The 57,671-nt window shown below is 50.4% G+C and carries 39 protein-coding genes and 1 tRNA gene (1 of these 40 running past the window's edge); 27 read left to right on the plus strand and 13 right to left on the minus strand.

What is annotated here, in order from left to right; all coding sequences use genetic code 11:
- Window positions 1–872, plus strand: an 872-nt coding sequence (locus KOO63_08465; protein MBU8921839.1) for a glycosyltransferase family 2 protein, incomplete at its 5' end; no start/stop codon positions are given.
- 11 nt (window positions 873–883) lie between these two features.
- Here KOO63_08465 and KOO63_08470 read toward each other — a convergent pair.
- Together KOO63_08470 and KOO63_08475 are read right to left on the minus strand one after the other, a co-directional pair.
- Complete coding sequence (locus KOO63_08470) at window positions 884–1,831, minus strand: flippase-like domain-containing protein (protein MBU8921840.1); 948 nt, start codon at window positions 1,829–1,831, stop codon at window positions 884–886.
- Window positions 1,832–1,868: 37 nt separating this feature from the next.
- On the minus strand, window positions 1,869–4,379 hold the full coding sequence (locus KOO63_08475) for a polysaccharide pyruvyl transferase family protein (GenBank protein MBU8921841.1): 2,511 nt from the start codon (window positions 4,377–4,379) through the stop codon (window positions 1,869–1,871).
- A 252-nt stretch (window positions 4,380–4,631) separates the two neighbouring features.
- Here KOO63_08475 and KOO63_08480 point away from each other — a divergent pair, with 252 nt between their 5' ends.
- The 10 genes from KOO63_08480 to KOO63_08525 all read left to right on the plus strand — a co-directional run bounded on the left by KOO63_08480 (window position 4,632) and on the right by KOO63_08525 (window position 21,211).
- The gene (locus tag KOO63_08480; protein ID MBU8921842.1) at window positions 4,632–9,848 is read left to right on the plus strand and encodes a T9SS type A sorting domain-containing protein; all 5,217 of its coding nucleotides are present in this window, start codon (window positions 4,632–4,634) and stop codon (window positions 9,846–9,848) included.
- Window positions 9,849–10,366: 518 nt separating this feature from the next.
- A complete protein-coding gene (locus KOO63_08485; protein ID MBU8921843.1) occupies window positions 10,367–11,011 on the plus strand; it encodes a hypothetical protein in 645 nt (214 codons plus the stop codon).
- A gap of 76 nt (window positions 11,012–11,087) precedes the next feature.
- A complete protein-coding gene (locus tag KOO63_08490; GenBank protein ID MBU8921844.1) occupies window positions 11,088–11,630 on the plus strand; it encodes a hypothetical protein in 543 nt (180 codons plus the stop codon).
- Window positions 11,631–11,804: 174 nt separating this feature from the next.
- A complete protein-coding gene (locus tag KOO63_08495; GenBank protein MBU8921845.1) occupies window positions 11,805–12,359 on the plus strand; it encodes a hypothetical protein in 555 nt (184 codons plus the stop codon).
- Window positions 12,360–12,459: 100 nt separating this feature from the next.
- Window positions 12,460–13,023 carry a hypothetical protein gene (locus KOO63_08500; GenBank protein ID MBU8921846.1) on the plus strand — a complete coding sequence of 188 codons (564 nt, stop codon included), beginning with the start codon at window positions 12,460–12,462 and terminating at the stop codon, window positions 13,021–13,023.
- 129 nt (window positions 13,024–13,152) lie between these two features.
- Entirely contained in the window at window positions 13,153–17,199 is a 4,047-nt protein-coding gene (locus KOO63_08505) for a hypothetical protein (GenBank protein MBU8921847.1), read from the plus strand.
- 146 nt (window positions 17,200–17,345) lie between these two features.
- On the plus strand, window positions 17,346–17,999 hold the full coding sequence (locus KOO63_08510) for a hypothetical protein (GenBank protein ID MBU8921848.1): 654 nt from the start codon (window positions 17,346–17,348) through the stop codon (window positions 17,997–17,999).
- A gap of 52 nt (window positions 18,000–18,051) precedes the next feature.
- The gene (locus tag KOO63_08515; GenBank protein MBU8921849.1) at window positions 18,052–19,401 is read left to right on the plus strand and encodes a SpoIID/LytB domain-containing protein; all 1,350 of its coding nucleotides are present in this window, start codon (window positions 18,052–18,054) and stop codon (window positions 19,399–19,401) included.
- A complete protein-coding gene (locus KOO63_08520) occupies window positions 19,398–21,005 on the plus strand; it encodes a hypothetical protein (GenBank protein MBU8921850.1) in 1,608 nt (535 codons plus the stop codon). Before KOO63_08515 ends, KOO63_08520 begins: the two co-directional genes overlap by 4 nt.
- Window positions 21,006–21,136: 131 nt before the next feature.
- A tRNA-Asp gene (locus tag KOO63_08525) sits at window positions 21,137–21,211 on the plus strand.
- A gap of 116 nt (window positions 21,212–21,327) precedes the next feature.
- Here the strand turns inward: KOO63_08525 and KOO63_08530 are convergent.
- A complete protein-coding gene (locus KOO63_08530; GenBank protein ID MBU8921851.1) occupies window positions 21,328–21,645 on the minus strand; it encodes an RNA-binding protein in 318 nt (105 codons plus the stop codon).
- Window positions 21,646–22,163: 518 nt separating this feature from the next.
- Between KOO63_08530 and KOO63_08535 the strand changes: the two genes are divergently transcribed.
- Complete coding sequence (locus KOO63_08535; protein MBU8921852.1) at window positions 22,164–23,738, plus strand: C69 family dipeptidase; 1,575 nt, start codon at window positions 22,164–22,166, stop codon at window positions 23,736–23,738.
- Between the two features lie 102 nt (window positions 23,739–23,840).
- The gene (locus KOO63_08540) at window positions 23,841–25,100 is read left to right on the plus strand and encodes an MFS transporter (protein MBU8921853.1); all 1,260 of its coding nucleotides are present in this window, start codon (window positions 23,841–23,843) and stop codon (window positions 25,098–25,100) included.
- Window positions 25,101–25,212: 112 nt separating this feature from the next.
- On the opposite strand, the gene KOO63_08545 is transcribed toward KOO63_08540, so the two are convergent.
- Window positions 25,213–28,371 carry a prolyl oligopeptidase family serine peptidase gene (locus KOO63_08545; GenBank protein ID MBU8921854.1) on the minus strand — a complete coding sequence of 1,053 codons (3,159 nt, stop codon included), beginning with the start codon at window positions 28,369–28,371 and terminating at the stop codon, window positions 25,213–25,215.
- Window positions 28,372–28,659: 288 nt separating this feature from the next.
- Here KOO63_08545 and KOO63_08550 point away from each other — a divergent pair, with 288 nt between their 5' ends.
- The 3 genes from KOO63_08550 to KOO63_08560 are packed head-to-tail and all read left to right on the plus strand — an operon-like array spanning window position 28,660 to window position 30,734.
- Window positions 28,660–29,175 (plus strand): thioredoxin family protein, encoded by a 516-nt coding sequence (locus KOO63_08550; protein MBU8921855.1) that lies wholly within the window; start codon window positions 28,660–28,662, stop codon window positions 29,173–29,175.
- A 53-nt stretch (window positions 29,176–29,228) separates the two neighbouring features.
- On the plus strand, window positions 29,229–29,621 hold the full coding sequence (locus tag KOO63_08555) for a hypothetical protein (protein ID MBU8921856.1): 393 nt from the start codon (window positions 29,229–29,231) through the stop codon (window positions 29,619–29,621).
- 30 nt (window positions 29,622–29,651) lie between these two features.
- Window positions 29,652–30,734: an ATP-dependent 6-phosphofructokinase gene (locus tag KOO63_08560; GenBank protein MBU8921857.1), complete on the plus strand. Its 1,083-nt coding sequence runs from the start codon at window positions 29,652–29,654 to the stop codon at window positions 30,732–30,734.
- A gap of 7 nt (window positions 30,735–30,741) precedes the next feature.
- Here KOO63_08560 and KOO63_08565 read toward each other — a convergent pair whose 3' ends face one another.
- The gene (locus KOO63_08565) at window positions 30,742–31,929 is read right to left on the minus strand and encodes a class I SAM-dependent RNA methyltransferase (GenBank protein MBU8921858.1); all 1,188 of its coding nucleotides are present in this window, start codon (window positions 31,927–31,929) and stop codon (window positions 30,742–30,744) included.
- Window positions 31,930–32,050: 121 nt separating this feature from the next.
- Between KOO63_08565 and KOO63_08570 the strand changes: the two genes are divergently transcribed.
- Genes KOO63_08570 through KOO63_08590 form a run of 5 tightly spaced genes read left to right on the plus strand, consistent with a single transcriptional unit; the run spans window position 32,051 to window position 36,784 of the window.
- The gene (locus KOO63_08570) at window positions 32,051–33,253 is read left to right on the plus strand and encodes a glycosyltransferase family 4 protein (GenBank protein MBU8921859.1); all 1,203 of its coding nucleotides are present in this window, start codon (window positions 32,051–32,053) and stop codon (window positions 33,251–33,253) included.
- Between the two features lie 8 nt (window positions 33,254–33,261).
- A complete protein-coding gene (locus tag KOO63_08575; protein MBU8921860.1) occupies window positions 33,262–34,395 on the plus strand; it encodes a DegT/DnrJ/EryC1/StrS family aminotransferase in 1,134 nt (377 codons plus the stop codon).
- A gap of 20 nt (window positions 34,396–34,415) precedes the next feature.
- Window positions 34,416–35,570: a glycosyltransferase gene (locus tag KOO63_08580; protein MBU8921861.1), complete on the plus strand. Its 1,155-nt coding sequence runs from the start codon at window positions 34,416–34,418 to the stop codon at window positions 35,568–35,570.
- A complete protein-coding gene (locus tag KOO63_08585; GenBank protein MBU8921862.1) occupies window positions 35,567–36,481 on the plus strand; it encodes a hypothetical protein in 915 nt (304 codons plus the stop codon). The genes KOO63_08580 and KOO63_08585 overlap by 4 nt, the downstream gene beginning before the upstream one ends.
- 36 nt (window positions 36,482–36,517) lie before the next feature.
- Window positions 36,518–36,784: a hypothetical protein gene (locus tag KOO63_08590; protein MBU8921863.1), complete on the plus strand. Its 267-nt coding sequence runs from the start codon at window positions 36,518–36,520 to the stop codon at window positions 36,782–36,784.
- Window positions 36,785–36,837: 53 nt separating this feature from the next.
- Here KOO63_08590 and KOO63_08595 read toward each other — a convergent pair whose 3' ends face one another.
- The gene (locus tag KOO63_08595) at window positions 36,838–38,436 is read right to left on the minus strand and encodes a rhomboid family intramembrane serine protease (protein ID MBU8921864.1); all 1,599 of its coding nucleotides are present in this window, start codon (window positions 38,434–38,436) and stop codon (window positions 36,838–36,840) included.
- 276 nt (window positions 38,437–38,712) lie between these two features.
- Window positions 38,713–40,110, minus strand: a complete 1,398-nt coding sequence (locus tag KOO63_08600; protein ID MBU8921865.1) for an MBL fold metallo-hydrolase — start codon at window positions 40,108–40,110, stop codon at window positions 38,713–38,715.
- A gap of 331 nt (window positions 40,111–40,441) precedes the next feature.
- Between KOO63_08600 and KOO63_08605 the strand changes: the two genes are divergently transcribed.
- Window positions 40,442–42,391, plus strand: coding sequence for a T9SS type A sorting domain-containing protein (locus tag KOO63_08605; GenBank protein ID MBU8921866.1), 1,950 nt, complete (start codon window positions 40,442–40,444; stop codon window positions 42,389–42,391).
- 10 nt (window positions 42,392–42,401) lie between these two features.
- Here the strand turns inward: KOO63_08605 and KOO63_08610 are convergent, their stop codons facing one another.
- Together KOO63_08610 and KOO63_08615 are read right to left on the minus strand one after the other, a co-directional pair.
- Window positions 42,402–43,739 carry a TldD/PmbA family protein gene (locus KOO63_08610; protein MBU8921867.1) on the minus strand — a complete coding sequence of 446 codons (1,338 nt, stop codon included), beginning with the start codon at window positions 43,737–43,739 and terminating at the stop codon, window positions 42,402–42,404.
- 27 nt (window positions 43,740–43,766) lie between these two features.
- Entirely contained in the window at window positions 43,767–45,182 is a 1,416-nt protein-coding gene (locus tag KOO63_08615) for a TldD/PmbA family protein (protein ID MBU8921868.1), read from the minus strand.
- A 97-nt stretch (window positions 45,183–45,279) separates the two neighbouring features.
- On the opposite strand from KOO63_08615, the gene KOO63_08620 reads away from it, so the two are divergent.
- A complete protein-coding gene (locus KOO63_08620) occupies window positions 45,280–47,478 on the plus strand; it encodes a M20/M25/M40 family metallo-hydrolase (GenBank protein ID MBU8921869.1) in 2,199 nt (732 codons plus the stop codon).
- A gap of 36 nt (window positions 47,479–47,514) precedes the next feature.
- On the opposite strand, the gene KOO63_08625 is transcribed toward KOO63_08620, so the two are convergent.
- The 3 genes from KOO63_08625 to KOO63_08635 form a co-directional block, all read right to left on the minus strand.
- Window positions 47,515–48,102 (minus strand): cell wall-active antibiotics response protein, encoded by a 588-nt coding sequence (locus KOO63_08625; protein MBU8921870.1) that lies wholly within the window; start codon window positions 48,100–48,102, stop codon window positions 47,515–47,517.
- The gene (locus KOO63_08630) at window positions 48,099–48,629 is read right to left on the minus strand and encodes a hypothetical protein (GenBank protein MBU8921871.1); all 531 of its coding nucleotides are present in this window, start codon (window positions 48,627–48,629) and stop codon (window positions 48,099–48,101) included. Before KOO63_08630 ends, KOO63_08625 begins: the two co-directional genes overlap by 4 nt.
- A gap of 257 nt (window positions 48,630–48,886) precedes the next feature.
- The gene (locus KOO63_08635) at window positions 48,887–49,543 is read right to left on the minus strand and encodes a Crp/Fnr family transcriptional regulator (protein MBU8921872.1); all 657 of its coding nucleotides are present in this window, start codon (window positions 49,541–49,543) and stop codon (window positions 48,887–48,889) included.
- A gap of 160 nt (window positions 49,544–49,703) precedes the next feature.
- Between KOO63_08635 and hcp the strand changes: the two genes are divergently transcribed.
- From hcp to hemW, 3 genes are all read left to right on the plus strand, one after another.
- Complete coding sequence (gene hcp, locus KOO63_08640; GenBank protein ID MBU8921873.1) at window positions 49,704–51,338, plus strand: hydroxylamine reductase; 1,635 nt, start codon at window positions 49,704–49,706, stop codon at window positions 51,336–51,338.
- A gap of 225 nt (window positions 51,339–51,563) precedes the next feature.
- A complete protein-coding gene (gene lepA, locus KOO63_08645; protein ID MBU8921874.1) occupies window positions 51,564–53,360 on the plus strand; it encodes a translation elongation factor 4 in 1,797 nt (598 codons plus the stop codon).
- Window positions 53,350–54,480, plus strand: coding sequence for a radical SAM family heme chaperone HemW (gene hemW / locus KOO63_08650; protein ID MBU8921875.1), 1,131 nt, complete (start codon window positions 53,350–53,352; stop codon window positions 54,478–54,480). The genes lepA and hemW overlap by 11 nt, the downstream gene beginning before the upstream one ends.
- Before the next feature lie 69 nt (window positions 54,481–54,549).
- Here the strand turns inward: hemW and KOO63_08655 are convergent, their stop codons facing one another.
- The gene (locus KOO63_08655) at window positions 54,550–56,568 is read right to left on the minus strand and encodes a T9SS type A sorting domain-containing protein (GenBank protein ID MBU8921876.1); all 2,019 of its coding nucleotides are present in this window, start codon (window positions 56,566–56,568) and stop codon (window positions 54,550–54,552) included.
- A 152-nt stretch (window positions 56,569–56,720) separates the two neighbouring features.
- On the opposite strand from KOO63_08655, the gene KOO63_08660 reads away from it, so the two are divergent.
- A protein-coding gene (locus KOO63_08660; GenBank protein MBU8921877.1) for a tetratricopeptide repeat protein crosses the window boundary here: on the plus strand, window positions 56,721–57,671 show its 5' portion. 936 nt of this gene lie beyond the right edge of the window; the window shows 951 of its 1,887 coding nt (coding positions 1–951); it begins with the start codon at window positions 56,721–56,723; its stop codon lies off the right edge, out of view.

A 57,671-nucleotide genomic window follows, 5' to 3' on the forward strand; every position in this document is an offset into this window, starting at 1 on the left:
CCGGAATTCTCCCCTCGGTCCACGGAGTCATAGTAGTCGATGATGGTTCGAGCGACCGTACTGTGGAAGTTGCAAGGCAGGCGGGCGCGGAGGTAGTGAGCCATGGGACGAACCGGGGGGTCGGAGCAGCCTTTATGACTGGCAGAGAGGCAGCGCTGGCAACGGATGCCGATATTATCGTTAACATCGATGGTGACGGACAGTTCGACACGGGCGATATTAAAAAGCTGGTCGATCCGATAGTGAATGGGAAGGCCGAGTTCGTGACAGCCTCGCGGTTCAAGGACCCGACGAAGTATCCCAAAATGACGAGGGTGAAGTTTCTCGGGAACAGGCTCATGTCATGGATGATAAGCCGTATGACGGGCAGAAGATTTTACGATGTATCGTGTGGTTTCAGGGCTTATTCGAGGGAAGCCATGCAGCGGCTGAACCTTTTTGGAGATTTTACATATACACAGGAGCGCTTCCTTGATCTTGCCTTCAAGGGCGTATTGATAGCCGAGGTGGCCGTCGACGTCAGGGGCACGAGAGAGTTTGGGAAGTCGAGAGTCGCATCGAATCTTTTCAGGTATGGCTGGCAGACATTTAAGATCATTATCAGAACATTGAGGGATTTCAGGCCGCTCAAGCTGTTTTCATGGATCGCAGGAGCCCTGTTCATCATGGGACTTGCCCCTTCGGTTTTTCTCACATGGCATTATATCACCAGTGGCAGGTTTTCACCCCACAAGTGGGCCGGTTTTCTGGCTGGATTCCTGATCCTGCTGGCTTCACTCAGTCTAGTCCTTGGATTCATACTGGAGATGTTTGCCAGGATGAGGATGAATCAGGAAGAGATACTTGCCAGGCTGCGTGGGAAAAGGGACTGATGGGGAGTCGATTATCTGTCTGAATCGTCGACAGGTGAATCCGGACTTCTGCGTTTATTCTCCTGCCGATGTTTTTTCTTATAAAGGATGCTGAACAGTCCCGCCAGGGTGAGTTCAGAGGCCAGCGTGACCAGCCGTATGAGAAGTGCGGCAAGCACCGCGTCTTCACTCGGCACGATGAGCGGTAATATAAGGAAGAGCAGCCCTTCTCTCACTCCAAGCCCTCCCGGGGCGAATATAGCGATGAGTCCGCCGAGGCTAGCCGCATAATATGCGCCAGTTATCGCAAGGTAGCTTCCGGCGCCGACCCCTGACATCGAATCGAGAAGCACGAATAGCCCGAGGCCGTGTAGAAGGCCCGGAATCACATAGAGGCCTGTAAATGCCATTATGAGGCGGTAGGAAGGTAGTTTCGCGCTGGTCTTTCTGCCGGTGACCCTCATCAGCAGGGATGCCGCGCGAGTGAGTACGGGGGGTGACAGGATGACTGCGAGGATCAGGATGCCGGCCATTGATGCCCACCTGTATAATGAGGGGAGCGGCACCGGCGGATCGACCGAGCCAGCGAGAGCGAGCAGGAGCGCTGCCGACACGGCGCAGAGAAGCTCAAGCCCTGTCGCCAGGACGACCTTTTCAGGAGGATGTTTTCTGTAGGTTTCGATCCTGACCAGAGCGAGTCCGATCTTTCCAGGGACATAACGGCCCAGCAGGGAGAGAAAATATCCTCTTCCACCCTCCGTTATTCCTGCTCGCAGGCCCAGCGTCGATGCGAGGAAAGACCAGACGGCGAATCTGGTGAGGAAGGCAGAAGTCACAAGAGCTAACGAGAGAAGGACAGGACCTTTTCTGGAAAGGAGTTCTCGAGCGTCGAGGCGGGACAGGCTTTTCCAGGCGAACCAGATCACGGCGGCCATTACTGCTGCGAAGAGTAACCATCTGTATATTTTGCGCATTTGCATTTACTTATCCCGAAAAAGAATGTATTCGATCACCATCTCAGAAATTCAGGAAGAATTTCTGGGCCAGCAGCCAGGGATAGTGGAACGGCCACGGAGTCCTGAGCAGCATGGCACGCAATGGGCCACAGTAAGCTTTCCATGATGCCAGCATCATGAACGAAGAGATATAGTCGTTCCATCTTGGCCTGAGACATGATCTGTCTGAATCGGTCAGCGGGCAATTGGCGCCGGACTGGTCGTAACGAAACTCACCGGACCGCTTTGTGTCGGCTGGCCGCTTCACGCCGAAGAGTCCACAGATCCTCTTTCGGGCCTCCATTCCATATATATGCCATATGACGGCTCTTTTCTGGGCACGGACTGCCAGTGCCGGAGATATTTCGGAGAGTACGACGTTTTTTCTCTGTCCGAGCCCTCGCATGGCTTCGATTCCAACTGCCGTATTTGCCACTGCCATCGATTCTTTTATGTCGCCGCCTTTCAGCTCGGGCAGCCAGGCATCGCCATAACTGATATCGGAATGTCTGGCAAAATGGTCGTCGCAGAAGAAGCACCGCTTCATGCAGTCACTGTAGAGGTTCTGGAAGAGGCCGTATCCCTTTCCGAACGGCAGAGTCATCTCTGAACCATTCCTCATCCTGACCCAGGTCTCGCCTCTCCATACTCCCCTTCGGTAACGGAACGAATCTATCTCTTCCTGTCGTATTCCTTTTAAGGAGAGGAGATCATCGATCAGGCCCCGCCCCGTGGCATGCCCACACCATAGTCCTATCCTGTGGGTGACCTCACCAAGCAGGTCGGGATTCTTCCTGAGAAGACGGTCCAGGGCCTTCCACTGGCAGGGAAGGGCAACGACCGCAAATCTTCCCTCATTTTCCCTGAGTATGGACGTGATTCCACCCAGGTGGTCAAAATCGCTGTAAATGCTTGAACCGCACCCTGTTATATCGTTTATGCTGCGACACAGGACTGTCTTGAAATTCAGTTTCTCTCCCGATGTATCGATTCTGGCAGTTATAGCGCCATCTATCCTCCCTGATTCGATCAGGTCGATCAGAAGGGCCGAGACGAGGCCCCCGGAAGCGGCGGCACCGGTGATGCCCGGGTCGGTGCTGTGGCCGAACCAGGCGGAGGTGAACTCATTCTTATAGAATTGTTCGTAGAGGAGCGAGGCTTTTCTGCCGGGATGGAGAGCCTGGGAAGCCATTATTTCCACACCGGCCTTTTTCTCTTCGAGGTACTCTTTTATATAGGTGAGTTGAAGGGATGCTTTTTCCTTCACCCTGGGAAGGGTGGAGGCGATCGACGCGGATACTTCGGCTCTTCTGCCCAGGAGAGATATTGCCAGTTCGGCCATCCGGGCCGAAGACAGGTCCCCGTCGCTGATGACCATTCCCTCCTGGCCGAACATCGACATGACCTCGCCGTACTTGTGGCTCCAGGAGGGGACTATGCACGGCACTTCTGTGCACAGGGCAGAGATCATTGCATGGAACCTGCAGGCGATGAAGATGTCGAATCCTGCGATGATAGAGCGAAGCATCGAAGGCGAGAGGTCTTCGTCAACCAGGATAACATCGCTATTGGTGATTCTTCCAAGGGGCCCACCTATGTGGGGGACTTCTCTGCAATGGGCAGCTTCGCCCCGATTCTTTTCGAGTTCCCCGATCCTGTCTCGAAGAGAGTGGCATATGTGGTAGTCGTTATTACGGGATCGTTTCGATCTCCCAAGGTGGCTGTGAGCGAGTATCACTATGATCGCGCCTGTCATTTTCCTGGTCTCTACGGCGAATTCCGACAGTAATTCGACGAGATCGATTCCCATTCCGTCGCATTTGTCGGAGAGGACCTGGCTCGGAGCGATACCGATGACCGGTGTTTCTCCGCCTCTCTGGGGGATGTGGGGAGGAGTTTCCGGAAGATCGTCGCCTTCTCCGAGGAGGAAGGCGAGATCCGGTGCTTCTCTGAACCCGGTCAGGCCCAGCTGTGAAAGATTGTTGGCGGTCTTACTGCCTCTGGCGAATACCATCATACATCTTTTCAGCATCTTCCTGGCAGCAAGCCTGTTTACCGGAGTCCTGGCGGGGCCGATCGCCTGGGAGAGCTTGACAACGGGTGTCCCGGTCAGGAGGCCCGGCAGAATACAACTGATATTGTATGCGAGAGCCGCGTATCTTCCATCTATAAAAGAGATTCCAGAGATATCAACCAGCAGGTCGGCTTTCACGATCGATTTGAGCAGGCCGAATGAGAGGAGCGGCCTGACGGGGATGTGCAGAATACGGAACAGCTTGTAGATAAGTGCCATGAAGGGAAGGGCTGCCACCAACATGAGCGGTGGAGCCGGAACAAGACAGGAATCAGGCGGAAGTACAGCTTTTGAGTCTCGCGAAGGATAAACCGATAATATATCGAAAGTTATACGATGGCCTGTAATCTGTCCCAGGTAATTCACTGTACTCTCAAGCATGCCCGCGGCACCCTTGTTTCCCGAAAGCGTTCCACCCGTGAGGGCAATATGCCATTTATCAGGCCTGCTGGATATCATCCGCCTATCCTATCATCAATTGTCATCCCTTGTAAATACCCCTGTTTTACGAGTTGTTGCCGTGGTTGTTTGTTGTGTTCTATACAATTAAATAATAATCATTCTGTTCGGGATATGGAAATATCCTGGGACTGATTCTTCTTTTTTTTCTGCACTTTTATGTGCACCTAAAGTTATTCTTGACAGCTAATCAACTTAGAATTACCCTATGAACAAGCGGTTTATTTTCCACATTTCATTGAAGGGGACAGCATGAGGGCTATACGTTTGTTTGCAGTTCTTGTAGTATTAGTGTGTGTTTCAACCTTTTTCTTCACAGCTACTGCGTTGGCTGATTCAGAGTTGGCCATAGACAGAGACTGGAAAACATCGAGACATGATTCCGACAGACCGCCGACATTATCAGTGATGTCCTCAGACGTTAACAGAACGATCTTTAAACTAAACATCGAGGGGTTCTCCTGGGAGGAAATCGCGACCAGGGACGGCTTCTTCGACAGAATCAGTATAGAGTCATGCTTCAGAACTACCGATACGGGGCATCCTGAACTCCCCTACTACAGGACATACATCGCAATTCCAGAGTGTGACGATGTGACCATTGAGGCAAGAGTAATAAGTCAAAGCCGCCTTGGAGGGATAAATGTGTATCCCGTACCGATTTCCGAGGCCGAACGCGAGCCGATAAGCCAGATGACTCTATTCAATGAGCGATATACACGCAATATCGAATCCTATTCAACAAATGCCTTTTATCCTGCCAGCAGGGTGGAGATTGTAAGGACTTTTAAGATAAGAAACCAGAACGTAGCCGAGATCAGGGTCTACCCGGTTCGTTTCAATCCAGTTGAAAAAGAAGCTCTGCTCGACATGGAAATGGAGATTTCAATCCATCATGATTCTCCCAGAGGGCAGATCAATGTCGAAAACGGGCCGTTTTCCAGTATCTGTGAATTCCTTCTTCCAAATTACTCCGCATTTTCAATGATGCCTGGTAGTGACGGGTCCAGACCTTTCCTGTCTACCAGCCCGGGCAATCTTGCGGAATGTGATGATATGACGGATGCAATCAATAACGATACAGATTATTTAATCATAATCGGTGATTCTCTCTCTAGTAGCATAGATGAATATGACACGCTGACTGCCTGGGAATGGGCTGTCGAGATCGGTAAGAAAAGACGTGATTTCAATGGATTCAACGTCTCAGTTATAAATATCGCTGACATAATAGGTTCCAATATTACGGGCGAGAGTGATTCGACCTTAAAAGAAGCGCTACTGGATTTTTACGATGATAACGATGCCGCGCATATACCGGATGGAAAACTTGCTTACATACTGCTTGTCGGGGATGCTTACACTTGCGATTCGCCGGGATGCGATGAGGAAGACAGGGACTACATAATTCCGACTCATCTAGGTGATTTTTGGAACATAGGTGGTTCTGTTTCTGATTATGGGGCTTCAGATTATTATTATGCTTCCATGGATAGCCTGAAAGATATCACACCGGACCTTTTTATAGGAAGGTTGAGTGTGGATGATGTCGGTGAACTCGGAGCGATAGCAGAAAAAATCATCAATTATGAACCCCACTCAATTCCCTCGGGATCCGATCCCTGGTACAAGGAATTCCTTTATGTCGGAGGAGATTTTTCAAATAATATAAGCACTGTTTCCGAGATGCAGGGTGAGATAGAAGATGTTAGCTACTTGATTCCCACGACATTCGATTATGGAGAGATATATTATGATATTCTTGGATACGAGGCTACACGTGTAGCTATTAATGATTCAATTAATAGCGGCAAAGTGTATATGCTGGAATTGGGACACGGAAATGATTTTTATATGGGTACAGCGGGCCGTCAAACCTGGTGGCCTAATAGCTATGAAAATGTTCAAAATGAAGGGAAATATCCTGTTATATTTGCGATATCGTGTGAGACCGGACGTTTTGATGGAATTACAGGCACTCTAACTCCTCCAGTAACATCGGCAGTCAGCCTTGGTGAAGTTGATGCGATGGATGCAATGGGGGAACGCTTGCTAAATATACCGGGAAGAGGAGCCGTGGGCTTTATTGGTTTTAGCAGGTCTGTTCCTGGTGTAAAACATATCGATCTCTACACTGAGATTCTTTTTTCTCTTCAGTCAACAGTCGGCGAAACGGCTACTGCATATTATTATTATCTTCTGGGTAGTCCGGTTCACTATGAATCTTTGGTCTACTTAGGTGACCCTGCACTAAATACTTTTTTCGAAGAGTATGAGGAAACACCAAGTGATAGTGTGGATCTGGCAATGGACAGGGGTAATGCGTTCAGCTTTGATATTCCCGGTTATGATGAATTGTTTGATAAAGGTAGTTCGAGTCATTTTGTAACAAGAGTAATGAATATTGGACCAGGAGATGCTGAGGATTTTGATGTTCAATTATCAGTAGAAGGAAACGTGGTCGAAACCAAGACAGTCACTCTGCTTGCTGCGTATGATACAATCAATGTGGCCTTTTCATACACGTTCTCGCTGCAGGGTAATCCCAGTATCTCAGTCAATGTGAATCCAGATTCATCTATTTCCGAACTTTATTACGAAAATAATACAGTAGATTCAGTTGTTTCTGTGATGGATATTATTGATGGCTTCCCAGTTGATCTTGCAGAGAAGAGTATAACCTCAAACCCAAATATTATCACCCAGGCTGATGAAATCTCCTTCTTGATTAATAATGGAAATAGCGGTCTGGTAAATGTAAGTGAATCTGGGGACAATTCTTGCAGCGTGACAAATATTGATTTGGAGCATGGATTTCCAATCCCCGTTGGCAGTATTACTTCCGGGAGTTCATTTCAAACAGTAGCAATAGGATATACTCAAGATTCAGTAAACAGAACAATCAATATTTATAATGCTCTAACACTTGAACTCGAAGAGTCGTCATCCTTCACTGTTGTCGAGACGTATCCATTTTCAGGAAAAGGTGTGCTATATGATATCAACAATGATGGAAATGCTGAGATTGTATACATAGAATCTTATTACCCGTTTACGCCCGATCCTTCTTCGCTCCTGTATAAGGGCATTATAAAGATTTTCAAATATGATGGCGATCAAATAACTGAGATTGTTTCGCAGCAACTGGATTATGTTCCAACAGATCTCGCAATTGAGGACCTTGATTTCGATAATACAGCGGAAATTGTGGTAATTGGATTTGTTTCCATAACACTACAGGATTTAAATAGATTTGACACTAAAGTCAATGTTTACAATCTATCAGGATCATCGCTCGTTGATCTTTATGTGAATTCACCTATTGTCGTCGAATATGATGGTCTTTTCACTCCTATTCCTGCCAATGTTTTTGCCGAGTCCGGCAGTGCTGATAGTAAAGTGATGTTTTCGGATATAGATAAGAATGGGTATCTTGATATCGTTTATGGTTTGTTTAGAGATGTTGGGATTCTTCTTTTTGATGAGACGGGATACAGCCATAAGAATGTAAAACTTTTTTGGGATTATTATTTCTACGAAAGTTCCGCAACATCCGGGGTGAAAAATTATAATGAACAGACAATTGTTGTGGCGGCAGACATAATTGAGGATAACGGACGTGAGGAAATAATTGCAAAATTCCAGAACCGTCTTTTCGTTATGGATTACAATCCTGCAAGTGAAGAATTCAGTATCATAGACTCTCTCATCGTGGGATATGGGCATGATATTGTGGCTGGTCCTCTACTCAGCTACCTTGATAATGATGGAACTTTAGATATTGTCATTGGATCAAGGAAACTTGGTTATTACGGAGGTACTGATTCATATTCCATAAGGATCTATAATTACAATTCGGGCTTGGTAGAGAAGCAGGGCTGGACGCCGACAAGGATGTATGGGAAAGATGATGGCAGGTTATCACTAGCAGATATAGATAGTGACGGAAGTACAGAAATTGTATGGCAGACAAAGTCTCAATTATTTGTATTTGCTACTCCATGGTCGAATAGTGGGGGATCGGTCTGGCCCGTGGAAGATGGTAACGAGCGCCTCACAAACAGCAACAAGAGATATATCAGTGGCGATACCGGTGGAAGCAACATAAGCCTGGCTGGATACATCGAGATGCTCGGAGATTTGGTCATCGACGAGGGCGATACGCTGTTTATTGCACCAAGCACGGAGATAGCTGTCAGTACTGAAGACTTTGAAGAGGCCGGAGACGACACGCTTCGTGTCGAGTTGATATGCGATGGATACATGCAGGCGTACGGAACGGAGAACGAACCTGTCACTTTCTATTCGATGGCCACTTCGCCTGACAAAGGTGACTGGTGCGGTTTGTTCTTTACCGAAAACAGTTCAGGAGGAGAGCTGGCCAGCGTAAATATCAGCAGTGTCGACTACGGGCTGAAGAGTCCGGTGACGGTCGAACTAACTGGTTGTGACATATCCAGTTGCGACATCTCTGGTATCTATCTGTATGAGGACAGTACCACCAACGAGAGTACGATCTCATCAACAACCGTCAGCGACGTGACTCAGCAGTATCCGAAGGCTGTAATCGGAATCTATGAATGCGAAGGTACTGTGACGATCCAGGATTGTACAGTAGATTCAGGGGCAAGTGGGATCTGGATCGATGATTCCAGCCCGATCATATCACACACAGAAGTGACCGAAAATAGCAGTACAGGGATTTTTGTCCTCGGGCCAGCAACAGTATCAGACGGACCGACGATCTCTAATTGCACAATCGTCGATAACACTTACAACGGCATTATATTCGTGAATCATCCGGGAATCGTGGATAGTTGTGTCATTACTGATCATAGTCAGACTGGTATCATCTGCACTGAGGCCTTGTCTTGCGTCGAAATCCGGTATTCCCGCATCGAAGACAATACGACGGGGATTCACGCTTTCCTTAACGCTTGCCCGGTCGTAGGAGACAACTCTGCTGGTGAAGGAATGAACAATTCTTTTAACAACAGTAGCTACAACATTCTGCAGACTAACTCCGATACATCGCCGAAAATTATGGCGGAGTATTGTTATTGGGGCACAGCTCCCTTGCAGCTCCCCGATCCATCCAAGATTTCTGGAAATATCGATTTCGTGCCATTCCTTGCAAGTGATCCGTTAATCAGTTATGGCATAAGCCGCAGGGCGGAATCGGAGACACGCCTCTACCTTTACCAGAACTTCCCGAATCCGGTATCCGGTAACGGTACGACGATCATGTATTCAATACCGGTCAATGATCAGAAGGTAACCCTGAAGATCTATGATGTTGCAGGAAGAAGGGTCAGGACTCTCGTTGACGGAGTCAGGGGTATCGGCAAACATTCCATTACTTGGGACGAACATAACGACAACGGATCAAAGGTTGCCAGGGGCATTTACTTCTATCAGCTCGTAGCTGGCGACCAGAAAATTTCAAAGAAACTCATTCTCTTGAGATAGAGGAAAAGGTGAGTGCTATGGGTTAGAGTAATTGCTCTACCACAAATGAGGATTAATTTGTCGAGTACCCGCCTCTATTTGTCCCTCTAGGCTGCGTCCCGGTATCGGGGCGCAGTCCTCATTATCGGCCACGAGAAGCTTCATCCATGCTGGTTTTCCGGTTTTTGACCACAGATATTTTCGTGATTTTCGATTTTGGTTGAATTTTTTATTTTTTTCTAAAATAATTGCCTGTTTCGGAGGATTTCCTGTAATCTCGGGATATTCCCTGAAAGTTCCGGAAATGTCCATCAAGATCGTAGTGAGGGCCTTCATTTCGGTAAAAATACCTGTTCACATAACCCATGTTCAATAATAGGGGTTGACTTTCAGCCACTCCCTATGCTACAATCAGCCTTGTCGAGTAAGTTAACGGTATCTCCAACATGAAGTGCGGAAGGAGGAAGTGGTACCCCCGTGTTACTGTTTCTTTTTAACTCATGGTCCCAAACCTTTCCGGAGGTTTAGGAGGTTAAAAGATGTTCAAAGGAAAAGTTATACTTTTCTCTTTGTTGCTGGTTTTTGCAACCTCGATTTATGCTGGCGATGTTGATCCTTGTCAGAGTGAATTTGGCGCCAGCTGTGCTCTTAGAGTCTCGATCTGCCCCGCCGGGGATTTCGAGTTCATCTATGATGGTTGCGGCACTGGGAACGATTTTCTCTGGCTGAATGCCAGGGACCTTTCTGGCAACGGTATTGAGGGTATTCCCTGGACAGATTACTGGATTCAGGCTTGCGATCCGGCTCAGGATCTCTGCCTGTGTTCAGCTCCGTTCGCTGCGGATGCACTTACCGATGCCTTGGGATACACCGAGATTTCCGGTCGTATCGCCGGCGGTGGCTGTATTCTCACCGACGGTATCTATCTTGCCATCCAGGGCAAGACTCTAGTTGACTTTCCGGGATGTATAACACAGACATGTGTTGACATTATTATTGTCAGCCCGGATCTCAACGCTGACTGTTACGTGAATCTGTCCGATCTCGGTATTTTTGGTCTCTCGTACAACACGGCGACCGGCGACCCCGGTTATGACGACTGCTGTGATTTCAACGACGATACCAATTGTAACCTGAGTGACTTCGCATTCATCGGGGAGCATTACCAGCACGAGTGCTTCTAAGCACAGAGCTGTTTTATCTGGCGACCCTGTGAACATGATTCATCTTTTGGGCTGCATTAAAAAAGGGAGTTAGATTATGAAGAGAGTACTGCTGACAGTTGCTGTTGCTCTCCTGATACCAGGATTGTTGATGGCTCAGGCTCCGACGCTAGGTGTGTATTTCAGCGGCAAGCTGCATACCACCCCCGCGTTGCCGATGACGCCATTTAATGGGTACCTGTACATTGTGCAGGATGCTTATTTCGTCACTGCCGTTGAGTATCAGTTGGTGATGTCGCCAAACCTCATACTTGGTGGCGTATCGTATCCTTCGAATTTCGCGCTTGAGATGGGTGACCCTCTTGCTGGCCATGCGATTACGTTCTGGCCTCCGATGACGGGTTATCCTGATGGTTACGATCTGCTTGCGACATATACTCTGTATACGTCTGCAGATTGCGCGATGATACCGAATTCGACATTGGCGATAGGACCCCATCCTGATAGTGGAGAACTTCGTGGCACGTATAGCCCCGACAACGAAACCTTCCCGATCATCGGCCTGACATCTTTTGTATGTCCTTCCGGTGTCGCGAATGACGATGCAAGTTGGGGTGCGATCAAGTCCTTATACGAATAAGGAAGATGCAATTCGTTGGTTTGTGGCTGGGTGAGAAAGTCATCCAGCCACGGAGCCGCGAAAGGGGGTGATGAGCGGAAGCGAAAGCGCAAGATGCTCAGCCCCGGGATTTTTCTGATACTGACCGGGCTGATTGAATTGTAAATGTTACTTCTTAACCGGGAGTGAATTGGAATGAAGAAAGTTATAATGCTTGCAATGGCTCTGATGCTTGTTGCCGGTACCGTGAGCGCTGGACCGGTGGCTTACATTGGTCTTTATGGCGACGCCGGCCACTTAGTAACAGAGTATATGAATCCGGGCATGACCCAGTTCACGCTGTGGACCTGGGTACTGCCCAGCGACAACGGCGCGATGTGTGCCGAGTATAAGGTCCTGGCGCCTGTTGGCCCAGGCATGATCATTCAGGCGGCTGTAGTGAATCCTCTTGCGACCGTATCGATGGGTTCTGCCATTGGTGCTCCGGGCGCGAGTGTATGTTTTGGATCCTGTCAGACCGACTGGTTCTGGACCTACCAGGTACCTATCTGGAGTACGGACACTGTCGCTGGATTTTTCGAGCTTTTTGCTCATGACGATGCTGGTGGCCCTCAGGTAGCGAACTGTATCCTTCCGGATTATCCTATCGAACCAGCTACTAAGTATACGAAGTTCGGATTGAATCAGGATGGCGTAATTGGATCCGGCACCGCCAGCTGGGGTGCTGTCAAGAGCCTGATCAATGACTGATGACGCCTAGTCATCAATAAAGTTGAAGTGGGAATCTCTCATCCCCGAGAGATTCCCATCTTTTAAGACTACTTGTTATGTTATGATAGGAGTGAGAATTATGAAGAGAGTATTGATGGTTGTTGCAGCTCTCGCTCTGTTAGCTGGCACAGTAAGTGCCGCCGGACCGGTTGCTTATATCGGCCTTTATGCAGATGCAGCTCACACTGCTTGTGAGTACTGGAATCCGGCCATGACCATGTTCACGCTGTATACCTGGGTAAATCCCAGTGACAATGGTGCGATGTGTGCCGAGTATAAGGTTGAGGCACCTGTAGGCCCGGGCATGATCATTCAGGCTGCTGTAGTGAATCCGGGTGCGAGCGTATCGATGGGCGCTGCCATAGGTGCTCCGGGCGCGAGTGTATGTTTTGGAATGTGTCAGACTGACTGGTTCTATACATACTATGTGCCCATCTGGAGCCTGGACACTACCGCTGGTCTTTTTACACTTCATCCTCATGATGTTGCTGGCGGACCTCAGGTAGCGAATTGTATTCTTCCTGATTATCCGATCGAGCCTGCGACGGTTCTGAACAGCTTTGGTTTGAACACGGTTTGTGAAGAAGCTATCGCAAACGACGAAGCAAGCTGGGGAGCAATCAAGAGCATGGTCAGCGAATAAGTGCTGAAATGCTATAGATTACAAAGGACCCGGTCAGCCGGGTCCTTTTTTTTTGTATCTTCTGTCCCCATCTGTTATAATTACACGTAGAACATACTGCAAATTCCCCCCTGGAACAGGAGATTTCACTTGTCACTATATCCTCTCTCTTTCAGGTCGATCACGAGAGCGGTCCTGCTGGTAATCTTCGGTCTGCCTTTATTGCTTTCGAGTCTGATGGGAGCGGGAACGCGGCTCGTTTCTTCTGATATCTCGTCTGCCGTTTTTGAGATCGATATCCCTGTTGTCGACATTACGAGGATGGAAGATGGACGGGTAAAGCTCAGAATCGAGGGGTATGGCACATTCTCTCCAGAGGGTGCATCGGAGCTTCCGGGGCGAACCTTTCTTGTGGCAGTTCCAGCCACAGGTGTTGTTCGAGTCGAATGGAGCATCATCTCACAAAGTGACCTGGGTATCGTCGATCTGTACAGGGTCCCTGGAAAGAGGCTGGTCGAGGGTGAGGACGGCACGGCGTTGACCGAGTTTTTTGAAGCGGACGATCCATGGGATGGAGAGATCAGACTGGAAAGAGTGGCTGGTGGCAAGCCCTCTTTTATGGGGAGGCAGAGAGTAATTCCCATAAGGGTAAATCCTGTATTCAGGGCGGGTGGCCGTTTTGCGGTGGCGACGAAGATCAGGGTCACAGTTCTTTCGACAGGCGTTGATCGGGCAGAGATGGTCCCGGATGCAGAAGTGGTGAGGATCTCTGGAGCATGGAGAAGCCTCTATGACGAACTGCTTGTGAATCCCCTGGATGTGGAGAAGCATGTACTACCGCTGAAAAGCCGTATGTTCGTGAGATCTCCCTTCGAAGCCGGTAAAAGGCTGAAGATCAGGATACCCGAGACGGGACTATACTCGATCAGGGCGGATTCTCTTATAGCTGCCGGTCTTTCGCCCGACCTTTCAAATACCGGGTTTGCTCTGAAAAAATATTATTTCGACGGGAACGAGCCTGGTCTCGTCAGGAAAGTCGATATTCCGATACACATAATAAAAGGAGAATCCTCACCGCCCGATATCTTTTCGGGGAACGATCTGGTCATATTCCATTCGTATGGTATCAAGGACGATGTCGATGCGGGTGATGTTCATGCCTCATATACGGATTTCAATATCATCTGGCTCGAAGAGGACGTCCCGGGGGTCCTGATGACGGAGTCGGTCATGGAGACAGGATCGGCGCTGCTCGTTTCCGTCTTCGATGCCACCGTTATCGAGAGAAAGGATGCCTGGTACGAAAAAAATATCAATGCAGGGACTGAAGATTTCTATTTTCTGAAGGAACCGGTGTTGGCCCAGGCCGTTATGCCGTTTACTCTGAACGATCCCGAGCCACTTTCGACATTCGATCTGACCGTTCGGTTGATGGGCCTCAAAAGACTCGTTCTACACCAGATCCTGACCTTTCAGTTGAGAAATTCGTCTGGTACATACGATATCGGTTCTGATGAGGTATCCGGGACGAACAACGAAGTATATACATTCAGCGGACTTTCGTCCGGGTACCTGGTAGATGGAGAAAACGAACTGCTTATCTCGAGTGGGACCATGGGGGGATTTACAGTGAACGATTTCACGGTTGATTATCCCGCACGTTTCACCTCGTCCGATAACATGCTTGAGTTCATATTAAAGGTCGCCCTGCCAGTCCAACAGGTGGAAGTCACCGGTCTAGACATCGATGAAGGATACGTCATCGACATATCCGCCCCCTCCTCGCCTGTGTTTTACGATGTCCCCCATGAAAATTTTCAGGACAATACCACATCATTTTCGGCGATCCTTAAGTTGCAGACTTCATCCGACTCAAAATACGTATTTCTTGCCAGAGGGGCAGGCGGTCATATCAAGGTCGACTGGATCTCGGTGGACGACCCTTCGTCCCTCATGGCCGAAGGGGGCCCTTTCGATGCTCTTGTCATCTCACACCCGGATTTTCTCCCCCCGACTGAGACCGTACTGTCCGACTATGTGGCCTGGCGGGAGGGTATGGGCTTCAGGACCCTCACCGTCAATATCGAAGACATATACGACGAGTTCAACGGAGGACTGAAATCGAGCGATGCGATCAAGCGGTTTATAAAGTACGGTTTCGACAACTGGGGAGTTGAATATGTGGTCCTGGTGGGGGACGGGAATGAAGATCACAAACAGGTATTCTATGATCCAAGCCCACTCAGGGGATCACCCCCCGACTTTATTCCTCCATTTACCTATAGCATAGATGTGATCGGGAGTTTCTATGATGATGAAGTGATCTCCACCGATAAGTATTACACATATCTGGACGAGACATGGCCAGAGAGCGGGTATCCGGATGTCTTTCTTGGTCGGCTTCCAGTGGCGAGCAATATCGAGCTCAGGGCTATGATGACCAAGATCAGGGAATACGAGAATACGGAAAATGATGATGGCTGGAGGAGGAATGTCGTCCTGTTCGCTGATGATGCCTGGTCCGACTATCCCAACTACCGTTATAAGTCGGGAGAACTTCACTTCGAGCAGGGGATGGAGAGGATTGCCCTGGCGATTGAGGACGCGCTTCCCGGTGGGTTCGATGTGGACCGGTTGTTCCTTGCCAGATGGACAGATGGGGCTCACGAAATAGGCGAGTCGGGAGTGGTGGTGTTCAGTGAAGCGACAGATTCGACGAGGACATATTTTACTCCATATCTGCTCGACAGGCTGAACGAAGGAGCCCTTTTCTTTTCCTTCCAGGGGCATGCTCACAGGGCGCATCTGAGCAGCGAGTCCGGATTTTCGATGTTCAGCCAGTACAGGGACCTCAACCAGCTCACTGCGGCCAGGAATTTTGTTTTTCTCGGTGCGGGATGCCATATCAGCCAGTTTGCTATTGTCTCCGAGCTCGGCAGGCTCAGCGATGGGCCGAACGGGGACTGTATTACCGAACAGATGCTTTTCAAGTCCCGGGCCGGAGCTGTGGGAACGTATGCCAGCACGGGGTTTGAGGTCCTGGACCAGAACGAGTATTTTTTCGACACGCTTCACGATTATATCTTCAAGACACCGCCGACGGACTCTATTCCTCCCTCCAGGACAGGGACGGGCGCACATTGGGTCCTGGGCGAAATGATAACCATGGCAGAAATCGAGCACATAGGTACCACCTATTATGGGTTTGATCAAACGTTCCGGTACGTATTACTGGGCGACCCCATGCTGACGATCGATGCCGGACCTCCTAATATGACTCTGGAAGCCGACTGGGGTGACGGCTGGGTCAGCCTGGACAGTGACACACTTAGATCGGGGAACAGTTCTAACACCGGAAGACTGAGATTCACCGCCACGGATGTAGTGGGGTTGGGAGGAGTGAAGTTCGTGGTCGACGGGGAGGACCGGACCGGTGATCTGGAGATATCGCGGTCAGGTGACGAATCTCTGACATGGCCGAGAAGCTGGTCGGCAGAGACGGACTATGTAGTGTCGCTCGACGATCATTCGCTGTTGTTCTCGGTCCTGACTCCGGATGGGACAGAAGCGGGAAGTATCGAGTTGATGGTTGAGACCGGTGTAAGGCTTTTTCACAGTGGTGATATAGAGATATTTCCCGGTGGAGAAGCTCCCCCGGAGGGTGAGTTTCGTATTGTGATAGATCTTCCCGTCTACCTGCAGGAACCTCCTCTCATGGAACTGGACGGAATCGAGTTTGCCGGAGCGAATCTGAGTGTGCCGGATGGAGCCGATTCGACGCACTGGGAAGGGACATTCGAAGCCAGGTTCGTGGGTGGCAGCCACACCTTCACGGTTTACGTGGGACAGCAATCGGTCGAATTCACCTTCCTGATATCGGGGAGCGAACTGGTAATGGACAGTTATAACTACCCCAACCCGTTCAGGACGGGTACGAAAATATGTTATACGCTGAATTTCCCCGCCGATTCGGGAAACATAACGATATACAATGTAAGCGGGCGACTTATCAGGACGCTGCCAGTCCCTTCGGATATGCTTGAAGCAGCAGATTATAGTGCTGCGAACTTCGTCTACTGGGACGGCAGGGATATGGCCGGTGACCGAGTTGCCAACGGCAGCTATATCATACTTCTCGAGATGGTTAAGGACGGCAGGGATACACGGTTTCAGTCCATCTCGATCAAACTCGAGTAAGCACTCGTCGTCAATTGCGAGAAGAACAATCTCAGATTCCTCTTGTCCGTACAGCGAGATACTCAAGAAATCTCTTTACCTCGCGAACTCTTCCCTACTAGAATAGTCCCGGAAGGATCAGATTATAAACAAACGGAGGTCGAGACTTGGACACGCGCCTGGATGAGCTCAGGAGCAGGAGCAATCGATTGATCGTCGGGATAGAAGCCGGGAACAGTAACCGGAGTATCTCTGCCGCCATCGTGGAAGTCTCGGGCAGGGGAGACGATACTATAATAGATATCTATTCGTTTAAGGATATCGAACTCCCCGGGGAACTTGTCGCAGCTCTGGAAGCTCTTGGCAGGATCGACGATTTCGATTCAGAAGAGATAGCCGGCATCAATTTTCTTCTGATCCACCAGATAAACGGCCTTTTTCAGGACCTTTTCGACGATATTCAACTGGAACCGGAAGATGTGGACGTGCTGGGAGTAAAATGTCTGGAAATAGCTGGTAAACGGCTCCCGGAGGATCCTTCGGTGATCAGTGAGATGACAGGTTGCATAGTCGCGAGTCGGTTCAGAATTGAACTGGAGAACGGTAAGGGACCGGAACTCGATATCGTGGAGCCTATTCTGAGGAAAATGGTAGGAGAGATCATGGAAAGGCTCGAGATCGATATGGAAGCCAGCGAAGCTGTCGCGGTGGCCCTGATGGCCAACGAATCCGTATACAGCGATGGGGTGGAAGTGGATAAGGCAGATCCCACGGACAAGGAGAGAGCCGGTCTTTACGGAGAATTCTATTTTCCTGCCTGAGCCATCCGGTCGCTGCTCTCCCCGTTAAACTATCATGATGAAAGGCTGTTTGATGAGATACGCGATCGTGGGAATAGCTATACTCGCTCTCGCAACGGTGATTTCTTGCGGAAGGCCGGAACCTGTCTACATTTCGGGAGACCCGGAAGCGCCCGATGAACAGTCATCACTGCCGGGCCCTGATCCTTCAGTCCATACAGGGACTGATCATTCGCCTCGAGTACGTGTGTTGATCCTGGAGACATCAGACAGGATAAGGGTCGAAGTAGATGGGGCCCAGGTAGAGGCGGCAGGATCAGATGTGCCCGGAAAGGCTCGCTCGCAAACGAAGGCCGATATTCGGGGCCGACTCGATATCACCCGAAATGGGAAGGAAATAAAGGTAGCCGGGGGTGGGCGGACAATCGCCCGTTCTCCCTGGATCATGATCAGGCCGGAGCCAGGCAGTGATTTTCGGATCGAAGGAAAGATCTACAGGGGCGCTCTTCTTCTCAGGAACATGGGCAGGCGTATTCAGGCTATCAATGTGATCGGTGTGGACGACTATATCAAGGGTGTACTTCCATCGGAGATCGGATATCTCCGTAAAGGCCAGTATGAGGCATACAGGGTGCAGGCCATCGCGGCCCGTTCTTATGCGATGGGAAAACTCGAAGAAAAGAAAAATTCTCCTTATGATCTGAAGGCGACGATAATGGACCAGGTCTACAGAGGAGTCGGTGGTGAAAATACTGAAGCGTCAGCAGCCGTCGATGAGACCAGGGGACTGGTTGGATTGTGGAATGGCAGGGTGATCACAGCCTACTACAGTTCCTGCTGTGGAGGGCATACGGCCGATATACGGGACGGGTGGCCCTGGAAAGCTGATTTTCCGTATTTATACGGCAGCAGGGATTCGGAAGGCCGCCGGGGAAAGTCCTTTTGTCGTGATTCAAGACATTTCAGGTGGGAACACAGCTGGGACGGCCGGGCTCTTTTCCAGATCCTGAGGAAGACCCTGTCTGCCGAGCTGGGTAATCGTGTCGCGCCATTCTCAAGGCTTGTCGATATAAAGGTAGACGGTCTTTCAAAGAGTGGTCGGGTCAAGGCTCTTGTCTTTGTGACCGACAGGGGCAGGTACAGGGTCGAGGGAGACAGGTTAAGATGGGTGATGAGGCCCGAATCAGCCAGTGGGTCGATCCTCCGAAGCACACTATTCAAGATGAAAGTGACCAGGTCAGGTGGAAGGGTCGCTTCAGTTTCATTAAAGGGTGCCGGGAATGGGCACGGTACAGGTATGTGCCAGAGCGGAGCGATCAAGATGGCCGAGGAGGGGTATGATTTCAGGGAGATCCTGCTCCACTACTATCCAAAAATAACTATCGAAAGGGTCTATCAGGCCGAACGGGGAATGGATCGATGATAAACGATATCATCAGAAAACTTTCACCCCTTATCGTGGTTGGCCTCGAGGGGACCGTCCTCACCGACAGGGAAAGGGAGCTTCTGGCTGCCTTTCCGCCCGCCGGAGTGATTTTCTTTGCCCGTAATGTTGTGGACACGGCCCAGTTGAAAGGTCTGGCCTCTGAAGTATCGGATATCATCATGGATGCTTCCGGTCTGGTCCCACTGATCATGGCGGACCATGAAGGCGGTCGGACCTCTGTCCTGGCAAAGGCGGTCGGAACGCCCCCTTCACAGATGTCTCTGCTCAGGGCAGAGTCACTGCTTGGAGAGAAGGGGATGCTGGAGGAGACATTCAGGGAGACTGCGATGAGGATGCTTTCCTGCGGCATCAATATGACTCTGAGTCCAGTGGCTGATATTAATTCCGAGTATCTCAATCCCATCATCGGTACCAGAGCATTCGATATTGCTGCCGATCCTGTCTGTGACGCGGTGTTAAGAGCTATCCTGGCGCTCAGGGAGACAGGGATACTTACATCGATAAAACATTTTCCAGGGCATGGGTCCACTACCGGTGATTCCCATCTGGTCCTGCCAAGTGTCGGAAAGACGATTGATGAATTGATACAGAGTGATATGGAACCGTTCAGGTCGGGGGTCAGTGCTGGGGCGGATACGGTGATGACAGCGCATATTGCTCCTGCGGACCGTTCTCTTCCAGCTTCGCTCGATCCGTTTATCATAGGTGATCTGCTGAGAGGACGATTGGGTTTCGATGGGGTCGTCATCACAGACGGCCTCGAAATGGCAGGTATCCTGACAGGCAGGGGGTTGACGGGAGCTGCTTCCGGGCTTAATTCCGGTGAGGGCTGCCTTCTCAAGCCTGCCTGTGTGTTGAGGACAGTCCTGGAAGCGGGAAATGATATTCTTCTGTTTTCGCGACCAGCAGCAGAAGTCTATGCGGAGATAGAAGAGATGCTGCCTCTTCTTGAAGATGATCTGGATTTCTGGCATGAAGAGTTCGATGATATATTGGCCTGCTCGAGGCCTCGTGTGGACGAGTTGAGGTCCAGGGCCGTAGCAGCTGGAAGGTCGGGGGTGGACAGGGCATGGGAGTTTTCGGACGAAATATATGAGAGAGTATCGGATATAGTGACAGGAGTTGCTGGCAGAGCCGGACTGGCGGGTAGGCCCACATTCGATGATTCGACGCCGATAGTATTCTGTGGGGAAGAAAAGGATTTTTCATATTTTACGACAGCAAGTTTCATCTCCATCCTTTTATCCGAGACTGGCCGCACGGAGGGGGTTGCCCCCACTCCGGAAAGGGCCCTTGAACCGCTTTTCGAAGGTTCGTCTCCGCGCTCACGCGAACCAATGAGATTCTTCAGCCTGTCTTATGGTTCCCGGTCGGAAAAACCTTCAGGTGTCCTGGTCATGATGGGGCGCAGACCTCTCATAGTCGAAGACCTCAACCGTCTTGCAGAGGGATTCGATACGATCGTGGTAACAGATTGGCCATGGGCTTCAAGGCTCATCGATACACAAAAAAAGATTATAACTACCTATGGAATATGTGATTCGGCAGCTTCAGCTGTGGCAGGTCTGTTGAGTGGATAGGGAGCCTGAGCAGAATCAGAATTTATTTGACATTAGGACCATACCCTGTTATTAATATTCATGTTGGGCAGGGTTGACTGCCTGTTTTTTTTCAGTCATCCGGGATGTCCTGCACGTAAAATGATTAGTACGGGGTCGTAGTTCAGTTTGGTTAGAACGCCTGCCTGTCACGCAGGAGGTCGCGAGTTCGAGTCTCGTCGGCCCCGTTTTTTTTGACCGGACGATCAGATGGTCGGTCGGTCTTTTTTTGTCCTGATAAAAAGAAAAAGCGGAGGATGATCATCCTCCGCTTTTATTTATATGGAATATCGAACCAGGGCTTCTAGTATCTGTCCCGGCCGTATCCGCCGCCGCCACCGCGACCTCCGCCTCCTCCGCCTCCTCGTTTGTCCTCGCGGGGCTTTGCCTCGCTGACTTTGAGTGCGCGGCCATCAATTTCCTTGCCGTTGACACCTTCGATGGCTTTCAATGCTTCTTCGTCATTGTCCATCTCTACGAAACCAAAGCCCCTGGATCGATCCGTAAACTTGTCCTTGATAATGCGGGCTGAACTTACAGAGCCAAAAGGGCTGAAGAGCTGATTAAGATCATCATCAGTCGTTGAAAACGGGAGGTTTCCAACATAAATATTCTTTGCCATTTTCTTAAAGGTCCTTTCTAAAACAAAAACTGAATCGGAATCTAGCCACAGATACTGTTGTAGCCTGCAGCATCTTCATTTCTTTTCGGGCATCACCTCAGTTTCAAAGCGAAACAAAACACCGACGACCATATCCTTTTGAACCGATCCGACACAGTTCCCAAGTCCTGCTTCGAATAAGATTTGTCCTGGAAAATATAAGACAGGTAAATTACTTTTTCGAACCGTTTCTTGAAACTGGCCGCTATTTGATCGCTTTTGGTTAAGAGTCCCTGTTATCTCCTTTGTCGGAACTGTCCCTACAATTGAAATATACAACTACATGTCAAGAAAATGCCAGTATTTTTTCCGGTTTTCAGGTAGTAGCTTCTTTCAACCCCGATTCTATTCTGTCTGTTCCGTGGGTGCCTGAAAGAAGATATTGATTGCCTGGCATGATTTTCATTGATATTCTGGCACCCTGTGTGCGGTGCTTCTATCAACCGCTTTCCGGTCAACATTTTCGGTGGAGGACTGTCATGATGCTTTCCCGGTTCACAAGTATTTTATTTACCATAATATTTCTGGTCGGTGTGTGGGCAGGTTCAGGGCTCGAGGCATGCACATGTATTCTTGTCGGGAAGAATGCTTCAGTTGATGGTTCGACGACGACTAGCCATACCTGCGACAGCAGGCTAGACAGGACATGGCTGGAAGTTGTTCAAGGGGCAAAATATCACAAGGGGAGTACTTGTGGTGTCTATCTTGGGTCGAGGTTCACCAGGTATCCCGGCGATACTGCGGGTGTCAGACTGATGGGTCAGATCCCCCAGGTTCGAGAGACGTTCGCTTATCTGAATTCAGCTTACCCATGCATGAATGAAAAGCAGCTCGCGATTGGCGAGTCCACATTCGGGGGAAGGGCTGAGTTGAGGAATAAAGAGGCTTTCTTTTCCTGTGAGGAACTATGTCGCTTCGCCCTGGAAAGGGCTTCTACCTGCAGAGAGGCCATCAGTTTGATAGGGTCGCTTACGAAGGAATTTGGATATAATGATGGTGGAGAGTGTCTTATGTTCGCCGATACGGATGAGATATGGCATTTCGAGATCATCGGTTCGGGAAAGGACAGGGTCGGTTCAGTATGGGCGGCGCAGCGCATACCGGACGACCATGTCGGGGTGACAGCCAACGCCAGCAGGATCATGGAGATCGATCCCGGCGATTCGGAAAATTTCATGACCAGTGAGAATGTCATTGATGTCGCTGTTGAAAATGGCTGGTACGATCCCGATTCGGGAGAGCCGTTCCGGTTCTGCTATGCTTATGACCCGGGGGGACGGACCAGTATGGCCGCGCGCCGAAGGGAATGGAGGGTATTCGACCTGCTTGCGCCATCTCTGGGGCTTGATCCAAACTCTGAGAACTATCCCATTTCTGTCAGACCCGATACCCTGGTCACTGTAAGGCGGGTAATGGAGATATTCAGGGATACCTTCGAGGGTACCGAGTTCGATATGACAAAGTTCATGTACGTGGAGACCGAAGACGGGAAATTCGAGAAGAGCCCGTACGCGAACCCGTTCATGCATTACGATATGATGCCCCTGATGAAGGTCAACGGGGGGTGGGGAAAGATGGGCGAGAGATGTATAGCCAGGTATTATTGCGCATATATCACTGTGACCCAGTCGCGTGGATGGATGCCCGATCCGGTAGGAGGACTGGTCTGGTTCGGATGGGACAATCCTGCCATGACTGCTTTTACTCCTCTCTACTGCGGGATCTCCAATGTGCCCGAAAGCTGGAAACTAAGCGGGCGCCAGGCCTTCGACAGGGATTGTGCCTGGTGGGGGTTCAATCGTGTTGCCGACCTGTCTGCTCAGAAATGGGGGCAGATGAGAGTCGATGTCGATTCCGTAAGAGTGGCGTTCGAAGACAGGGCTTTCGATGACCAGGCAGAGCTGGAGAAAAAAGCGGTAGCCCTGTTCGAAAAAAGCCCAAAGAGAGCCAGAAAGTTACTTACCGAATATTCCTGCGGGTTTGCCGAAGAGACAACGGCTGCGTACTGGGACCTTGGAGACCATCTCTGGTGGAAATACACCGGAAAGTTCTGATGTGTTGATGAGTCTCTGGATAAATGATATAGTCGCGCGGAGATATAGTGATCAAAAGGCCAAAGGAAAATAGCACTAATTAACCAGTCAAGGAGTGGACGGATGGAAGCTCAGGAAGAAACCCAGAGACCGTGGTGGCGGTGGCTGATACTGCTTATGATCAGCATGGTCCTTTTCGGATCCTACTACGTCTATGACGCGGTCACACCGATCAACGATTATATCCAGCAGTCGATGGACATCGACAATTCTCAGTACGGATTGCTGTTCACATTGTATTCTTTGCCAAACCTCTTTTTTCTGGTGGTCTTTGCGGGTGTCCTGCTCGACAGGCTCGGAATAAAAAAGGCAGGGATCCTGTATGCTGGATTATGTGTCTTAGGTTCCCTTGTGACCTCTGTAGCCGCGGACAAGTCTTTTGTCTGGATGCTGGTCGGAAGAGGGATATTCGGGTTCGGATCGGAAGCGGCGATCCTGGTCGTCAACAAGGTGATAGCGAGGTGGTTCAGGGGGAAAGAGCTTTCACTGGCCTTCGGTCTTAATATAACGGTATGCAGGATGGGTACTTTTCTGGCGATGGGGACTTCCGCGATGATCAGGAACAGCCTGGGTTCGTGGACATGGTCGGTCTGGGCCGGTACTGCGGTCATGTTCGTCACATTCCTTCTCTTCCTCGTATATCTGGCCATGGACAAGAAGGGTGTAAGCGCCGGGGAGGATAGCGAGGAACAGGTCGGCATGATGAAGATCCTGAAGGAAGTCCGGAACTTCGGGCCATCGTTCTGGCTGGTGAGTCTTCTGTGCGTGACCTTTTATTCGGCGATGTTTCCCTTCCTTTCACACGCTCCACGCCTCCTTCAGAAGCAGTTCTCGATGAGCGCGACGCAGGCCGGATGGTATACTGCCATGGCTTCAGGGAGTACGATGATCTTTACGCCGATCTTCGGTTTTCTTGTAGACAAGTTCGGCAAGCGGGGGACACTGATGATGCTTGGATCGCTTCTGCTTTTCCCCGCCCATCTTCTTCTGGGATTGACAAATATACATCCTGCCGTACCTTTTATCATCCTGGGCATTTCCTTTTCTCTCGTTCCTGCTGCCCTCTGGCCGGCTGTTCCTATCCTGGTCAAAGAGAATTACCTGGGGACCGCGTACGGTATGATCGGGTGGATCCAGAACGCGGGGCTGACGCTTTTCCCGTGGCTTGCCGGGATCGTGGTCGACAGGAACGGGTATTTTCCTATGCAAATCATGTTTGCCTCTCTGGGTTTTGTAGGCCTGATATCTGCTTTTATACTTCTAAAAACCGACAAGAGGCTTGGTACCGGGTTGCAGCTTCCGAGCAGGGAGGCACAGGCCTAGATCGTTTATACAGATTTTCAGAAAAAGAGGCCCGGGAATTTATTCCCGGGCCTCTTTCTGTGTCTGAATGTGGTGTCACCTGGATATTGAGGCCAGGATCATCCGCCGGTCTTTATTCCTTTTCCAGGATCTTCATCAGGTCCTTTTCAAGAGATTCTTCGGGAGTCTCGACGATTCTGCCGATCTCTTTGCCGCCCCGGTATATGATGATGGTTGCGACCCTTTCGACATCGTAATAGTCCTTCAGCCTTTCTGACCATGTCAGGACTCTTGCCGGTACTCGCAGGTCGGTCGAGAAACGGGAGCTTCCCACTGCATACATCCTGATTTCCGAAACGGGATAATCGACCGTTTCCAGGAGCTTCCAGAGTCTCGGTATCTCTCTCTGTGAGTCGGAGCACCATGTACCGAGGACACAGGTGATCTCGACACCATAGATCTCCTCTTCGATGGCGGAAAGTGTCTCAGGGTCAGGAGTATAGTCGAAGAATTCGTCATCCCATCCTGCGATAGTGTTAGTAATATCCTCTCTTGTCACCTCTCCCAGCAGTGCCCGGTAGTCTTCCTTAAGTAAGACTTCGTGCAGCCCATGGTAAGCGGGAAGGCTTTTCTTTGGAGGATCTATAGCGGGATACATCTCGTCCCACCACTCGGGCTGATCCTTGAGGTACTTGTCGAACCAGGCGATCTGAGCGTCAGACCATGATATTCTCTTTTTGTAATCGATGATAAAATGGTTCTGTCCCTCATATTTGATATATTCGACATCCTTGCCCAGGATCTTCAATGCAGTATACATCTGCTCGCTTTCGCCCGGTGGAACGTTGGTGTCCGCTGCCCCGTGCAGAAGCAGAAGGGGGGTGACGATCTTGTCAGCCGCAAAGAGGGGGCTCTGGTCGACATAGATATCAGGCCTGTTCCATGGGTAACTTTCTGCTGCCGATACAGCGTTATAAGCATATCCCCAATATCCTTCTCCCCAGTAGCTTCCGATCATGCTTATGCCTGCATGGGATACTGCTGCAGCGAAGATATCGGTCTGTGTTATCACCAGCTGTGTCATGAAGCCCCCGAATGACGCGCCTTCGCATCCTACCCTGTATGGATTTACAAATGGATGGGCATCGAGGAATTTTCCTACTCCGGAGATGATCTCCTCTGAGGTCACTTTCCCCCAGTCGTTGACATGCGCGGTGGAGAATTCCTGTCCGAATCCGGTCGCGCCACTTGGCTGGAGTACGTACACGATGAAATCTTTGGCGGCCCAGAGGTTGAACGGGTATCTGCCGGCGAAACGCCTGTCGACAGGCGAAGTCCCTGCGTAATAATAGACGATGCATGGATAGAGGCGAGTTGAATCGAAATCGGGAGGATAGTGGATCCTTCCAATGATCGTAGTCCCGGATTCGGTAACGAAGTCGAAGTCTCCGATCTCACCGATTATTACGTCATCCAGTATTCCGGAGCCGGGAGAAGCTATCTTCCTGACCCTGTCTTTTTTCAGATCGATAGAATATACTGCTGGAGACAGGCTCGTTCCTTCTCCCGCAAATGCTGCTATTGATCTGTTAGATGAAATGCTCAGCCTGCTGACGACATCAGCATCCGTCTTTATCTCCCGGAATGTCTGTTTACGGGCATTGTACCTGTAAAATTTCTTCAGGTCTTTCTTTGCCGCAGTGATGTAGATCCTGTTATCGGCTTTAGACCAGATGGCTCCGGAAATGGCAGGATCGAAATCTCTTGATATGGCTTCTACTTCACCAGTCTCAGAGTCCATGATATAGAGCTGGCCATCGTAATCGTTCGGAATCACTCTTTCTTTCACATCGACTCCGATATTACCGAAAGTGGAGGGTCCTCCTTTGATCAATATCTTTTTCCCGTCCGGAGACCATTGAGCACCACCGACCCAGTGTCCTTTGTGAAGCTGCCTGGTACTCATATCATCGAGATCCAGAAGGATAAGTTCCGATGTGCCGAATGGCCTCTCGGACAGATCTTCATAATATCTTGAGAGCAGGATCTTCCGGCCGTCGGGATGTATATCACTGACGTACGAATCGAATTTTCCGGCGGCCAGTTTCCTCACCGACCCTCCCGGCACGGAAGTCATCATCATGGATGTCCTGTTTCTGGCGAAGCGCTGCCTGTCCTGTATCCCCCGCAGCCTTTTTACACCTGTACCGTCGTCTTTCGCATTGTCATTGATATAATAGACCATCCATGTACCGTCAGGACTCCAGGTGTAACCTCCGAGGTCTTTTATATGCTCTATGACGGTTTCGGTTCTGCCGCTATCAAGGTCGAGGATCCGTATGGAACCCTTTCCATTTTTTCTCGCAGTATATGACAGGCGGTTTCCTGTAGGCGCCCACTCCATATTCGACATTTCGCTTTCACGTATTGTGTTGACGAGTTCGCCGTCCGGAAGCTTTCTTATTTCCCTGTAGCTCTCCCGCTTCCCTTCAGGCGGGAGAAATCTCCAGTAACTTATAAGGGCAAGATTTCCGTTCGGTGATACGTCTATTCCACTGATATTGGGGACATCGAGAACATGTGATATGTTCAATCTCATCGTCGGGTCTGTCGAGACGACCGGTTTTTCCTTGAAGTCATCCGATATCTTCATCGAGGCATCCATTCGCCAATCGGCGACCGTATCGCCGGGGACATGGACCATTTTTGCGATAAGAAGATGTTTTCCCTGCTTAAGATTCGTGCTTCCCGATTTTGCTTCTCCGAGCTTGCCTGTTCCGCTGACCGTCTCTGACTTTACCAGAGATACTCCGTCGATGAATAATTCAAAAGGGTCAGACGAAGATGCTTCGATTTCGATTTTCATCCATCGCGGCAGTTCTATCCATGCCGCCAGGTATGAAGTGGATGGCAGGTCTGTCAGGCTTTCGAGCAGGGTGCCGAGAGTATCGGCTGAAACTTCGGTCCATGACATCGGGCCCTCGAGTGTGTTGACAGAACTACCCACAGACGGGGAAAGACGTCTTAAGTCCATATCCTTAAAAGATAAAAGAAATGCGGCGTCGTTATCTTTCCCGTCCTCATCATGAAACGCTGGAAATTGCGATATTATTGGGCCAAGGCGCAGCCATTGATCGATATGGAGTTTTGCGTCTTCCAGTTTTTCAATCGTCCCCGAGCTGTCCGGCTTTTCCTGTGGTTCCGTGTCAGTCTGGGATAGTGCCGGGATGGCCGACAGGATAATGAAGGCGATAACGACAGACACGAGTCCTGATTTCAGCAGATTCCTCATCTGTTTCCTTTCGTTCCGGTTGAGCGGACTGATGGCAGTATTTAAATGCTTCAAATTCAACAAGCATCGATCGATAAATAATACAGACACTACTCCTGTTGTTCAAGGATACTATAGTGTCTATTTTATAAATATCAGCGGGACAAAAGTTCCTGCAGGAAACAATGAATTCGACTCTTGAGGTCTATTCCTTGATTGTCAGGAAGAGACCGGTCGGTTCTTCTTGAAGTCATTCAATAGCCGGGTTATATTCAATTTTCGCCGAACAATGGGAAGGAGACCCTTGAGATGTCGAGAAAGCTAGGTTTTACGGGACTTATAGTGATAATGATCCTGGTCGGATGTGGTGCTGGCAGTGAAGAGAAGACCGCCGATGGCTGGCTCAGCTTCAACGAGGGCATGGAACTGGCCGCCAGTTCAGGGAAGCCCGTGATTGTCGATTTCTATACTTCATGGTGCAAATGGTGCAAGGTCATGGACAGGGACACTTTTTCCAATCCTGAGGTAAAAGCTGCGTTGGAAAAGGATTTTGTCACAATACGGATAAATGCTGAGAATAGGAAAGATAAGCTCCGATATAAGGGCAAAGAATATACTCCTGTGGAATTGACGAGGTTGTTCAAAGTGAGAGGATTTCCCTCTCTTGCATACATGGAGAGTGATGGAGAACTTATCATGGTCGTGCCCGGTTTCAAAAAACCGGATGTATTCATGCCGACCCTGAGATATATTATAGATGGATGCCACAGGAAAGGCGTCACTCTGGATCAATATATTCGGAATGGCGGAGAATGTGGGAAGTGATCGCTTCAGTATTCTTTGATGCGAGAGGACGGGAATAATTCGAGGATGTAAAGATGTATAGTATTGAAAAAAAGGATTACGGTCTCAGAATCGTTGAGGGGGGAATCGTCGGAATCGAGGAAGCCCTGGAATTACTGAGCGAACTCAAGGCTGAAATAGAAAAAGTAAAACGCCCTTTCCAGATCTTTGTCGACATGAGGACTCTGTTGCCCCTTTCAGAAGAGGTACAGAAAGTGTTTGTCGATGCGCATATATTAGTGCTGGCAAATGGTATGAACAGGTCTGTCGCCATACTCAAAGACAATCTTGTGATTCTTCAGCACATCAAGACCTCCAAAGAAACGGGTCTCGATCAGGTAGAGCGGTATATCAGTGCTCTTGACAATCCCGATTGGGAACAACAGGGACTTGACTGGATACTGGATGGGAAAGAACCGACAGGCTGAAGTCAGCGGTGAAAGAACAGGAGGACGGGAATGAGAATTGGAGTTTTGACTGGTGGTGGGGATGCCCCTGGACTGAACCCTGCGATTGCCGGAGTGGTGGAACGTGCGTCGATGTACGGACACAAGGTGATAGGTCTCAAACGCGGATGGGAAGCACTGTGCATCAAGGATAACAAGAATCATGTCGTGGAACTGGGGCCTGAGATAATCCGTGAGTACAGCAGGCTCGGTGGCAGCAAGCTTCTCTGCAGCAGGACCAATCCCGTTTCGGAAAAGAATGACAGGACCGAACTGGTCCTGAAAAATATCAAGAAATTAAAGCTGGATGCCCTGATCGCGATGGGTGGAGACGACACACTGGGCGCTGGAGCTGTTCTGGCAGAGCGAGGAGTACCTGTAATAGGTATCCCCAAGACTATCGACAGGGACCTTGCTGGAACAGAATACTCCCTGGGATATGATACAGCTCTCAATGTGATCACCGATTGCGCCGAGCGTATCGCGCAATCCGCCGAATCACACCAGACGATCTTTTTCCTGGAAGTGATGGGTCGTCACGCGGGATGGCTGGCATTGAGGGGTGGAGAGGCGGCTTTCGCTGACGTCATCCTGATCCCGGAATACGCCTTCACGATCGATAAACTTTCAGAAGTCCTGCGCGAGCAGCTGGAAACCAGCACCAAAATCGGATTTGACCATGTCTACAAGATAATCGTGGTTGCCGAAGGAGCTCATATCACCGGTGAGGAAGAAGTCAGAAAAGATGCCAAGATCGACGACTTCGGTCATTACAGCCTCGGTGGAGTGGGAAACTATCTGAAAGGCCTTATGGAACACAGGTTCCGGCACACAAGATACTCAGCGCTTGCGTATCTGCAGAGAGGCGCCCCGCCATCCCAGAAAGACAGGCAGATCGGCAGGCGTTTCGGACATAACGCCGTCGAGATGCTGAACAGCGGTGACACGGGATACATGGTCGCGGTCCAGCGTTCAAGGCTGGTCAAGGTCCCTCTGGCGGAAGTGAAGAACTCTCCGAGCCTGGTCGATGTCGATAAGTACTATAATACCGACAAGTTGAACGTAAAGATCGAGTGGACCGATATGGCGGAGTAGTGAGCCATCATCTCCTGAATAATCCAACCATTTCAACATGGTATGTCCCCGGAAACATATCTATAAGGTGGAGTTTGTTCAGCGAATAACCGGATTCGATCAGGCGTGAGGCGTCCCTGGCAAATGTGGGGGGCTCGCAGGATACCATTATTATTTCAGGTGGGCGAAGTTTTATTATTCCCCTGGCAGCTTCCGCGGGGATGCCGCTCCTGGGTGGATCGGCGATGAGCAGGTCCGTTTGTCCGATCCGGAAGATCTCTTTTTCGACCTTGCCCTTTCTGAAGGTAACATTCGATATTTTGTTGAGTTTCTTTGCCGCAAGCGCGCTTTTATGCCCGTTTCGGTCGTTTTCGATGCCGATGGCTTCTCCTGCAATCTTCGAAAAGGGAAGGGTAAAAAATCCAGCTCCGCAGTACAGATCCAACAGTCTGTGGGGAGTCGAAGAAGAGAGAGAGAGGGTCTTCTCGATAAGGGTATCGGTCATAAGGCGATTAACCTGGAAGAATGATTGTGGAGATATGGGGAAGTGGTATCCCCCGGCTTCCATCAGCACATCCGGTGGACTTACGTGATCTTTCAGTCCCCAGAAATGCACGGTGTCAAACCTGTCCATCCTGACTCTGACTTCGCTGACTGGAACAAGGCAGCTCGCGGGAATGGCCGCTATCGCCGACCTCATCTCCTCGGGTAGTAGAAGGCATCCTCCCTCGGGAAATGGGACTATGTCGTCCGACTCCCGGCGTATAAAACCCGGATTTCCGTCCCTGTCCACATGGAAGACAGAATGATTACGGTAGCCATAACGGCTGGGGCAGGAGGTGAATTCGTCGATCGATGTCTTGATTCCGCCGATTCTTTCAAGACTTTCCAGCGCGGTGGTTTTTTTCACCTCGATCTCGTTTTCATAGGAGAGGTGAAGCATGTGGCAGCCGCCGCAGATCCCGAATATCGGGCAATCCGGTTCGATCCGAAGTGGTGATGGTTCGATTATGTTTTCCAGTTTGCCGAAGAGGACTTTCTTTTTGTCTGCCGTTATCTCGAAAGTGACCAGGTCGCCGGGCGCTGTATACGGGAGAAAGATGGTCTTTCCCTCGGAATGCCCCAGCCCCAGTCCGCCATATACTATTTTTTTTATCTCCACCGGTTCCCGGCTCATAATGATCCTCCAGAAGTTTTTAATTGTCTCTTCATGCATGATACCTCTTTCAAGCTCTTGATGATAGATGATTTGTATTGAATACGGTCAGATGGACAGCTATTATTCACAGGTCGCTAAGGCTGAGAGGCTTTTCCCGCTGTGACAGAAAGGAAATCTTTTGCGTATCGGTATGGTATTGAAGGGCAGGATACCCCCTCCTGATATCCGTGTGGAGAAGGAGGCCGGGACCCTGGCTGCGGAAGGTCACGAAGTTCATCTTCTTCTTGAGCGTGGAGAGGGAGAAGAACTGGAAGCCATGAACGGCCCTATCCACATGTACCGGGGCGTTGAGATGGGCAAGTGGAGAGAGAAGTATCACAGGTACACTTTCAACTTCACATACAGGGATCGGCTTTGGGAAAAGGCTATCACGGATTTTGTGAAAAGTCGAAAAATAGAGGTGCTTCATATTCACGATCTTCCGCTGGTGGGCGAAGCGGTCAGGGTCGGGCGAATGCAAGGTATTCCTGTAGTCGCTGATCTGCACGAGAATTATCCCGGCGGCCTGCAGGTCTGGTACACGAGCCAATTCAAAAAGAAGACCATATACGGGTTCAGGCGCTGGGCCCGGTACGAAAGAGAGATACTGAGAGAAGTCGATGCTATCATAGCGGTGATCGAGGAATCGAAGGAAAGGATCAAGGGGCTGGGAATTCCTGGAGAGAAGATCCATGTGGTTCCGAACACTGCTCATGTGGAGAGGATCAACATTCCTCTCGATCCGGCTATCACGGAAAAGTACTCGGACTATTTCATGATCTCCTATATCGGAGGCTTTGCTCCTCACAGGGGGCTGGACACCGTAATAAGGTCCGTTCCTTTTATGAAGGAGAGGATAAAGGATCTCAGGGTCGTTCTTGTGGGCGACAGGAACAAGCCATACATGGACTACCTCAAGAGACTTTCTGCCAGTCTCGGCTGCGAAGATACGGTCGAGATGCCCGGATGGCAGCCCTTTGAAAAAATCTGGAGCTATATCGATGCAAGTTCCGTCTGCCTTGTCCCACATGCGAGGAATCCGCACACAGACACCACGATCCCACACAAGATCTTTCAATACATGATGGTGAAAAAGCCGGTAATCGTGAGCGACTGCCCACCCCTGAAGAGGGTGATCGAGGATTCCGGTGGAGGTCTGGTCTTTACCTGGGACCGTCCCGAAGAACTCGCTGAGAGTGTGACGAGACTTTATGAGGATGAGGAAACCAGAAAAAATACAGGAGAGAGAGGGTGTGAAGCCTTCCTCGACCGTTACAACTGGGACAGTACCAGTGATGAGCTCAAGGAGCTTTATCGTGGGCTGGCCAAAAGGAAGAAGTGAGGGAATCGATGGAAGTGAAGCTGCTCGACCTGGTTGCACAGTATGATAAGATCAGGAGTGAGATAGAAGCCGCGGTCCGTGACGTCATGGAATCCCAATATTTCATCATGGGGCCGAAAGTAGCCGAGTTCGAACGATCCGTGGCAACATATTGCAGCGTAGAATATGCCACTGGTGTGGCCTCGGGATCCGATGCCATCCTTCTGGCCCTTATGGCGCTTGATATCGGCCCCGGAGATGAAGTCATCACGACGCCTTACACCTTCTTTTCAACAGTCAGTTCGATAACGAGGCTTGGAGCCACACCGGTCATGGTCGATATCGATCCTGCCACATATAACATCTCGCCCGAGAAGATCGAAGATGCGATCACGTCCAGGACGAAGGCTGTCCTTGTCGTGCATCTGTTCGGTCAGCTGGCGGAGATGGAGAGGATCTGCGCGATGGCCGATTCACGCGATATCCCGGTCATAGAGGACGCGTGCCAGTCGATCGGAGCGTCGTATAAGGGGAAGAAAGCAGGTGCTTTCGGACTGGGTGGTTGTTTCTCATTTTTTCCCTCCAAGAATCTCGGTGGCTTTGGGGATGGCGGGATGGTAGTGACTGGAGATAAGGATTTTGATTTGCGGCTGCGCCTTCTGCGCGGGCATGGAGCGAGGGAGAGGTACTATCATGACGAGGTCGGGATCAACAGCCGACTGGATGCGATACAGGCAGCGGTCCTCGAAGTCAAACTGAAATACCTGGATGAGTGGAGTGAGGGAAGGCGCAGGAACGCCGCTTATTATTCCGAAGGACTGGCCGATCTGCCGGGAATCTCCACTCCAGTGACTGCCGAGGGAAATGTCAGCATCTTCAATCAATATGTGATTCGGGCAAGAGATAGAGATTCGCTCAAATCGTTCCTTGTCTCGCAGAGTATCGGTTGTGAGATATACTATCCCGTACCACTTCATATGCAGAAGTGTTTTTCTTTTCTGGGGCAGTCGAAGGGAGACCTGCCTGAAGCGGAAAAAGCCTCTGAACAGACTCTGGCTCTGCCTGTCTACACTGAATTGGCAGAGCAGCAGCAGGATTTTGTCATAGATAAAATAAAAGAATTTTATGCGGACAGGGAAGTAGAGCCCCTGGCCAGCACTTAACGAAGGAGAAAAGGCTTCCATTGAAAGTAGTTTGTTTTTCGGAGATCCAGTGGCAGTACGTCAGGACTAGAAAGCAGCAGATCATCGGCCGCTTTCCGGCAGACTGGGAGATTCTTTTCCTGTCCAGCGTCGTTAAGGGTAAGAAGAACAATTTCAGGCCTGCCAGGGACGGTAATGTCACGCATGTCTGTATCCCCGCTTTGAAGAACTTTCCTCAAAAATTACTGAGGATTCTTTTTTCCTTTCCTCCTGCCAGGTTCCTGTGGAACATAATCCTGTTTCTCTGGGTTCATACCATACTTTCCATTACCGGTTTTTCCGGAGGAGCCCGGGTCTTTTTCGTCTCCAATATTTATTACGCGGCGGTGCTACCGCTATTCATGCGATCTTTCATCCTGTATGATTGCAACGATGATCCTCTTGAATTTCCTGGCTCGCCCCCCTGGGCGGGGAAGTATTTCAGGAAACTCGTATCCATATCCGATGTCCTGGTCGCGGTAAGCAGGGGATTGGTAGAACGCCTTCATTCAATGGGAGTGAAGAATGTGAGCTATATTGGCAATGGTGTCGATTATGGACTTTTCAGGAAGGCGGCCGAACAAGGCATTCCTGAAGAGATGAAAAAATTCAATAGACCTGTTCTGGGATACTCTGGGGCGATAGCTCCGTGGTTCGATATGGAACTGCTCAATATGGTCGCGGAGTCTTTCCCGGAAGCATCGATAGTCTTGATGGGGCCACTTTTCGAACCGTTGCGCGAAAGACTCGAGAAGTTGATAGCCGAAAAGGGTAATGTTTTCTATGTTGGATCGAAACCATATGAACGACTGGGTGCCTATATCAATGCGCTTGATATCTGTATGATCCCGTTGCAGATGAACGAACTCATGCGTATGGCGGATCCCAACAAGATATATGAATACGCTGCCGTGGAAAAACCGATCGTTACATACAAATTCGCTCCCGAGATGGAAGAACTGGATGGGATGATATATCTGGCGGAAAGCCGGGTGGAATTTGTCGAGGGTATAAGGAAAGCGCTGAAAGAGGGGGCGGATTCTGCGAAGTTGCGTCAATTTGCGATGGCATGCAGCTGGCAATCACGTGCCGATGCTATGATCGCGTTGATCGAGAGAAGATGTGCTTCAGGAGACTACGGAGAGGAGTGTCGATGAAACAGCTTGTGCAGTTAATAGCAGGGGTTATTCTTTTGTCTACCGTTTTGTCCGGATGTTCCGGCAGAGACGGGAATCAGGATCTTTACATCTTCGAGGAACTTGAGACTGCTTCTTCTCTCGAAGATCCGTCCGGCAGGGTGGAGAGATTGAAGATATTCGCAGCTAACAATCCTGATCATCCAGCAAGATCAATAGCCTATTCAAGGATATTTGAGACTATGGTCGTCGACATGAACGACGAAGACGGGTCTTTGGTATGGTTCGGTCAGGTAATGGAAAAGGAGAAGGAACCTTTTATCCGAGGCGACCTTCTATACAGGAAATTCGCCTTTCTGTGGGAAAAAGACAAAGAATCCGCGATTCTACTGGCCGAGCAGATACTGGCCGGGTCAGAGAGCGATTACCGTCTGCATCTGTACCTTTGTTACTATCTGATGAGTGAGGAATCCAGCGATAAGTTAACAGAAAAGCTGTTCGAGAAACTGCAGGGATTGACCAGCAACGAATATAAATTAAAACACGCAAGATCAGTTTATGGTGAGTTCCTCTTTGACCGGAATAGAGAGGATGAGGGCGTGGCTGTTTTGGCCAAAGCGGGAGATTATCCTTTCGCCAACGAAAAACTGGCCACGTATCTCTGGGAAAAGGATATGCGGAAGGAGGCCATCGAGTCTTATATCATGTTTGTCGCTGGAGCGCCTGGTGCGAGAGAGCATGTAAATGTTGACAGTCTGTACAGCCTCGTTTATCCGGACAGTAAGGATCTCAATGATCGGATCTCGGCGATGAGGATAATCGATGAGGGTGTGCTTCCCGATATGGATTTTTCCGATTTGAACGGAATGACTCACAAACTGTCGGAATATCGGGGCGATATACTCATAATCAGTGCATGGAGCCCTACCTGACCGCCTTGTATTGCGGAGTTGCCGCAACTGGAAGAATTGAAGAAGTCCGAAAGTGAAAAAGGTTTCAAGCTCCTGCTTATCGATTCCAAAGGCATGGTGAAACGCAGCAGGGAGATACTCGAGGAAAAGAAAGTGACGATCCCTCTGTTGATAGATTCGAGGTTCTATTCGAGGAATGTCCTTACGACTATGTATACTCCGACTACGATCGTCATCGACAGGGAAGGCCGGTTGAGAGCACGTCTGGTCGGTGGTTCGAAAGATTTCGAGCAGGTTCTGATGGATATCGTCGAATCGTTGTGATCATGCGGTTCAGGTTGGGAAATTCCGTCGACTGTTAAGATCGGAAATACTTACTATATTTCGCAGGGGCTTCCCGCAAGGCTCTCCATCGAGCTCTTCATCTCCGAGATCGTCGATTTCAGCGCCGGATCGATATTCAGGGTCAACGCGTGATCAAGTGTGTTGATGGCATCGTTGATGTTGTTCAATCCGGAGGTCAGTAGTTTTGCCAGTGAGATCGAGGCTTTGGCGCTCAGGGTAGGAGACGCATTGATCTTAATGATCGAGCTGTATATGTCGTGAGCTTCACCATACCTGCCAGTGCTCTGCAGGTGTTTTCCGACCTTGAGCAGCAGCTGCGGGTTTACCGCCTTATCATTCTGAACACGGATCATATCCAGTGCCAGTTCGGTTGCTTCATCCATCCTGCTTTTGAGCAGCAGGCTCTTCAGTGTCAGCTGATTTATGGACAGAGAGTCATTTTCGATACCTGCTTCACGGTAGATCATAGCTATGTCACGGGCGAGATCGAAGTTTTCAGGGTTTTCACTGATAAGCTGGGAAAAGAGGATCTTTGCTCGTTCCACGCTGCCCTGTCGGATGCTGTCGCAGGCTTCGTCGAACCTCGGATCTTTTAATACTCCCTCCTGAACCTGTTTCTTTTTTACCAGGGGATCTATGATCTTTTCTTCCAGTCCCGTTGCTTGGAAAACGAGTGCCGTTACTATGCCGGCCAGGTATCCCATTATATGAGCAAGGTAGGCTACGTTCGAACCCCCCACGAAATCGGACATCGATTTGAGGGCGACCTGTTGTATGAACCAGAAGGGAAGAAAGACGAACGCGGGGAGGTGAAAGGTCCCCCATAACGGCCGGAACAGGAACATGAAAAAATAGAAGAATTTGATCTTTGTCATAAAATGACGGACTGTAAATGCTCCCATCGCGGCAGCAATCGCTCCTGAAGCTCCGATGAGAGGCATCCCCGAGGAAGTATCCTGCAGGCTGTGAGCAAGACCGGCAAACATGCCCCCACATAGATAAAAGGCCAGGAACGGTCCGCGGCCCCAGGTGTCTTCGAGAAGGCATCCTACAACCCAGAGAAAGAGCATGTTACCGAGCAGATGCCAAATGTCTCCATGGAGAAAGAGATGAGTGATGAAGGTCCAGAACCTGTTCATATTTCTGGGAACCAGACCCAGGGCAAACGAAGGGATCCTGTTTAGGACACTTTCTTCCTTTTTCTGAATACTCTTCCATTCTGCGAGCAGTTCCTGTCTGACAGGCTCACCTTTGTAGAAAGACGCGTCGCGTTTGTACAGAGTATTTCCAAAATTTTCGAGATCCTTAAAACAGGAATATGAATTTCCCATCGCTGTAAATATATTGGATTCCAGGTCGGCATAGTCGCTTGAACCAGCGATACCGTCCATCGCCATTTCCTGGAGATTGTCTATATACCCGTTTTCAAGATAGAACTCATCGTTTTCGAGAAGGAACAGGTGGACCTGTACATGGTAGATCTCCCGTTCGACTTTGAAGAGGTCGGCGTGGATATCGCCGCCGGTCATACTTGTCAGCATATGCACAACTATACAGATGACAATGAGTGAGATCGTGACCTTCGGTTTAAGGGCCAGAGTGCTTTTGGTGCCTACAGGTAAGATGATCAACTTCTTTGCCTCTCTGCAACAGATGAACGTGACATGTTGCAATATGAGAGAATACTATTTATAGTATCCCGGCCTTTCCATACGCCATATGCGTAACAGAACAAATGATACGCAGTTATCTCGATTGTTCGGCTTGTGACTTTAGTCATGACTGGAAATTGCAAGAAGAGTTCCATCGATCAGAGGTTTATCTGACGATAGATCGATTGGCCAGGATCTCCAACCAGGAGGACTTGCCGACAGGCTTGGCGGCAAGTCTCTGATACCTGTCAGTGGTCAAACAAGTTCTATCTCGTCCCCTGTCTCCGGGAGGAAGACAGGTAGCCCTTTGCTCTTGAGAAGGTCGTAGAGTTTCTGTGACTGGTCTTCCTCTCCGTGGACTATAAAGATCTTTTTTACCGAGCCTTTGAGAGGCAGAGCGTAGTTCAGAAGATCGTCCCGGTCGGCATGTGCGGAAAAGGAGTTCATTATTTCCACTTTTGCTCTCAGTGCCCGCTCTTCTCCGAAGATTTTCACCTTCTCATGCTTTTCTACGATTCTTCTGCCAAGGGTATTTTTTGCCATGTAACCGATCACCATCACAGTGTTCTTCGGGTCGCCGATATTGTTTTTCAGATGATGGACTATACGGCCTGCTTCGCACATCCCCGAGGCTGATATGATTATCATCGGCCTGTTTTCCTGATTGAGGCTCTTTGATCTTTCCACATCCCTTATATATTCGATCCTGTTCGTTCCCAGCGGGTCCTGCCCAGAACGGAAAGCATCGTACATCTCCTCGTCATAGCACTCCGGGTGCCTGATGAAGACCTCTGTCACGTTCACTGCCAGGGGACTGTCCACGTAGATCGGGATGCTGGGGATCCTGTCTTCCTGAAGGAGCTGGTTGAGATAGTATGCTATCTCCTGTGTCCGCTCAAGCGCGAACGAGGGGATGATGACTTTACCACCTCTGTTGACAGTATCAGTTATCACTTCAGCGAGACGGTTCTTGGTCGTGTCGACCGAATCATGGAGCCTTCCCCCGTAGGTGCTTTCCAGGAACAGATAGTCGATATCAGGTGGGGTCTCCGGATCGTTCAGGATCGGCATATCCTTTCTCCCGAGATCCACCGCATAGGCGACACGGATCGTCCGGCCATCCTTTTCGATCTCGATAAGGGGGTTCGCGGAGCCAAGGACATGGCCGGCGTCATAGAATGTCACAGAGATATCGTCGGTCACCCTGACCTTCTGTTCGTAGGGGTGGCCGGAAAAAAACTGAAGAGAGTCTTCAGCATCCTGACGCGTATAAATGGGATCTGCTGGAGGTAGTCCTTTCTTTTTGTGGACCTTGTTGACGTATTTGATACTTTCTTCCTGGATGTGTCCACTGTCTGGAAGCATCTTCGAGCAGAGGTCCCTCGTAGCATCTGTGGTCACTATCCGTGAATCGAATCCCTGTTTGACCAGGTTAGGAATATTTCCGCTGTGATCTATATGAGCATGGGAGAGGATGCACGCGTCAAGTGTAGCGGGGTCGTACGGGAAAGTCGAGTTCTTGGAATAAAAATCTTTTCTGCGGCCCTGGAAGAGTCCACAGTCGATGATCACTTTTGATGATTCCGTTGTGATCAAGTGATTCGATCCTGTCACTTCCCTTACAGCACCGATAAAAGTTGTTTTGACGCTCATCTTACTCCCTTCAGGTAAACTGCCCTCATAAGGGCAGCAGAGCAGGAAAATCGCAATAAGCAATAAAAACAGACAGTCTGATAAAACTCCATGACAGCATTTCAGTTTTCCGCATTGAAAAAAACAGTTTGAAACATCCGTTGCTGACTGTTCCATCTGATTCTCGATCATTCCTCATGCGGACCTGTCAGGTGAGGATATTACCATACAAAGGTCCCGCATTAAAGACCCTTCTCCGGTCAGTATTTATTGGAAGGGGTCTGCAACTGTTTATGGAACATGGATTGCTCCGATCCATCACGGCAGCAGCTCATTCGCAAGGTGAGCGTAGATGACATTTAGAATTATTTATTCCGCAGGAATAATTTGCATACTGACACCTGTTCTTCTCGTCCTTTCCACCGTGCCATCACAGGGAGCGTGGAACGAAACGGGACGCTCTGTATGTACCGCGACCGGTAACCAGTGGTATCCGACAATAGTCAGGGGAGACGCAGATAACGCTCTCATGATATGGCAGGATTACCGCTCGGGCAGTGGCGACATTTATATACAGAAGATCGATGGAGGCGGTGACACGCAGTGGACTCCGAACGGGATAGCTGTGTGTACGGAGCAAGCCGACAGGGAATTCTTCCGGCAGGCTGTTTCTGATGGATCGGGAGGAGCGATCCTCGCGTGGACGGATCATCGAGCCGGTCTCATCGACATCTTTGTCCAGAGGGTGGATAGCGGGGGAGTCCCCGTCTGGTCAGGCCCGGGTATCCAGGTATCCACAAGTTCAGGGAATGATTACTACCCGGCAATCTGTCCCGATGGTCAGGGGGGTGTTCTGCTGGCATGGCAGAGAGGGCTCGATGAAACGAGTGTGATCAGGGTTCAGAAGGTGAATGGCTCTGGAGAATCACAATGGACATATGGTGGGATAGAACTGTCCGACGAGTCAGGACTATTTCTTCCGGTCATCGTCGATGACGGGAGTGGGGGCATGATCGCCATGTGGGTAGCAGGGGATGCTTCGGCCGGCATAATAATGGCTCAGCGCATAAGTGCAGCCGGTCAGCGAATGTGGGGCCAGTCCGGAGTCGCTGTCTGTCCTCCGGGCGTTGCAAACAGTTTTCCGGTGATACTCGGGGATGCTGCGGGAGGGTGCATGGTCGTCTGGGAAGATCTTCGCAACGGCCAGAGGGACATTTATTCTCAAAAACTGGACGGTAACGGCGACCTGCTCTGGGATCCGGAAGGAGTGCATGTTTCAGTCAGTGAAGGAGAAAAATGGTTTCCCCAGGCGGTCCGTATCAATGATGGCGGTATAATCGTCGTCTGGGTGGACGCGAGAGATGATGACTCTGATCTTTACGCGCAGAGAATCGGGCCGGAAGGAGATCTTCTATGGTCTGCCGGAGGCAACCTGGTCTGCGGAGCTGTTGGGCATCAGCTGAATCCGAGGATGGAGATGAGTTCCGGGGGCGATATCATCGTCGTATGGCAGGACGGCCGCGGTGACGACTATGATATCTACGTTCAACGTGTCGATATTGCCGGCCTGATATTATGGGAAACCGGTGGTCAGGCCGTTGTCTCACTTCCGGATGATCAACGTATTCCCGAGATAATTACCGATGATGCCGGAGGGGCGCTTGTCACCTGGGAACAGTGGGACGGCGACTCTGACATCTATAGTCAGCGGATTGACAGAGAAGGACATTATCTGGCCACCTCGCTGGCCGGGTTTACAGCTGACTCTCGGAGTGACATGATAGAGATCGTCTGGACGATGAATGAAAGTGAGCCGGAAATGGTGTTCACTATCTCCAGGCAGGCATCCGGAGAAACTATCTTCGGACTTCTCGATATCGGGCCGGAGGAATCTACGGAGGAGACTTTTATTGTCAGAGACAGAGATATCGAGCCCGGTGTGGAATATAGATACAGGGTCTCGGTGACAGGGTCAGAAGGTTTAAAACTACTTTTCGAAACGGCGCCACTGAGTATCGGGGCGGGAGTGAATATCGTCCGTCAGAACTATCCGAATCCGTTTAATCCTGTTACGACCATAGCCTATGTACTGGCGGCGGACTTGAGCGTCGAGCTGACCGTATATGATGTGTCCGGACGACGGATAGCTGTCCTTGAGGAGGGGATTCAGCTGCGAGGAAACCATGAAGTCGTGTGGAATGGAACCGATATCAGAGGAAACAGGGTTTCGTCCGGTGTCTATTTCTACAGGTTGAGAGCGGGGAAGGATCTGTTCACGAAAAAGATGGTGTTACTCAGATAGTGACCGTTACTCAGCTGCCGCTGATCGTCATCCGGTCGATCTTGAAAGCGGGAGAGGCGACAGTCGACTTCCAGTCGAGGCTGTCTTCGACCATGCTGATTTTCGAGAGCATTTCGCTGAAGGTGCCGGCAATTGTGAATTCGGTCACCGGATGAGTGAGTTTTCCGTCTGAGATCCAGATGCCCTGGGCTCCCTGGGAAAAATCACCACTCGACCAGTTTGCTCCCGGTCCCGACAGGGCCGTCAGAAAGAGGCCTTCGTCGATACTGGATATGATCTCGTCAAGCGTACGCTTTCCCGGGACCATATAAAAATTCGAAATACCTCCCGAGCTTCCCGTTGTCTTCATCGAGAGTTTACGGGCCTGATAGCTACTGAGAAGATAGCTTTTGAGGACACCGTTCTCGACTACCGTGTTTTTTTTACTTCTCACGCCTTCAGCATCAAAAGGTCTGCTGCCGAGTCTGCCTGGCATCAACGGGTCGTCTATGATCGTCACAAGAGGTGAAGATATCTCTTTGCCCAGCATGTCGGCCAGGAACGACGAGCGTTTGTATATGTTTCCGCCATTGACTGCCGAAGCTATGCAGCCCAGGAATTTTCTGGCTGATACCTGATCGAAGATGACAGGAACGCTGCAGGTCTTCGGTTTGATGGCTCCAAGTTTTCGCAGGGTACGTTTGACGGCAATACTTGCTGTATTTTCTATCGGATCCAGGCCGGCCCTGTCACAGGAAGTTGAAAACCAGAAGGAAGATTGTTTCCTCGCGGTGTTTTCACCGTCCTGAGCCGTGTCTTCGGCAGCGCAGGAAATGTCTGTGGAAAACCATGTCTGCTTGTATCCCTCGCAGAACCCCGATGAATTCGCGAAGACCAGAGAATATATTCCTGATGAATATGATGCGCCGTCGGAAATGATCCTCTTGTCCATTTCGCATGCCGCCTTTTCGAGGGCCATTGCGATGGATATCTTCTCGTCTGCAGGTATTCCTGCGGCCTCAAGATCGAAAAGGCCCTGGATCTCTCCAGCGACGCCGGTCTCCTCCGGATCCGGCAGGCTGAAATATTCATCCCTGTCCATTACCGAAGAGAGTTCCACAGCTTCCCCGATCATTTTTCTGATATTTTCAGAGGAAAGATCACTTGTAGTGATAGAGGATTTCCTCTTTCCCACAGAAAGGGTGATCGAGATGCGGCTCGAAACGGATTCCGTGAGATTGTCCGTGCGTTCGTTTCGTACCGTAACGCTGAACCGATCCTGTCCGGAAACGGTGACCTCAGCGGTCTCTGCGCCCTCCCCGATAGTCGTTTTTACGGCATCCAGGGCCAGTGTTTTCATCTCATCCATATTCATGTCCGGTCACTCCGTTATTTGTCAGCCCAGTTCGCTGCCTCCGACCGTGATACTTGAGATCTTAATCGTGGGAAGTCCCACTCCCACAGGAACAGATTGTCCCTTGCCACATGTCCACCTGCCATCACTGAACGCAAAATCATTGCCCACATGAGTCACCCTCGAAAGGACTTCGGGCCCGTTTCCTGTCAGCGTCAGGTTTTTCACAGGCACGGTGATTTTTCCGTTTTCGACCAGGTAAGCCTCGATCGGGACGAACACGAAATCGCCGTTGGAGATATCGACCTGCCCGCCCTTGAAAGACTTGCAGTAGATCCCTTTTTTTGTAGATCTGAATATCTCGCCGGGGTCGGTTTCTCCGTTGGCGAGGTATGTGACGGTCATGCGTGGCATGGGGGGGTACCTGTAGCTTTCCCTGCGGCCGTTTCCGGTCGGTGAAGTATTGAAGAAACTGGCGCTTATCCTGTCCTGCATGAAGCCCTTCAGGATACCTTTCTCTATAAGGACGGTCGGTTCGGTAAGAACACCCTCATCGTCGAAATTCAGGGAACCGCGATCGTGCATGATTGTACCATCATCTATTACGGTGACAAGATCACTCGCGACCTTGTCGCCTACACGGCCGGTATAGGCCGATGTCTTTTTCCGGATAAAGTCCGCTTCGAGCGGGTGCCCGACAGATTCGTGAAGAAGGATACCTGATTCGGCCGGTGCCAGTATGAGCTCCATCTGACCGGCAGGGGCATCGATTGCTTCAAGCAGAAGAAGGGCCTGTCTGGCCGCTTCCGAACCATGTTCGGTCGGGGTCTTTTTGGTGAAGTACTCAGGTCCGATCCTTCCGCCACCACTCGATATACCCACCTGGCGATTACCGTTTCGTTCTCCGATCGCGGAAACAGATATCCGCGTCATGGGCCTGACGTCTCTCAGGGAGTGGCCGTCCGATGTGATCAGTCTTATGGTCCTCATGCTGTCCGCGAGAGTGACGGATACCTTTACTATGCTGGGATCGCTGTTCCTCGCGGCCTTTTCAGCCTGTTCGATCCAGCCGGTTTTTCTGTCAAGCGGTTCGTCTGTGGTGAGTCGGTCGAGTGGATAATAATCTTTGTGTTCGATCTCATGATATGAAGCAGGAGGTGTTGTTCTCCCCGAATCGGCTATCGCGGCAGCTGTGAGAGCCGCTTTCTGCATCTTGTCGAGAGAGAGTTCCTCTGTATACGCGTAACCTGTACCCTCGCCCTTTACGCACCTGATCCCGACCCCCATGGATACCGATTTGATTCCTTCTTTGACTATTCCTTCTTCCATAGTGATGATGTTTTCTATGGAATGTTCGAAGAAAAGGTCACTGAAATCACATCCGCGTGACATAGCGGTAGACAGTACTTTTTCTGTGTCCTCGTCACTGATTCCGAAATGATCTATATATCCAGGCAAGTGTTTTGCCCCTCCGATTATGATTGATTCCCCATAAGAGCCGCTACGGCCTGCCTCCACGATTGCGCCAGATCAGGCCAAAGGGTATATTAGTCACATGGCTACTATTTTTAAAGGATTAATTTTAAAATTTTCCAGGCCAGATGCTTTTCAGCTGCCGGTCCGGATCTTCGTCATTCATCTCATCGCGTTCATTTTTCTGTCTTCAGGACTAAAAGGGCAGTCCTGTACGATCTGCCAGCTTACCGGCAGGATCGACAGCGGGAATATCGCGGAAATAATAAAATGTCTGAGTGGTGAAGATCCGATCGACACTGGCGATGGCCTGGTGTCCATTAACACCCGGTACGCTTTTTCACCTCAAAAGGCGATAGCTACAGACTACCTGATGGACCTGGCCACAAGTTACGGATATTCACCTTTCATACACAGTTTCATACTGAAGGTCGACCGTCCCGATCTCACCGGGATCGCAGTTTCCCCCGGAGCAGATACTGTGTGGGTGGGGTCGATGGATGGCGATATATTCATCTCTTTACGCGATAACGGCTGGTCCAGTTTCGACAGGTTGTCAGGGTTAGATGGCAGGGTGAACGAGCTGGTGCTGTCGGGAGGTGGGCGACTGTGGGCCGCTTGCAAGGCCATAGGAGGTGGGTGGGGAAAGATTTTCTCTTCAGATGACGGCGGAGTGACCTGGGAGATGAAGAAGGACGGCGGTGAAACCGACTTTTCTTCTCTGAACACGATCAGTTTCTGGGACGAGCAATGGGGTTTTGCCGCGGGAGACCATGGGGCCTTCCTCAATACGAGTGATGGAGGGGAGAGTTGGTGGACCGAGGCTATACCCTTACCGTACAACATCAACGGTTCGACGGCTCTTGGTCCCTTTCATTATTTGATCGTCACAGATGCCGGTTATCTTTTCGAAAGCACCGATCGCGGTTTTAGCTGGTCCTCGACCAGTTTGAGTCCAGCGATGGCGCGCCTGACTGATATCGATTTTGTGGATGAGGTCCATGGCGTGATAGTCGGGTCAGGGGTGGTGTTTTATACTTCGGACGGAGGGACGACCTGGGACGAGACCGCCCATCCGGCAGAGCTGAGATGCGTGGAGATGATCGATTCGATAAACGTTGTCGCATCGGGAGGTGGTGGAGAGGTCTGGATCAGCGAAGACGGCGGCGCGTCCTGGGTTTCACTGGAGAACGGATGCATCGGTACTGAGCCTGTCTGGAGATTCTCTATGGACTCCGGTGGTGGAATGTGGACAGCAGGTGGTAACGAGATACTGAGAGTCGAGCCGGGATGGCCTGCTGTGGAAGATTGCAGGTCATACATCGTCGCCGATACTATTCGTGGTTCGAATATCGTTTTCCGAAAGGAGGGGATGAAAGAACCGGAGCACAGAGTCGTTCTGTGCGGGCACTATGATTCTATCAACAGGGAAACGGACCCTCTGGTCTGTGCTCCCGGCGCCGATGACAATGCCAGCGGGACCGCCTGTGTCCTCGAATGTGCCAGGATCCTGTCAGATGCCTGGCTAGACAGGACGGTCGAATTCGTCCTCTTCGATGGAGAAGAGCTGGGGCTCATCGGCAGTTCCGCTTTCGCCGCGGAGGCTGATACGCATGCGATTTATGACGCTCTGATAAATCTGGATATGGTCGGCAACGATTACGGCGGGACAGGGACCGCCCTTCTCGGAGCGGTCGAGGATTCGCAGGACTCTACGCTGGCCGGGATCCTTCTCCGCTGCTCAGAGGACTATACTCTGCAGTACACGCTTGACTGGTCTTACCGGATGACGCATAACCAGCCGACCAGTGACCAGCTTTCTTTCAAGGAAGTGGTGGACATGCCCGTGGCATGTATCATCGAAAGCGGATACAGGGATAATCCTCATTATCATAATTGTTCCGATCTTTTCGAATTCGTCAATATGGACTATATAGCAGATGTGGCGAGGACGGCTCTTTCGGCTGTGGCCGAACTGGCTGGATATGGACTGGCGCCCGCCGCCGACCTTGTCCTTCACCAGAACTATCCCAATCCGTTCTCCTCTTTTACAAGAGTCACCTTCGAGATCCCGCGTGAGATGGATGTAAGGTTATCCGTGCATGATGTCACGGGAAGGGAACTTGCTCTACTGATAAACGACCGTGTGGATGCTGACAGGTATCTGTACATCTGGAACGGAAGGAACGACGCCGGATCGGACCTTTCCAGCGGAGTCTATTTCATCAGACTGAAAGCTGGAGGCGAGACGAAATCGGTAAAAGCAGTAATCCTGCATTGATCAGGGACGACTGCTACCTGATTATAACACCGATCTTCAGCGTACTATCTCCATATCACCGAAGACCAGCGAGGGTTTCAGCCGAAGTATGCGGTCAGATCCGTCGCATTCAGGCGATCTGTAACTTCCATCTCTGACTTTGTTGCCGTCATAGGTAGTGATCGATCCGAACAGGGTGCTGCCGTCTATCTCGAAGGCGAGATTGGCGGGTACCCTTATCGAGATATCTCCGAAGACCGAGTGCAGGTCCAGCTGTCCATAACTTCCTATCCTTTTGATATCCTGAAGGTCGAGAGATATTTTTCCGAATACGCTGCTGATATTTCCTCCCGAAAACTCTTCGTTGTCGATCTTTACGCTGATGTCGCCGAATGCGCTCGAGTGCCTGATGAAAGGCGAAGACGTAGTGGTCGAAGTATCGCCGAATACCTGGAAGTCACCCTCGGTCTTTGTGTGTCTTCCTCTTTTTCTCAACAGATGGAATCCCCACCAGACCAGAAGAAGAGGGGATAGTTTCCAGAGAGAGTCACCCAGGTCGAAGATATTGAAATTGTTGATAATGAATAAAAACCCGATGATAATCAGGATTATCCCTATTCTTTTGTTACTTATTCCCTTTTTCATTCCTTACCTCCAGACTGCCATTCGTCATTTTCGGGCGGCCCGGTCTCTGATTTATTTCTCCTCATCAATAGCATGACACCGATCCCTACTACAAACAGGGGCCAGATATATTTAATGAAGTAAAAACTCTGCAGGAGGAAGATCATCCCGACGATCGTCAGTATGACGGCCGGCACCAGCAAACCCCGCTCTCTCTTGCCGAAGATGTACATCGCGAAAAATCCAAAGGCAGGACCAAGGATGAAAAAGGGCCACAGTCCTCCCATCCAGCTCCAGTCGTACCGGGCACTGAGGTTGAATATCATCCCGTAAGTCAGAAGTATCGTCCCCGGCATTATCAGGCCTTCCTTGCTTCGGTCGAATATAAAGCCCACCCAGAAGACAAGGCCGAGCAGAAGGACCATGTATGTCCACATGACCTCCCAGTCGAGATCGATTGTCCCGAAGTTGCTTAGTACCGCGATTAATCCGATGATGATCAGGATCAGTCCCGGTACGATCGATGGTTTTTTGTTCTTCCTGCTCATTTGGATACCTCCAGAATCTCGAAGGACCTTACGATGACATACTCATTATTGAAAAAACGTGTGCTGAGCCCGGTCGCTGCGAACACTTCCTGCTCAATGAGGATTCTCTCAGAATGGCCGGGTAGTTACAAGCTTAAAGCAGCAATGGAACTGACTATGTGGACTTGCAACCCGGCCTTTCTATTCTCAGCCTCCAGGTATTGATACGTACTGTCGGGCTGCTATGTTTCCATTTATTTGAAGGGAGGGGGAAGAGATCAATGGTACTCGTTGCCGCGTTTATCCCAGAATCCTTCGGTCAGGGTAAGATGGTCTTTTTCCCAGGCGATAAAGCCTTTTTCCTTAAGACGCGTTATAAGGCGGGAAAAAGTCTCTGGAATGGTTCCGATCGATGATGCGATGTCCTTTTTCGAGAGTTCTATCTTGTATTTTTCGTGGATCCCGTAATTTTCGGAAAGGAACATGAAAAATCTCGCTTCTACATCATAAGAGGTGAGGTAGAGGATCCGTTCGGCAAGGTATCGCTGTTTCTTCATCAGCATCGCGATGAAGCTGTTTCTAAATTCAGGTTTTTCGAGCATTCGCATGAGCATCCCCCGGGTCATACAGAAGATCGAGGAATCAGCTATGGCCTGCGCGTTCGTGGGATATCGGTTAGATTCAAAAAGGACGATCTCCGCGAAGTTCTCGGGGGGTTCGAGGAATTTTACCGTGATCTCTCTGCCATCGGCAGAGGTCTTGGTCAGCTTGATGCGGCCTTCGAGGAGTATGAACAGTTCGTCACCGGGCCGGCCCTCGAAGAAAATGAAGTCACCCTTTTCGAATTTCCTTATGACACCTGAATTCTCGATCTCGGCAAGGATTTCCTCATCAAGGCCCCTGAATATCTCCGCGTCTCTTATCCTCGAACTCATCTGCACGGTTAACCCTTTTATAAAAATAAAGTTACTTTTGTTAAAGAAAAGCGATATACTTGACCCAGGTCAAGGCAAAACTCCCATAGATAATATTAAATAGCATCATGATCTGTAATTGATTGCCGGGGTAATGCCTCGAAAGGAGAGAAGGATGGGAATGTTCTGTTTTCAGTGTCAGGAAACGGCAAAGAATGAAGGATGTATGGTAAGTGGTGTCTGTGGAAAAAAAGAATCTACAGCCAATCTTCAGGACCTGCTGGTCTATACGACAAAAGGATTATCGATCTACGCTCAGATAGCTGCGGAAAAAGGCGACAATATCACCGATATCGGCCGATACGTCGCTCATGCCCTCTTCGTCACAGTCACCAACACGAACTTTGACGATCCAGCCATCGAAGCAGTGATCAGGGAAGGCCTGGAGATGAAGCGCGGACTCGCCACGAAATATGGCGGCGAGATCAGCGGCACTCTTCACGATAGTGCTACCTGGGATCCGGCTCCCGGTGAGGACCTTCTTGAAAGAAGTAAAGAGGCGGGGGTCCTTGCCACCGAGAACGAGGACGCAAGGTCTCTCAGGGAACTTGCCATTTACGGACTCAAAGGCCTGGCGGCCTACTCTCATCATGCCCTCGTACTGGGTCATGAAAGCGACGAGATATACAAGTTTATCTTCAAGGCTCTCGTTTCTACGACGAAAGAGCTGCCCCTTGATGAGATGGTCGGTATGGTCATGGAAACAGGAAAGGTGGCCGTCGATACGATGGCTCTTCTGGACAAGGCCAACACGACCGCATACGGGTCTCCCGAGATCACAAAAGTCGATATCGGCACAGGCTCGAAGCCGGGGATCCTCGTATCGGGACATGACCTGAAGGATTTTGAGGAGCTTCTGCGTCAGACTGAAGGAAAAGGGATCGACATCTATACTCATGGCGAGATGCTTCCCGCTCACTATTATCCCGAATTCAAGAAGTATGATCATCTGGTCGGGAATTATGGTGGCTCCTGGTGGAAGCAGGCATCCGAGTTCGAGTCGTTCAATGGACCTATTCTGATGACGACAAACTGTATCATAACTGTAAAGGATTCATACAGGGACAGGATATTCACTACGGGTGCTGCCGGATACCCTGGCCTCACGCATATTGCTGACAGAGCAGAAGGTGGAGAGAAAGATTTCAGCGCGCTGATAGAGCTGGCCCTGAAGAGCGAGGCTCCCGTCGAGATCGAGACCGGTTCGATAACGGGCGGATTCGCCCACAACCAGGTTCTGGCCCTTGCTGACAAGGTCGTAGATGCAGTCAAAAGCGGTGCCATAAAGAGATTTGTAGTAATGGCCGGATGTGACGGACGGCAGAAGGGCAGGTCCTACTTCACAGACGTGGCCGAAGCACTTCCTTCGGACACCGTGATCCTGACGGCCGGTTGTGCCAAGTACCGCTACAACAAGCTGGAACTCGGCGACATCGGCGGTATACCCAGGGTCCTGGATGCCGGACAGTGTAACGACAGTTATTCTCTCGCCGTTATCGCTTTGAAACTCAAAGAGGTATTCGGTTTCGAGGATATCAACGAGTTGCCATTGTCGTTTGATATAGCATGGTACGAGCAGAAGGCCGTAACGGTCCTTCTCGCACTGCTCTACCTTGGATTCAAGGGGATCCGCCTTGGACCGACGCTTCCCGCATTCCTGTCCCCGGGCGTAGCGAAAGTCCTGGTAGACAACTTCGATATCAAGCCGATCGGTGATGTCGAGGGTGATATAGCCGCAATGATGGCCGGAAACTAAGAAAATATCCGGCAGATTGAATAAGGGCCCGGCACATGAATCTGTATCATGCGGCCGGGCCTTCCTTTATTTCAGAGAAATATGAATGTCGGGGAACTTCTTTACAGGAGGCGCGCAAACTATTAGATTGCGGGTTGTCGGGTCCCTGTATAGAGTGATCATGTTCTCTCAGGGGCCGGAAACATCATTTTAAGGAAAGGCTCTGGAACGGGGCAGGAGTGTCGATTGGTACGAATAAAGAATTTCAGCATTACAGCCCATATAGACCATGGCAAATCCACTCTGGCTGACAGGCTGATCCAGAATTCTCACCTGGTCGATGAGAGAAGATTCAAGAACCAGATGCTTGATACGATGGATATCGAGCGTGAGCGCGGGATAACGATCAAGAGCCAGACAGTATGCCTGCCGTACCGCAGCAGGTCGGGGGAGGATTTTATCCTGAACCTTATCGATACTCCGGGGCATGTCGATTTCTCATACGAGGTATCAAGGGCGCTTGCGTCATGTGAGGGAGTCCTTCTTCTTGTCGATGCCAGCCAGGGAGTGGAAGCCCAGACCATGGCCAATCTATATCTCGCGCTGGAACACGACTTGACCATCATTCCCGTTATCAACAAAATCGACCTTCCATCCGCCGACCCGGAGCGGGCGAAAGAGATGATCGAGGTGGAGCTGGGCCTCGATTCCGACAAGGCTATCCTGTGCAGCGCCAAGACGGGTTTTGGTGTGGAGGATGTCATGGAAGCTATTGTCGAGCAGATCCCTGACCCCTCAGGCGATCCGAATTTACCTCTTCGTGCCCTGATATTCGACGCGCAATACGATGCGTTTCGTGGAGCAGTCATCAGCTGCCGCGTAGTAGATGGATCGGTCAAAACTGGTGATACAATCAGACTGATGTCACTTGGGACGACACATAAGGTGGAGGAAGTAGGCGTCTTCAAGATCGATATGGAAAAGAGAAAGAGTCTGAGCGCTGGTGAGGTCGGATATATCATCGCCGGGATCAAGACGGTCAGTGATACAAGGATAGGTGATACGGTGGTCTTCGACGAGGATCCGATGCCTCCCGCTCTGGCCGGTTTCAAGGAAGTAAAGCCCGTAGTATTCTCTTCTATCTATCCGATTGATTCTGACGATAACGCGGCCCTGGCAGATGCTCTGGAAAAATATAAACTCAATGACGCGTCACTGACCTACCAGAGAGATTCATCAGCTGCTCTGGGGCACGGATTCAGGTGTGGATTCCTTGGGATGCTGCACCTCGAAGTGTTCCAGGAGAGACTGGACAGGGAATTCAACCAGGCAATAATCATGACTGCTCCGAGCGTGGAATACAAGTTCGTCCTCGCTAATGGAGAGGAAGTGGAAGTCGACAACCCCGAATACTATCCGGACCCGGCCATGATAGCGAAAGCCATGGAGCCATATATCAAGGCGACCATCATGATACCTGAAAAATACATGGGAGCCGTGATGCAGCTCTGTCTGGCCAGAAGGGGAGTCAACTCCCATTTTCATTATCCAACAGCCGGCAGGATAGAGGTCTTTTTCGAGATGCCGCTCGCCGAGGTCATCCATGATTTTTATGACAAGCTCAAGACGATCACTCAGGGATACGGATCGTTCGATTACGATCTTCTCGACTATCGGCAGGACGACCTGATCAAGGTCGATATCCTTGTTAACAGCGAGAGGGTAGACGCACTCTCGATTATTGTCCATAAGGAGAGAGCCAGGACAAAAGCGAAACTGATGTGTGACCGTCTCAGAGAAGAGATTCCGAGACATATGTTCAAGATCGCGATCCAGGCTGCCGTGGGGGGAAAGATAATAGCCAGATCGACGATATCGGCCATGCGAAAGGATGTCACCGCAAAATGTTACGGTGGTGATATCTCGAGAAAGAGAAAGCTCCTGGAGAAACAGGCCAAGGGCAAGAAACGAATGAAATCGGTCGGCAGAGTGATGATTCCCCAGGACGCCTTCGTGGCGGTCCTCAAGACCAATGAAGATTGATGGTTCGGCAGGCCTCTATATCCATATCCCTTTCTGTAAGACGAAATGTCCCTACTGTGATTTCTATTCGATAACATGCAACGATTCGCTGGCCGGTTATCCGGAGCTGTTGATCGGTGAGATGGAGATGTACAGGGATCGTTTCACTTCTTTTGACACGATCTACCTGGGTGGGGGCACCCCGTCTCTTATCGAGGGAGAGGCCCTGGCCGAAATACTCGAAAAAGTTCGATTGTCCTTTCACATACCGGAAACAGCCGAGATAACTATTGAAGTAAATCCGGATGACATCGAGATCTCTCTGCTGGATGCCTGGAATAGGGCAGGTGTGAACCGGATCAGCCTCGGTATACAGTCCTTCGATGATCGGCATCTGAAGTTTCTCGGGCGCAGGCATGATGGGTCATCCTCTGTCTCGGCCATCGAAATGGCATCAGGTGCCGGCTTCGAAAATCTCGGGATCGACCTGATATTCGGATTTCATGGGCAGACAATGGATGACTGGAGAGATGCGCTCGAAAGAGCGGCGGGGATGAGGCCCTCCCACATCTCCTGTTATCAGATGACGATCGAGCAGGGGACTTCGATGGGGCGGATGCTGAAAGAGGGTTCGATCATTTCTCCCGGCGAAGATATTCAGCATGACATGTTTGCCCTGGCCTCTGAATTCCTCAGATCTAGAGGATATCTGCATTATGAGGTCTCGAATTTTGCTCTTGGTGAAAAAAATATTTCAGGACACAATTCCAGATACTGGGACCATACTCCGTATCTCGGCCTGGGTCCCTCTGCACATTCTTTCGACGGGAGATCGAGATGGTGGAATCACCGTGATCTTGATCTCTATTCCAGCATGGTCCTGAATGGGGAATCTCCAGTAGAGGGGAAGGAGGATCTCTCGAAAGAACAGTTACGACTCGAGAGGATCTATTTTGGATTCCGGACACTTCGCGGTAACGACCTCGATGATATCCAGAGCGGAAAAGGGGGTAAAGAAGTGATGGAGAAGCTATTGGCCGGGGCCCTGGTCACCGTTGAGAATGGTAGAGTGATACCTACGACTCGCGGTATGCTTTTTGCCGACAGACTCCCGGTCTTGATTGTCTCAGGCACCCTTTGAACTCATCTTTCGGATCATGGAAGCATTCCAGGGGGCAGAATACTCCCGCGGCTTCTCCAGACATGACACTTACCTGAGTAGCACCATCTTGCGATTGATAGTCCCGGTGCCGGAAGTCAGCCTGTAGAAATAGACTCCCGAATTCACTTTCGAACCATCGTCCGCCAGGCCCTTCCATGACAGTGTATGATACCCTGCCGGGAAATATCCGCTGGCCAGCTTTCTGACGAGTCTTCCATTTACATCGAAGATATCGAGCGTGATCCTGCCTTCTGCTTCCAGTCCGAATTCTATCGTGGTCACGGGATTGAAGGGATTGGGGATGTTCTGTCCGAGAAATGGCATCAGGGGCGCTTCATCCGAGCCGGTCAGGTTGAGTTCCACATCGCAGAGGATCCAGTGGTCCGGATCGATCTCGACCGATGTTACCGGGTCGAAGGTAATGATTGCGAACGATTCCTGCGATTCGTCGATCCAGAGGATCGTATCGATGACCCCTGAGGTGGTAGTGATCCTCATGTCCACCGGCATCATATAGGGAATAGCCTGAGTCTGTGTTATCGCGCAGGAGAGATGAGTCTCTCCGCCCGCTTCGAATACATTCCAGGTGAGGGAATAGACAGGCCGGTCCTCCCGAGTCAGCCACTGGTCGAAGAACCATGACAGAGACGCGTCGTAATGGTCTTCGTATACCTGCCTCATGTCGTCGGTGTCGGCGTATGAGAATCTGTATCGGGAGTCTTCGAGATATGCCTGTGTCGCCGTGAAGAATGTGCCGTCTCCGAGGACATGTCTGAGCATGTGAAGTACCCACGCCCCCTTGTGATAGACGACAATGTTGAAATAATACCATGGGTCGTCATTATCAGGATCCCGCATCACCGGGCCGTCCCAGAGGTGAGGAGTATCTTTCGTCTCCATATAGCTTCGCAGTTTTACCGCACCCTCGATGTGTTCGAACCAGAGAGCTTCGCTGTAACTTGCCCAGCCCTCGTTGAGCCATATATTTACCCAGTCGCTGCATGTGACCATATCCCCGAACCACTGGTGTGCCAGTTCATGTACCCATATATAATCGTATTTATGCGAGCCGAGTGTGAGGGCTGCTCCATAGCTGGTGAGGGTCTGGTGTTCCATCCCTCCCCCGATGGCACAGTGAGCGATACCGTACTTTTCATCGACAAATGGGTATAGGCCGAATATAGACGAAAAGAAGTCCAGAACAGGGACCTGGATATTGAAATCCTCCGTGGCCTGAGCGATCTTGGACGGATAGACATAGTTTGTCACCATCATCGTCTCGCCCGGAGCGTATACCCACGGTTCTTCGAGGAGGACGTAATCGGAAGCCGTCACGCTGAAGAGATAATTTGCCATCGGGTAATTTTCTTTCCACTGAAAACGACGGTAAGGCGCCCCCCAATGGGTCGTATCGCTGACTCCGATAAACTCGCCGTTTGAGGTAGCTGTGAGAAGGGGATCTACCGCGAGCCTTATGTCGAACAGGGCCTTGTCGTCAGGATAGTCTTTGCAGGGGTACCATGTCCTTGCGCTCCAGGGCTCGCTGAGCGAATAGATCACCGGAGCCCCGTCGTACGATCTGAAGAATAGTCCGGGATGTGCCGCTCCTGCAGGATAGCCCTGATAATAGATATCGAGGCTGAATGGTTCGCCGGTGGCCAGAGGTCCCGGGAGTTCTATCTGGAGGATGCTTCCCCCGTTGACCCAGGACAGTTCGCCATATCCGGAAGCGGTGACCGACAGGATCTCAAGCACCGGGTCGGTGTCTATATCCATGGTCAGAAATCCATCCACGAGGCTTTCGAATTCTATCCCGATGCGCCCTTCGACTCTCTGAAGAATATGGTCTATTGCTATATCGATATCGTATCGGATGACATCATACTCCAGTTGGCTGGGAGTAGGATCGGGCATCATCAGCAACCCTCTCTCCATAGAGGCCGAGGCTCGTAAAAGATCCAACTGCTGGATGATATCTTCATGTATGATCTCGAACCGGTCCTGTGCTTCGGTGAGGGAGGGAGTCAGAACGGCCATCGACAGGAGAATGATTGCGAGGTTTCTCATCGTAGTAATTCCTTCCATGACTATAAGTTGCACTACAATGATAGCATATGACAGCTCTTCTGGCAAGGGAGCGCGTGATCACCCGTTCTCTGCTGATATCTCTTGCGTGCAAGGCTCTTCATCTGTAAAGTAATGGGAGACAGGAAAGTACGATGAAACAATACAAAGAGCATACATTCAAACCGGTTAAGATCATCCTTCCCGCTATTTTTGTAGTAGCGGCGGTAATCAGGGTCCTGTTCATAATTCAGCTCGAGAGATCCGATATCGGGGCGGTCCTGCCGCTGGATATGATGTTTTACCGGGAACTTGCCTCAAGGATATCTTCCGGGGCCGGTATTCCCGGAGGGGCGATCTCGTTCAACCCGCTTTATCCGGTTTTTCTCGCCGCTGTCTACAAGCTGTTCGGCGATGCGATGATATGGGTCAGGATATTGCAGTCGATCACAGGCCTCCTGACAATAGCACTCATATATGCGGCAGGGAGAAGGTTTGCTCTCAATATCGATGACCAGAGGATCGATCCGCGGATCACAGGACTGGTCGCTGCTTCCGTCTCGGCGCTGTATCCGCAATTCCTGCTGTACGAGGGCAGTCTTCTTGCTACAACTCTGGTGATCTTCATCTTTACAGCCTCATTCCTCCTGGCCCTGATCGTCGACAGGCCGATCGTCGATGGAAAGGTCCCCGTCATCGCCGGTCGAGAGGTCCCTCTCTGGATATGCTGTCTTCTGTTGGGACTGCTCATTGGCGCTGGAACGTTAGGAAGGCCGAATATTTTCCTTCTTCTCGTGCCCGCGATTCCTCTCTGGCTCTATTTCCGTTCAGGGAGGCGTGCAAGAGGGTTGATCACAGGAATAGTATGCCTGGCCGGAGTAGTCACGATGCTTCTACCTCCTGTCATCTATAACGCGTCTCAGACAGGGCAGTTCGTGCCTGTATCCACGCACGGAGGAATAAATTTCTATATTGGTAACAGGTCGGGGGCCACGGGCATATACAGCCCGCCTGAAGGAATGCGATCGGATATGAGGGGGCTGATCGAGGATGCCAGAGTGGTCGCCGAGAGAGAATCGGGAACGAGCTTGACCGATTCCGAAGCC

This window comes from Candidatus Latescibacterota bacterium, from assembly GCA_019038625.1.
Classification (GTDB): Bacteria; Krumholzibacteriota; Krumholzibacteriia; order Krumholzibacteriales; family Krumholzibacteriaceae; genus JAGLYV01.

What these genes read in the sequence shown, in the direction of transcription:
- KOO63_08625 (MBU8921870.1), bottom strand. Translation starts at nt 48,102, where the DNA reads ATGAAAAAGGGAATAAGTAACAAAAGAATAGGGATAATCCTGATTATC.
- KOO63_08555 (MBU8921856.1), top strand. Translation starts at nt 29,229, where the DNA reads ATGTATAGTATTGAAAAAAAGGATTACGGTCTCAGAATCGTTGAGGGG.
- KOO63_08520 (MBU8921850.1), top strand. Translation starts at nt 19,398, where the DNA reads ATGATAAACGATATCATCAGAAAACTTTCACCCCTTATCGTGGTTGGC.
- KOO63_08495 (MBU8921845.1), top strand. Translation starts at nt 11,805, where the DNA reads ATGAAGAAAGTTATAATGCTTGCAATGGCTCTGATGCTTGTTGCCGGT.
- KOO63_08610 (MBU8921867.1), bottom strand. Translation starts at nt 43,739, where the DNA reads ATGGATGAGATGAAAACACTGGCCCTGGATGCCGTAAAAACGACTATC.
- KOO63_08565 (MBU8921858.1), bottom strand. Translation starts at nt 31,929, where the DNA reads ATGCATGAAGAGACAATTAAAAACTTCTGGAGGATCATTATGAGCCGG.
- KOO63_08620 (MBU8921869.1), top strand. Translation starts at nt 45,280, where the DNA reads ATGGCTACTATTTTTAAAGGATTAATTTTAAAATTTTCCAGGCCAGAT.
- KOO63_08605 (MBU8921866.1), top strand. Translation starts at nt 40,442, where the DNA reads ATGACATTTAGAATTATTTATTCCGCAGGAATAATTTGCATACTGACA.
- KOO63_08550 (MBU8921855.1), top strand. Translation starts at nt 28,660, where the DNA reads ATGTCGAGAAAGCTAGGTTTTACGGGACTTATAGTGATAATGATCCTG.
- KOO63_08585 (MBU8921862.1), top strand. Translation starts at nt 35,567, where the DNA reads ATGAAACAGCTTGTGCAGTTAATAGCAGGGGTTATTCTTTTGTCTACC.
- KOO63_08560 (MBU8921857.1), top strand. Translation starts at nt 29,652, where the DNA reads ATGAGAATTGGAGTTTTGACTGGTGGTGGGGATGCCCCTGGACTGAAC.
- KOO63_08475 (MBU8921841.1), bottom strand. Translation starts at nt 4,379, where the DNA reads ATGATATCCAGCAGGCCTGATAAATGGCATATTGCCCTCACGGGTGGA.
- KOO63_08530 (MBU8921851.1), bottom strand. Translation starts at nt 21,645, where the DNA reads ATGGCAAAGAATATTTATGTTGGAAACCTCCCGTTTTCAACGACTGAT.
- KOO63_08540 (MBU8921853.1), top strand. Translation starts at nt 23,841, where the DNA reads ATGGAAGCTCAGGAAGAAACCCAGAGACCGTGGTGGCGGTGGCTGATA.
- KOO63_08655 (MBU8921876.1), bottom strand. Translation starts at nt 56,568, where the DNA reads ATGAGAAACCTCGCAATCATTCTCCTGTCGATGGCCGTTCTGACTCCC.
- KOO63_08535 (MBU8921852.1), top strand. Translation starts at nt 22,164, where the DNA reads ATGATGCTTTCCCGGTTCACAAGTATTTTATTTACCATAATATTTCTG.
- KOO63_08485 (MBU8921843.1), top strand. Translation starts at nt 10,367, where the DNA reads ATGTTCAAAGGAAAAGTTATACTTTTCTCTTTGTTGCTGGTTTTTGCA.
- hcp (MBU8921873.1), top strand. Translation starts at nt 49,704, where the DNA reads ATGTTCTGTTTTCAGTGTCAGGAAACGGCAAAGAATGAAGGATGTATG.
- KOO63_08480 (MBU8921842.1), top strand. Translation starts at nt 4,632, where the DNA reads ATGAGGGCTATACGTTTGTTTGCAGTTCTTGTAGTATTAGTGTGTGTT.
- KOO63_08490 (MBU8921844.1), top strand. Translation starts at nt 11,088, where the DNA reads ATGAAGAGAGTACTGCTGACAGTTGCTGTTGCTCTCCTGATACCAGGA.
- KOO63_08635 (MBU8921872.1), bottom strand. Translation starts at nt 49,543, where the DNA reads ATGAGTTCGAGGATAAGAGACGCGGAGATATTCAGGGGCCTTGATGAG.
- hemW (MBU8921875.1), top strand. Translation starts at nt 53,350, where the DNA reads ATGAAGATTGATGGTTCGGCAGGCCTCTATATCCATATCCCTTTCTGT.
- KOO63_08575 (MBU8921860.1), top strand. Translation starts at nt 33,262, where the DNA reads ATGGAAGTGAAGCTGCTCGACCTGGTTGCACAGTATGATAAGATCAGG.
- KOO63_08545 (MBU8921854.1), bottom strand. Translation starts at nt 28,371, where the DNA reads ATGAGGAATCTGCTGAAATCAGGACTCGTGTCTGTCGTTATCGCCTTC.
- KOO63_08630 (MBU8921871.1), bottom strand. Translation starts at nt 48,629, where the DNA reads ATGAGCAGGAAGAACAAAAAACCATCGATCGTACCGGGACTGATCCTG.
- KOO63_08500 (MBU8921846.1), top strand. Translation starts at nt 12,460, where the DNA reads ATGAAGAGAGTATTGATGGTTGTTGCAGCTCTCGCTCTGTTAGCTGGC.
- KOO63_08470 (MBU8921840.1), bottom strand. Translation starts at nt 1,831, where the DNA reads ATGCAAATGCGCAAAATATACAGATGGTTACTCTTCGCAGCAGTAATG.
- KOO63_08515 (MBU8921849.1), top strand. Translation starts at nt 18,052, where the DNA reads ATGAGATACGCGATCGTGGGAATAGCTATACTCGCTCTCGCAACGGTG.
- KOO63_08600 (MBU8921865.1), bottom strand. Translation starts at nt 40,110, where the DNA reads ATGAGCGTCAAAACAACTTTTATCGGTGCTGTAAGGGAAGTGACAGGA.